The sequence below is a fragment of the Streptomyces sp. RGM 3693 genome (assembly GCF_050471125.1).
Lineage (GTDB): Bacteria > Actinomycetota > Actinomycetes > Streptomycetales > Streptomycetaceae > Streptomyces.
In genome coordinates this window covers 2915733-2972284 of record NZ_JBMPPQ010000001.1, presented here as the reverse complement: position 1 = coordinate 2972284, position 56552 = coordinate 2915733, and the positions used below count along the sequence as shown (strand labels likewise).

Below are 56552 nucleotides of genomic sequence, written 5' to 3'. Positions count from 1 at the left end.
CCCAGACCGGCCTCACCGCGGACGAACCGGGCGACGCGGCGGAGGTCGGGCGGCTGGCCGGTGCGGTCACCGTCTCCGAACTCGCCCGGTTCCCCGAGCCGTTGGCGCCCGAGACGGCGGCCCGGCGGGCCGGTCTGCCGCCGGTGCGCCCGCAGGAGATCGCCGAGGCCGCGGCGAAGCTGGCCGCCTCGCACGACCTGGTGCTGGTGGAGGGCGCCGGCGGGCTGCTGGTCCGCTTCGACGGTGACGGGAACACCCTCGCCGACGCCGCCCGGATGGCCGGTGCCCCGGTCCTGGTCGTCGTCCAGGCCGGCCTCGGCACCCTCAACACCACGGCGCTGACCGCGCTGGCGCTGCGCTCGCACGGCCTCGCCTGCCCCGGCGTCGTCGTCGGCAGCTGGCCGGCCGAACCCGACCTCGCCGCCCGCTGCAACCTCGATGACCTGCCGGAGGCCGCGGGCGCCCCGCTCCTCGGCCTGGTCCCGGAGGGCTCCGGTGCCCTGCCGCCGCTCGCCTTCCGCGCCGCCGCCCCCGGCTGGCTGGCACCGGAACTGGGCGGCTCGGGCACCTTCGCCCCCCACGACGCCGCTCGCGAACCGGCCACCGCCGCCTCGTAATTCCCTCGCCGGAGCGGCGCACCGGGCCGATACCGGCGCGAGGGGTGAGCACGTCCTACCGCCCGGACGACGACGTCGCCGCGCGGTAGGACGTGCTCACCCCTCGCGGCCCCGACAACGTCTCCTCCCTGGATCTCGTGCTGGCCGCGGACGCCGTCCTCACCGTCACCCTCCATGCCGGCTGCGGCACCGGCGCCCCGCTGCACCGGGCCCGGGAGGCGCGCCACCGCGGCCGGCTCTGCGGGCTCGACCCGTCCCCGGCGAGCGTGCGCCGGGCCGCCCTGCGGTTCCTGGACGGGGTGGCGTCGGCGGTGCGGCGTTTGGGGAGCGGCCGACGCGGGCCGGGCTGACGATCGCGGCGCCGTACGGAGACGGGGACCGGCGGCCGTGCGCTCCGGACGCTGCGCAAGCTCCGGACGCTCCCGAGGTCACCACCGTTGCGTGGCGCGTGGCCGGAGGGGGGAGGAGGGAGGGGCGGCCGGGTCAGACCGTCCAGGTGCGGAGTTCGTCGGCGATGGCGCGGACGTCGGTGGTGCCGTCCTTGACCATGCGGGCCAGATCGCGGACCTGCTCCGGTGAGGTGGCGACCTTCAGGCCGCTGGCGACGAGGAAGCCGTAGGCGACGGCGGTCGCGAACATGGCGTTTGAGCGCTCCAACGCCGGCACGTGGAGCAGCAGTTGGAGCAGGGCGGCGGCGCGGTCCTGGGGCTCGGGGTAGACGGGGACGCCGAATATCTCCGCTTCGTGGCGGCCGACCGCGGCCATCAGGGCGCCCCAGTCGGTGACCTGTGGGTCTCCGGGCGTGTGTTGTTCGGCGATCAGCAGGAGCCAGGCGAGATCGATGCGCAGTGTCACGTTGTGCCCGGCTGTCCTTCCCGGTGGTGGGCGTCCCCCTGGTCGGGGGCGGGGCGGAGGCGGTCCGGGCCCGGGTCGAGGCCGAACTCCTCGGCGAAGACCCGCTCGTACTGCTTCATGAAGTCCGCGGCGGCCTCGACGAAGGTCTGGCCGACTTCGCCGGCGTCCTTGAGGACGAGTTCCTCGATGTAGCGGTTCACGCTGACTCCCCGCTGGAGGGCGCGCTCCCGCGCCGCTTCGGCGGTGGCTTCGTCCACCCGGACGTTCAACTGGGTTTTCGCCACCCCTCCACGCTAGCGCGGATCCGCTAGCACCGGCAAGGGTCGTCGTCGGTGTGCCGGGCGGTGCCGTCCGGGGCTGCGGCGGACTCCCCCGGCCAGTGCCGCACCCCGCGCAGCACCTCCAGGAACGCCCGTTCCGCGGGGGACAGCAGCCGGTCCCGGCGACGCACGAGGCTGATCGGGCGGGGCTGCGGGGCCGGGGTGACGGGCAGCGCGACGAGGGTGCCGGCGCGCAGTTCGTCGACGACGGCGTGTTCGGAGATCAGGGCCAGGCCCATGCCGGCCGCGACGCGCTGCTTGACCGCCTCGGGGCCCCAGATGTCGGCGCGCGCGGTGGCGCCCAACCCCCAGTCGGCCAGCACGCGTTCCTGGAGCGCGCGGGTCTGCGAGCCCGGTTCGCGGAGCAGGAAGCGGGTGCTGGTGGCGGCCAGGTCGTCCGGGGTGACGGTGGCGCGGTCGGTCAGCGGGTGGTCGGGGGCGGCGATCAGGACGAGGCGTTCGTCGAGGACGGACTCCACGACCAGGCGGTCGCCGAGCGGGGTGCCGGCCACCACCGCGATGCCGATGTCGCCGCCGAGCAGCCGTTCCTGGACGGCCTCGTAGTTGCCGACGAAGACGTCGCAGTCGATGGCGGGGTGGCGCTGCTGGTAGCGGGCGAGGAGGGCGGGCAGCAGGTAGGTGCCGACGGTCGTCGAGCCGCCGACCAGGAGGCGCCCGGTGACCAGGCCGCTGACCTGCTGGACGGCGGCCACCGCCTCCTCGGCGAGCAGGAAGACCCGCTTGCCGTACGCGGTGAGCACCTCGCCCTCGGCGGTGGGTCGGGCGCGGGTGCCGGAGCGGTCGATGAGGGTGACCCGGAGGGACTGTTCGAGCCGGCGCACCTGGTTGGAGACCGAGGGCTGGCTCATGTAGAGCTTCTGGGCCGCGGCGGAGAAGCCCTGGTGCTCGACCACCTGCATGAAGATCCACAGTCGGTGGAGGTTGAGTTCCACGGCCCTCCCTCGGTCCTCCGCGCACGGCGCGTCGGGCGCCGTGGGGAAGCGCCATGATCGAATACTCAGCCGACCCTAGCGGGGGAAGCCCGCCGTGGACAGGGGCGCCGGGCACCGGCCGGGCCAAAGGCGCCGGGCCCGGGCCATCGGGGCGACCGGCGCGGTCCACCCGCCGCGCCGCCGCCGGGCGGCCGGCGCACGTACCGCACGATGTGATCCGCCGGGCCGGCCGGACCGGCCGGCCGTCCCGCCCCAGGAGGAGCGCCGCCGTGTCCGTCCCCGCCCCCGTCCCGCATCTGCGGCGCAGTCTGCGCCGGTTCGACATCATGGCGATGGGCGTCGCCGCGGTGGTCTCGTTCGACGTGATCGGGCAGATCGCGGCGGGCGGCGGGCAGGCGGTCGTGTGGATCGCGGTGCTCGCGGTGGTGTTCCTGCTGCCGTACGCCCTGCTGTTCGCCGAGACCGGCGCCGCCTTCCCGCAGGAGGGCGGCCCGTACGTGTGGGTGGAGGTGGCGTTCGGGCGGCTGCCGGCCGTGCTGACGACGATGTTCTACTGGGTCACCAATCCGGTGTGGCTCGGCGGTTCGCTGGCGTTCCTGGCCGCCCAGGCGTGGAACGGCTTCGTCTTCCCGCTCGGTTCCGGGACCGTCGCCGACTACGCCTTCAAGCTGGTCTTCATCTGGGCCGCCATCCTCACCGCGGTGATCTCGCTGCGCCGCGGCAAGTGGATCACCACGGCGGGTGCCGCGGTCAAGGTCCTGGCGCTGGCCTTCTTCACCGCCACGGCGGTGGCCTACGGCGTCCAGCACGGCTTCCGCGGGCTGGCGGAGGCGCACTTCGCGCCCACCGCCGCCGGGTTCCTGGCGTTGGTGCCGGTGCTGCTCTTCGCCTACGTCGGCTTCGAGGCGCCCAATGCGGCGGGGGACGAGATGCTCGATCCGCAGCACGACGTGCCGGTGGCGATCGGGGTGTCCGGCGCCATCGCCGCCGGCTGCTACCTGCTGCCGGTGGCGGCGATCCTGTCGGCCGCGCCGCCGGGCCGGGTCACCGGGATCGGCGGCTTCATGGACGCCGCGGAACTGGTCTTCGGGGTCTACGGGAGTTGGCGCGAGCCGCTGTTGACCGGCGTGGCGGTGCTGTTCGCGGTGGCGCTGCTGACCCAGGGCAGCGCCTGGATGATCGTCGCCGACCGGATGCAGGCGATGGCGGCGGCCGACGGTGGTTTCTTCACCCGGGCGTTGGGGGCCTTCCATCCGCGGCTGGGCACCCCGGTACGGATGAACCTGCTCTCCGGTGTGACCGCCACCGCCTTCATGGTCGCCGCCATGCACCTGGTGCACGGTGACGCCGCGGCCGCCTTCGGCGCGGTGCTGTCCGTGGCGATCACCACCCTGCTGCTGTCATACCTCGCGGTGATCCCCGCGCTGTTGGCGCTCCGGCTGCGGCACCGCGAGGTGCCCCGGCCCTACGAGGTCCCGTTCGGCACCCGGGGCTTCACGGTGGCAGCGCTGCTGGTCTACGCCTGGATCCTGCTCGGCTCATGGGTGGCGCTGTTCCCCGGCACCCTGGAAGCGGCGGTCGGGATCCCGTACCGCTTCCGGGCGGAGTGGGGCGTCTCCCGGCTCACCTTCGAGACGTTCACCCTGGGCACCGTCGGGCTCCTGCTGGCGGTCTCGGTCGCGGGGTACGTGACCCAGCGCATGCGCGCACAGCCCGGCGACGATCAGCGCCAAGCCGGTCCAACCTGATAGCGCGGGCGCCGCGACGCCGGTCAGCAGCGCCTCGCCGAGCAGGGTGAACGGCACCTCGGCGGCCTGGGTCGCCTCGACCGCGCCGAGTGCGGCGGGGTGGTGCCGCACCCGGTCGGTGGCGCGGAAGAAGAGGGTGGTGGCCACCACGCCGGAGAGCAGCGCGACGATCAGCGACTGCGTCAACTGGCCGCCGGACGGCGGGCCTTGGGTGGCCGCGGCGGTGCCGGCCAGCACCAGCCAGAGTGGGAGCGACCCCAGCGTCATGGCGAGCGTCCGCTGCACCCCGTCCAGACCGTCGAGGCCGAGCAGCCGGCGGTTGCCGAGGGGGTAGGCGACGGCGGCGACGAGGACCGGCAGCACCACCCGCAGCGCGTCCGCGGCCGTGACGCCGCCGGCGTGCCCGAACTGGGTGAGGACGACGCCCACCACGATGAGCACGGAGACGCCGAGGGTGCGCAGCGGGACCCGGCCGCCGCCCGCCGCGCCGAGGGCGATGCCGGCGACGATCACCAGCTGCCAGGTGGCGGCCACCAGCCACCCGGCGCCGTGCTCCCCGGCCCAGGTCAGCGGCGCGTAGAAGAGCCCGAAGCCGATCGTCGACCAGAGCAGCCAGACTGCCGGTCGGGTGCGCAGGCTGCGCAGCACGGCGGGGAGCCCGCCGCGCACCGCGACCAGGGCGAGCAGCGGGACGGTCATGAGCAGGTAGCGCAGGCTCGCGCTCCACATCCAGGAGCCGCCGGCCACGCTCATCATGCGGTTGAGCACGAAGGTGGTGGCGAAGCAGGCGGCGGCGAGGACGCCGAGGCCCATGGGGAGGACGACGCCGCTCCGTGCGCCGCGGGCGGATATCGGCACGGTTCTCCCTTCCGTAACAGCGTTACAGGACATCGTTCGAGCGAGCTGACCTGCGGTTTCCCGATTCGAGGGGATCGGATCCGGGGATTGATATCTGAAATGTTAGTGGGCTGGAGTCCGGTGCCGGAGGCCGGGTCCGGACGCTTAGGATCGGGGGGTGACCGCACTGGAACCGGTGCCGAGAAGGCTGCTGCGCGACAAGGCGTACGACGCGTTGTTGGAAGCGATCGTCTCCGGCGAACTGCCGCCCGGACAGAAGCTCCACGACGGCGAACTGGCCGAGCGGTTGGGCCTCTCCCGCGCCCCCGTACGGCAGGCGCTGGCCCGCCTCACCGCCGAGCGGCTGGTGGTGTCCAAACCGCAGAGCTACACCCGGGTCGCCCCGGTCGTGGCCCAGGAGATCCGGGACGCGCTCGCCGTCGTACAAGCCATGCACGCACTCGCGGTCCGCACCGCGGTCCCCCGCCTGACCGGGGAGGACCTGGCGCGGATGCGGGCGGCCAACGCCGCCTTCGTCCGGGCCCTGGACGCCGAGGACCCCGCCGCCGCGGTCGCCGCCGACGACGCCCTACACGCCGTGCCGATCGAGGCGTGCGGCAACGAGGCGCTGGCCGAGACCGTGCGCCGGTACACCCCGTTGCTGCGGCGGCTGGAGCGCCGTCGCTTCTCCAGCACCGCGGCGCGCGCCTCCGCCGCCCGCCACGACGCCCTGATCGACGCCTGCGCGGCCGGCGACACCGGGACCGCGGTGACGCTGTCCGGCGAGATCTGGGGCGGTCTCGACGCGGAGGCCGCCGCCGAGGAGGAGGCGGCGGGCGCGGGCGCCGGGCAGGACGGGGCGCGGGCCGGGACCGCCCGGCGGTGACCGGCGGCGCGGTGCGCGGGGCTATGGCGCGCGGCGCGCGGGTCGCGGTGATCACCGCCAAGGACAAGTTGCGCCGCCTGCTGGGCCACGGTCTGGTCAACGGCATCCGCTTGTCCGCCGAGCAGGCCGACCGCGCCACCGAGGCGGAACACGGCATCGACAAGGTGCTGGAGCGCACCGACCGGGAACTGCCGCCGGTCTACAGCGCCGAGCTGAGCGAACTAGTGCTGGCCGCGGGCGTGGACGTACTGGAACGGGAGCGGCCGGACCTGATGTACCTGTCGCTGAGCGACTACGTCCAGCACAAGCACGCCCCCGGTGCGCCGGTCGCAAACGACTTCTACGCCATGCTCGACGGCTACTTCGCGCGGCTGGACGCGCTCGGCGCGGTGCTGGTGGTCACCGCCGACCACGGGATCGCGGCGCCGCGGCTGTCCACCACCGACGGCGAATGGCGGGCCGACCGGATCGTGGTGTGCAGCGGCAACGACTTCGCCACCCGCTATCCGGAGGTGTTCCGGGAGAGCGGGCTGGTGCGCTGCAAGCTCCAGATGCTGCGGACGGGGACGCAGCCGGACGGCTGGCAGCTCGGGCCGATGCTGTGCGGCGGGCTGACCCTGCTGCACTTTGCAGCGTTCGAGGACTGCACGACCCGCGCGGCGCTGGACGCCCGGATGCGCGCGGAGCTGCCGTTCCACCGGGAGCACGGCATCCACGTGCTGCTGTCCCAGACCGCGGACGGCCGGCTGACGATCGGCGACAGCCATGCGTACGCGGCCACCCACGACCCGTTCGCCAGTGAGGAGATCAACCAGGCGATCCTCGGCTCGCTGCGGGAGTTCGCGCGGATCCCGGACCCTCGGATCACCGAGCGCTGGACCGGCTGTTACCCGTCGCTGCGGGACGGCCGCACCGAGTTGGTGGCCGAGCCGGAGCCCGGGGTAACGGTGGTCAACGGCGTGGGGGGCGCCGGGATAACGCTGTCGTTCGGGCTGGCGGAGGAGGTGCTGGGGCGCGCCGGCGGTGTGGATGGCGGTGCCCACGGCGAGCGAGACGGTGAAGCTGATGCCGGCGACCCGGGGGTCCGCGACCAGGGCCGCGCCGGCTGCCGCGTCCCCCTGGACGAGGTTGAGCACGCAGTCGGGGCCCCCGGCCCGCTGTGCCGCGTCGGTCAACAGTGCGGCGGTCAGCGGGGTCAGCTGGGAGGGTTTCAGTACGGCGGTGCAGCCGGAGAGCAGGGCCGGGGCGACCTTCCAGACCGGGATGGCGAGCGGGAAGTTCCAGGGCGAGACGAGTCCGACGACGCCCAGGGGGCGGCGGAAGGTGTAGGCGAAGGTGCGGTCCTCCTCGGCGGGCGCGGTGACCCCGCCGAGGAGCCGGGCCTGGCCGGCGGTGAACTCCAGCACCGCGCGGGCGCGCGCCACCTCGGCCCGCGCCTCGGCCCGCAGCTTGCCCTGTTCGCGGGTGATGGCGGCGGTGAACTCCTCCTCCCGGTAGGCGAGTTGGCGGCCGAGAGCGGTGAGGTGGGCGGCCCGCCGGATGGGGCCCAGCGGCCGTCGTTGAAGTTCAGCAGATGGTGCGCTGACACGGGTTGCCGCTGCGGAACGTCCGTCATGTCCTGCCCCTTCGTCGCACGTCTGGTTGCCGCCAGGCTGGCCCAGGGCGCGGCCGGGCACCATCCACGGCTTGCGAATGCGGCCGATAGCCGGTTCCTATCGGGGCGCCGGCGGGGCACAGCGCCGTTCGAGCGAGCCGAATCGTTCTTCCTGCCGCCGTTCGAGCGAGCCCCGGAATGGGCCCGGACCGGCTCGGGCAGCGGTCGGGCTACCGGTACGGGGCCGGCCGGCCCCGTCCTTGTGCACGGAGGAGGCCCATGCCCATCGAAGAGACTCCCGACGCCTGGCACCCGGCGGCCGTCACGGTCGAACTCGGTACGTTCCAGGTGGAAACGGTCCGCTCGGTGTCCGGCCCGGCGTTCGACACCGCACCGCCCGGCGGGGACCCGCTCCCCGACGGGGTGGGGCGGCCCGGCGAGGTCACCATCGTGCGCGGCCCCGACCAGAGCGCCGCCTTCACCGACTGGCTCATCAGATGCCTGGCCGAGCGGGGCTCCGACCGGTCCCGGCAGGCGGTGACGGTGGTCCACTACGCCGCCGACCGCACCCCGCTGCGCCGCTACCACCTCGCCGGCGCCCTCCCGACCGCATGGGAGACCCCGGCGGACGGGACGGGCGACGAAACCGCCGAGGAATCGGTGACCCTGGCGTACGAGGAACTGACCGTCTCGGCCTGACCGGGCCGCCGGCTCCCGACCCGGGAGTCCCGGTGCCGCCCGCCGCGGGCCGGGACTCCCTCGCGTACACCGTCGAACCGATCGTGGTTGCATACCCGTTGCCGGTCATCCACGTCCGCGGTGACCACGTCTCCAGGGGGCCTCATGCCACGTCCGTTCCGCTTCGGCGTCACCATGCTCACCCTCGACACCGGTACGGCCTGGCGCGAGAAGTGCCGCCGCGCCGAGGAGTTGGGCTATGACGTCGTACTCGTCCCGGACCACCTGGGGTGGCCGTCGCCGTTCCCCGCGCTGGTGGCCGCGGCGGAGGCGACCGAGCGCCCACGGGTGGGCACCTTCGTCCTGAACGCCGGCTTCTGGAACCCTGCCCTGCTGGCCCGCGAGGTGGCCACCACCGACGCCCTCACCGGCGGACGACTGGAGCTGGGCCTGGGCACCGGGTACGTCCAGGCCGAACACGACGCGGCCGGGCTCCCCTTCGGGACCCCCGGTCGGCGGGTGGACCACCTGGAGCGCACGATCACGGAGCTGGACCGGCTGCTCGGCGACCCCGAGCACCTGCCGAAGGCCGTGCAGCGGCCCCGCCCGCCGCTGCTGATCGGCGGCAACGGCCCGCGGATGCTGCGGCTGGCGGCGCGGCACGCGGACATCGCGGCGTTCACCGGCGCGCGGCAGGCACCGGGCAAGCCGGAGGGCACGCTGGAGCTGCTGCCGGCCGAGAAGGTGGCCGCGTCGGTGGCCGCGTACCAGGACTACGCCGCGGACCGCGCGGAGCCGGCCGAGCTGAACATCCTCGTCCAGCAGGTGTTGGTGACCGACGACCGGCGGGCCGCCGCCCGGGAGTTCGCCGCGCGCGGCGTCGGGGTGGACGAGGACCAGGCGCTGGAGGTGCCGACGGTGCTGATCGGTACGCCGGCGCAGATGGCCGAACAGCTACGGGAACGCCGGGAGCGGTACGGCTTCTCGTACGTCACCGTCCTGGATCCGTTCCTGGAGGCGTTCGCACCGGTCGTCGAGGAGCTCAAGGGCAGCTGACCGCAAGGCTGGCCGCCGGTCCGCAGCGCGAAACGGGATCGACAGGGCTCCGGGCCCGGTGATGGGATCCGACCATGACTGATCTCCACATCCGGGCCGGGGGCCCGGCCGATCTCGACGCCGTCCTGGGCTTCTGGAAGATGGCCGCGGAGGGCACCAGCATCAGCGACGACGCCGACGGCGTGGCGCGCCTGGTGGCCCGCGACCCGCAGGCACTGCTGCTGGCCGAGCACGACGGGGAGCTGGTGGGCACGGTAATCGCCGGGTTCGACGGCTGGCGGTGCCATCTGTACCGGCTGGCGGTCCATCCCGACCACCGCCGGCGCGGGATCGGCGGTGCCCTGCTGGCGGCGGCCGAGGAGCGGTTCCGCGCGCTCGGCGGGCGGCGGGGCGACGCGATGGTGCTGGACCGCAACGCCTCGGCGCACCATGCGTGGCGGGCGGCCGGGTACGCGCCGGAGCCGCAGTGGAGCCGCTGGGTCAAACCGCTGGACGCCTGAGTGCCGCAGCGGCCACGAGGAGCCCGTCCCCGCACCAGGGGGCGGGCTCCGCCGCTTCCCCTCCCCCTGCCACGCCACTCCCCGGCCCACGAACTTTGCCGACCCTTTACCATGGACGTCCGGGAGTGCCGACTCCCGGAACTCCTTCCCCTACGAAAGGTGTGTGAGCGTCCAGCCATGGACGAGCCTCCTAGTTGTCGTTGTCGTGCGCCCCGTCGACGGGGCGCGAACCTCCCGAACGTGTCCGACCATGGGACGGAGGTGAACCGATGACCGACCTGCTCCTACTGGCCGTGGCGCTCCTGCTGACCCTGGCCTGCGGCGTCTTCGTCGCGGCAGAGTTCTCGCTGACGACGGTCGAGCGCGGCGACCTGGAGCGCGCCGCCGCCCGCGGCGAGCGCGGCGCGGACAGCGCCCTCAAGGCGGTCCGCGGCCTGACCTTCCAGCTGTCCGGCGCCCAACTCGGCATCACCGTGACGGGCCTGATCATCGGCATGCTCTCCAAGCCGGCCATCGCGACCCTGCTGGACGGTCCGCTGACCGCGATCGGGCTGCCACGGTCCGCCGCGGACTCGGTGGCGCTGGTCCTGGGGACCGCGATCTCCACCGTCGTCCTGATGGTCATCGGCGAGCTGGTCCCCAAGAACTGGGCGATCTCCAGCCCGCTGGCCGTCGCCAAGCGCGTCGCCACCGCCCAGCGCGGATTCAGCGCCGCCTTCAAACCGCTGATCACCCATCTGAACAACACCGCCAACCGGACCGTGCGCCGGCTGGGCCTGGAGCCGGCCGAGGAGCTGGCGTCGGCCCGCGGCCCGCAGGAGTTGGTGGCGCTGGCCCGGCACTCCGCGAAGGAGGGCGCTCTGGAGGCCGATACCGCCGAGCTGTTCGTTCGGACGCTCAACCTCGCCGATCTGACCGCGGAGAACGTGATGACCCCGCGGGTGCAGGTGGTGGCCCTGGAGGTGCAGTCCACCGCCGAGGACGTCGCCAACGCGACCCGGGCCACCGGACTGTCCCGCTTCCCGGTCTACCGCGGCAACCTCGACAGCGTCGTCGGTGTGGCGCACATCAAGGACGTGCTGGCCGTTCCGGCCCATCTGCGGCCCCGTCGTCCGGTCTCCGAGCTGCTGCGCGAACCGCTGCTGGTTCCCGAGACGCTGACCGTGGACCGGCTGCTGGACCGCCTGTCCGGCCGGCGGACGATGGCCGTGGTCATCGACGAGTACGGCGGCACGGCCGGGGTCGCCACGCTGGAGGACATCGTCGAGGAGGTGGTCGGCGAGGTCCGCGACGAACACGACCCGCTGGAGATCCCGGACCTGGCCCCGGCCGGCACCGACGCGGCCGGGCGGGCGGTCTACCAGGCCGACGGCGCGGCCCGCGCCGATCAGCTGGCGCGGATCGGACTGCGGCTGCCGGACGGCCCGTACGAGACCCTGGCCGGGCTGATCGCCACCGAACTGGGGCGGATCCCGGAGGGCGGCGACAGCGTGGAGGTGGCGGGCTGGACGATGGACGTGCTCGACGCCTCCGGCCACCGTGCGGCGCGGGTGCTGCTGCACGCCCCGCCGGCCGGCACCCCGGACGCCCAGGAGGTCGGCCGATGACCGCGCTCCAGCTGTTCGTGGGTCTGCTGACACTGGTCGTCAACGCCTTCTTCGTGGGCGCCGAGTTCGCGCTGATCTCGGTGCGCCGCAGCCAGATCGAACCGCACGTGGAGGCCGGGAACCGCCGGGCGAGCAGCGTACTGTGGGGTCTGCAGCACGTTTCGGCGCTGCTGGCCGCGGCGCAGCTGGGCATCACGTTGTGCACGCTGGTGCTGGGTGCGGTCGCCGAACCTGCCATCGCGCACCTCCTTGAGCCGGTGTTCGACGCGGTGTCGATCCCGGCCGCGCTGATCCACCCGATCTCGTTCGTGATCGCGCTGGCCGTGGCGACCTATCTGCACATGCTCTTCGGCGAGATGGTCCCGAAGAACGTGGCGCTGGCCGAGCCGGTCCGCACCGCGCTGCTGCTCGGCCCGCCGCTGGTGGCGCTGACCCGGGCGCTGCGCCCGGTGATCTTCGCCATCAACACGCTGGCCAACGGCCTGCTCGCGTTGCTGCGGGTGGAGACCCGGGACGAGGTGGCGGCCACCTTCTCGGATGCCCAGCTGGCCCAACTGGTCGAGGACTCGCGGGCCGCCGGGCTGCTCGACGAGCGGGCCCAGGAGCGGCTCCGGGACGCCCTGGAGCTGGGCCGCCGCCCGGTGCGCGATGTGGTGCTCCCGGTGGGCGAGGTGGTCTCGGCGCGGATGGGGACCACCCCGGAGGAGCTGGAGCACCTGGCCGCCGAGTCCGGGTTCTCACGGTTCCCGGTCGTCGACGACACCCGGCGCATCCTCGGCTACCTGCACGTCAAGGACGCGTTGGACGCCGCCCCGCGGACCGCGCCGTTCCCGGTGTCGGCGCTGCGCCCGATCGCCCGGGTCCGGGCGGCGACCCCGATGGACGACGTGCTGACCGCGATGCGCGGCTCGCGTACGCACCTGGCCGCGGTGATCGGTGACGACGGCCGGCTGGCCGGACTGGTGACGATGGAGGACGTCCTGCGGGAGCTGGTGCTGCAACAGCCCACGGCCTGATCTTCGCGCCCGCCGGGGGCCAGTGGCGACCTCGTGTCGCCGGCCCCCGGTGGCACCCCACGCAAACCCCTCACTGACCGATCGGTTAGATTGCTAACCGATCGGTCAGTCGCGTGTGTGCAACACCGCGGCGACCCGGTCACGCATCCGTACGCGCACGCAATGAGGGGGCAACACCATGGACCGCACGACATGCTGCGTGGTGGGCGGCGGCCCGGCCGGCATGATGCTCGGGCTCCTGCTGGCCAGGGCCGGCGTCGAGGTGACCGTCCTGGAGAAGCACGGGGACTTCCTGCGCGACTTCCGCGGCGACACCGTCCACCCGTCCACCCTGAACCTGCTGGACGACCTCGGCCTCGGCGAGGAGTTCGCCCGGCTGCCGTTCCCGAAGCTGGAGGAGATGCGCACGCAGATCGACGGCACCACCGTGGTGCTGGCCGACATGCGGCGCATCCCCGGCCGGCACAAGTACTTCGCCATGGTCCCGCAGTGGGACTTCCTCAACCTGATCGCCCGCGCGGCCGCCGAGGAGCCCTCGTTCACCCTGCGCATGCGCACCCGGGCCACCGGGCTGCGCACCGAGGGCGGCCGGGTGACCGGAGTGCGCTACGTCGACGAGCACGGCGAGCCCGGGGAACTGGCCGCTGACCTGACCGTCGCCTGCGACGGCCGGGACTCCGCGATCCGCGCGGCGGCCGGGATGCGGCAGCGGTACTTCGACGTCCCGATGGACGTCTGGCAGATCCGGGTGGACGCACCGTCCGACGCCCTCAAGGGCGGCCGGGTCTTCGGACGGTTCGGCGGCGGCCAGGCCGCGGTCACCATGGACCGCGGCACGTACTTCCAGACCTCCTACCTGATCGGCAAGGGCCAGGACGCCGCCATGCGCCGCCACGACATCCAGTGGCTGCGGGACCGGCTGGGCGCGCTGTTCGGCTGGGACGACGAGGTCACCGGCACCATCGGCTCCTGGGACGACGTCAAACTGCTGGAGGTCACGTTCGGGCGGCTGCGGCGCTGGCACCGGCCCGGCCTGCTGTGCCTGGGCGACGCCGCGCACACCATGTCGCCGGTCGGCGGGGTCGGCGTCAATCTCGCCCTCCAGGACGCGGTGGCCGCCGCCCGGCTCCTGGCCGCCCCCCTGCGCCGCGGCACCGTCGGCAGCGATGACCTGGCCCGGGTGCAGCGGCGGCGGGAGTGGCCGATGGCGGTGGTCCAGAAGTCGCAGGAGGGCGAGCACGCCATGATCCGGTCCGCACTCGACGGCACGCTGCGCGGGGACCGACTGCCGGTGCCGATGAGGCTGCTGCGGCGGGTGCCGGCGCTACGGACCGTCACCGGCTACCTCGGCGGCATCGGCATCCGGCCCGAGCCGACCCCGGACTTCGCCAAGGTCAGTCCCGGCGCGCCACGGCGTTGAGGGTGAAGGTCTCCAACTCGGCGGCGGCGGCGTCCAGATCGAGGTCCGGGTGGGCCAGCCAGTGCCCGATCACCCCGTCGATCGCGCCGCCGATCGCCAGCGCCACCGTACGCGGGTCGAACTCCCGCAGCACACCCGCCTGCTGACCCTCCGCCAAGAGACCGGCGAGGGCCTGCCAGCGGTCGTAGGTGTCGTGCGACCCGGGCGCCTTCAGGCGGGTGCCGCCGTCGTCGTCGAGCAGCATTTCGGTGATCACCCGGACCTGGCGGCGATTGTCCCCCTGGTAGCCGATCATCGCGTGGACATAGGCGACGACGGCGGCCAACAGGTCCGGGGCCCGCTCCACCCGTTCCCGGACGTAGCCGCCGAACTGCTCCATCACCTGGGCCAGCGCGGCGCGGGTGAGGTTGTCCTTCGAGGAGAAGTGGTAGAGCACCGCGGCCTTGGAGACCCCGGCCCGCTCGGCGATCGCGGACAGCGAGGTGGCCGGGTAGCCGCGGGTGGAGATCAGGTCGATGGTGCAGTCGATCAGCTGCTGCCGACGAGCCCGTTCGGTGAACGTCGCCGCCTCGGGATCCGCGCTCCGCCGAGGACTCATCCCACGCCCACCTCTGTCTTTCCGTACCTCTGGGTGGCCCGCACTCCGGCCGCTGTCGACCGTACACCGCGGGATAGGATCACCGCGCCATGGAGACGAATGTGCCCTACACCAGTTTCGTCGCGGTCGGCGACAGCTTCACCGAAGGCATGTCGGACGGCCTCCCGGACGGCTCCTACCGGGGCTGGGCGGACCTGCTCGCCGCCCGGCTCGCGGCCCTCGCGCAGCAGTCGGCCGGGGAGCACCCGACCACGGCGGACCCGCCCGGCTTCCGGTACGCCAACCTCGCCGTGCGCGGCAAGCTCATCGACCAGATCGCCGACGAGCAGTGCGGCCCGGCCGCCTCCATGGGCGCGGACCTGGTGACGCTGGTCGGCGGGCTCAACGACGTACTGCGCCCCAAGTGCGATGTGGCGCAGGTGTGCGCACGCCTCACGGACTGCGCGGAACTCCTGGCGCGCGGCGGCGGACAGTTGGTGCTGATGCGCAGCCCGGGCCGCCGCGGGCCGGTGCTGGAGCGGTTCCGGCCGCGGATGGAGCAGCTCTTCGCGCGGATCGACGAACTGGCCGCCCGGCACGGCGCCTTGGTCGTGGACCTCTACGCCTCCCAGGCGCTGGCCGACCCGCGGATGTGGGCCGAGGACCGGCTGCACCTGAACGCCGAGGGGCACCGCCGGGTCGCCGAGGCGGTCTGGCAGGCCCTGGGGCTGCCCGCCGCCTCGGACTGGGACGCACCGCTGCCGCCCGCGGCCCCGCCCGGCTGGGCGGCCCGGCGCACCGCCGACCTGCGGTTCGCCCGCGAGCACCTGGTGCCGTGGATCGGCCGCCGGCTCACCGGACGCTCCTCGGGGGACGGCCGGACGGGCGCCCAGTTCAGCGCCGACCTGGGCAAAGCCTTCTGGATAAGCCCTGCGGACCCCGCCGAACCCGGCCTGGTGACCGACTGGCGAGCGGTGGGGGTGTGATCCTCGGCCCGCCCCGGCTGCGGTCCCCCGCGCCGGGAAGGTCGGGCCGCCGGGTGCCCTACCCGAGGAGCCTGTGCACCTTCTTGACACCGAGGTAGCCGAGGTAACCGAAGAAGCCGACGAAGACGATCAGCACGAGGATCACCTCCCACGGCTTCATCCAGTGGCGGGAGCCGCTGTTCGTGCCGGTGTGACGGTGCCAGCTGGAGCTCGCGCGACCGCGGGAGGACCCTCCCCTGCTGACGCCGCCGCCGAAACTGCCGTGACTGCCGCTGCCCCCGCTCCGCCCGGACTCCGCGTACGAGACCGGGCGGTCCGAGGGCGCCGCATGGGCGACCGCGGTCAGCGCGACCCCGCACAGGGCACCGAGCAGGAGGAGAAGCGTGGTTGCCAAACGCATGAGGCAGCCCCCTGGTTGACAGCATGACGGGCCCCGCGCCCCGTGCACGGCGTTGCAGGCTAGGGCACGCGGCGGGCGGGGGCGTACCGGGGGTAGCGCGGTGGGGTGGGCACGGCCCGGGCTGCCGATCGATCCAGGCGTTACGCTCGTTTTGTCGGTATACGTTCCGATTCGCACGGAGGCGACCATGAGCCAGTACGACGAGTACACGACTCCGTCGCAGGCCGAGGGCGAGCGACTGGACGAGGACAGGGATCCGGCCGAGCCGCGGCACCCCGAGACGATGCGCACCCAGCCGTCCCAGGCGGAGGGCGAGCGCCGGGCGGAGGACGACGAGGACTGACGGCGCGGGCCGAGGCGCGGCCCGGCGGCGCGCGCCCACACCGGACGCGGCGCCTGTAGGAAAGCACAGCCGGGACCGGGGCGCTGGCCTGCGCAAATCGCCAGTAGACTCTGACCACGTGACTGCTGTGTCTGCGAAGCCTCGCATCCCCAATGTCCTTGCCGGCCGCTACGCCTCCGCGGAGCTGGCCGTGCTGTGGTCCCCCGAGTACAAGGTCAAGCTGGAGCGGAAGCTGTGGCTGGCCGTGCTGCGCGCCCAGAAGGACCTGGGCGTGGCCGTCCCCGAGCAGGCACTGGCCGACTACGAGCGGGTGCTGGACACCGTCGACCTGGCCTCGATCGCCGAGCGGGAGAAGGTCACCCGGCACGACGTCAAGGCCCGGATCGAGGAGTTCAACGCCCTGGCCGGGCACGAGCAGATCCACAAGGGCATGACCTCCCGCGATCTGACCGAGAACGTCGAGCAACTCCAGGTCCGACTGTCGCTGGAACTGGTGCGGGACCGCGCGGTCGCCGTACTGGCCCGCCTGGCCTCGCTGGCCGCCCAGCACACCGAGCTGGTCATGGCCGGCCGCTCGCACAACGTCGCCGCGCAGGCCACCACCCTCGGCAAGCGCTTCGCGACCGCCGCCGACGAGCTGCTGGTCGCCTTCGCGCGGGCCGAGGAACTGCTCTCCCGCTACCCGCTGCGCGGCATCAAGGGCCCAGTCGGCACCGCCCAGGACATGCTCGACCTGCTCGGCGGGGACGCCGGGAAGCTCGCCGAGCTGGAGCAGCGGATCGCCACCCACCTCGGCTTCGGGCAGGCGTTCACCTCCGTCGGCCAGGTCTACCCGCGGTCGCTGGACTACGAGGTGGTGACCTCGCTGGTGCAGCTGGCCGCCGCGCCCTCGTCGCTGGCCAAGACGATCCGGCTGATGGCCGGGCACGAGCTGGTCACCGAGGGCTTCAAGCCCGGCCAGGTCGGCTCGTCGGCGATGCCGCACAAGATGAACACCCGCTCCTGCGAGCGCGTCAACGGCCTGATGGTGATCCTGCGCGGCTACGCCTCGATGACCGGCGAGCTGGCCGGCGACCAGTGGAACGAGGGCGACGTCTCGTGCTCGGTGGTCCGCCGGGTCGCGCTGCCGGACGCGTTCTTCGCGCTGGACGGCCTGCTGGAGACCTTCCTGACGGTGCTCGACGAGTTCGGCGCCTTCCCCGCCGTGGTCGCCCGCGAGCTCGACCGCTACCTGCCCTTCCTCGCCACGACCAAGGTCCTGATGGGCGCGGTGCGGGCCGGGGTGGGCCGCGAGGAGGCGCACGAGGCGATCAAGGAGAACGCGGTCGCCTCGGCCCTGGCCATGCGCGAGCAGGGCGCGGAGCGCAACGAACTGCTGGACAAGCTGGCCGCCGACCACCGCATCCCGCTGGACAAGGCCCAGCTGGAGGCCCTGATGGCGGACAAGCTGTCCTTCACCGGTGCGGCCGGCGACCAGGTGGCGGCGGTGGTCGCCCGGATCGAGGAGATCGCCAAGCAGCACCCCGAGGCCGCCGCCTACGCCCCCGGCGCGATCCTCTGACCCGGGGCTGACGTGCGCTTCACCCCCGAGGAACTGGAGGCCGCTCGTGACCGCGTCGTCCCGGACGTGGTCACGGGCGGGCTGCGGGTGCTGTTCTGTGGCATCAACCCCGGACTGATGACGGCGGCCACCGGGCACCACTTCGCCCGGCCCGGCAACCGCTTCTGGCCCGTCCTGCACGCCGCCGGCTTCACCCCCCGGCAGTTCCGCCCCGCCGAGCAGAGCGCACTGCTGGACCACGGGCTGGGCATCACCAACGTCGTGGCCCGGCCGACCGCCCGGGCCGACGAGCTCACCGCGGAGGAGTACCGCGAGGGCGGCCGGCTGCTGGCCGAGAAGGTGGCCCGGCTGCGGCCCCGCTGGCTCGCGGTCGCCGGCGTCACCGCCTACCGCGTCGCCTTCGACGACAAGCACGCCGCGATCGGCCCGCAGGAACGCACCCTGGGCACCACCCGTATCTGGGCGCTGCCCAACCCCAGCGGCCTGAACGCCCATTGGACACTGGAGACCATGGCGGAGGAATACGGGCGGCTGCGCACCGCGGCCTCCACCGAGTCCTGACGGACCGCGGGCGGCGCAGCGCGGCGGACCGCGACGCGCCCGAGCCCACCGGCGGCCGGCTACCGACGGCACGGCTATTCGGCCCTCGGCAGCCGGCCCTGCGCTATGGCCGCCAGCACCTGGCACGGCTGCCCGGGGTCCAGCGGCCCGGCGCCGACCGCGACCCAGCGGGCGCCGTCCGACCAGGCGTACACCCGCGGCACCAGCCCGCAGAGCAGGTCCAGCGGCGGCGGGACGGGCAGCCCCCGTGCGCTCCGGTCCAGCGCGTCCGCCAGATCGTGGACGACGGGTTCGCCCCACCGTAAGAACGCCACCTCGACCAGCGCGGCGAGTTCGTCCACGCACTGCTCGCGGGCCGCCGCGGCGTCCGCCGGATCCGCGTCCCAGAGCGGGCCGCTCGCCCACAGCCGCGCCACGTGGAAACCCGGCCCGCTGCTGCCGACCGCGGTGTGCTCCCTGCGCTCCGGGAAGGGGCGGGCGCGTAAGGCGTCGAGCAGGGCGAGCGCGGCGGGCGGTCCGCCGGGCGGCGCGGGCCCCTGCGGCGCGGGAGCCGCTGGCGTGATCGGGTTCGTCCGGGTCGGCGGGAGCATCGGGGTCGGCGGGGTCATCGGCGGTTTCCGCGTGCTGTGGCTCGGTTCTGTCGTCATACCGTCAGTAAACCGCCGGGGTCTGACAATTGGCCGTCCGCGCGGTCCGCGCCACCGCCGCGAGGCCGCCGGGGTCCGGCGTCCGCGCGGTCCTCGGGACTCGCCGCACACCCGCTGACCGGCTACGATCCGCCAGACAGGCGAGGCGAGGAGACGGACCTTGGGTCGGCTCACCGGCGGGGACCCCTCCCTGCTGCGACGGATCAACTCCGCGGTGGTGCTGCACGCGCTGCGCGCCGCGGACTCCCCCACGCTCACCGATCTCGTCCAGGTGACCGGCCTGTCCCGGCCGACCGTCGAGGGCGTGATCGAGGGGCTCGTCGAGACCGGGTTGGTGGCCGAGGCACCCGCCGAGGAGGGCGAGACCCGGCGTCAGGGGCGGCCGGCCCGCCGGTTCCGCTTCCGTGCCGAGGCCGGCCACCTGCTGGGCATCGAGATCGGGCCGCACCGGGTCGCGGCGCTGCTGTCCGACCTCAGCGGGCGGGTACTGGACTCGGCGCAGCGCGACGTGACCAAGACCGCGCCGGCCGACGAACGGCTGGAGCGGGTCCGGGCGTTGGTGGCCGACCTCTTGCGCCGGGCGGGCGTGGCCCGCAGTTCGCTGCGGGCGGTCGGGGCGGCCGGTCCGGGCATCGTGGAGGCGGACGGCACCGTACGGCTGTGCACCGCACTGCCCGGCTGGACCGGACTGCCGCTCGGGGAGCGGCTGCGACGGTCGTTCCGCTGCCCGGTGCTGGTGGAGAACGACGCCAACGCGGCGGCGGTGGCCGAGCACTGGCAGGGCGCGGCGACCGGTTCTGGTGATGTGGTGTTCGTCCTGGCGGGGCTGAGCCCGGGCGCCGGGTCGCTGATCGGCGGGCGGCTGCACCGCGGATTCGGGGGTGCGGCCGGGGAGATCGGCGCCCTGCACCTGTTGGGCCGGGAGGCGACGCCGGAGACGCTGCTGTCGACGACCGGGGAGCCGCTGCACCCGCTGGACGAGGCGCAGGTGGCGGCAGTGTTCGCGGCGGCCAGGGACGGGGACGCGCAGGCGCGGGAGGCGATGGACCGCTTCATCCGGCGGCTGGTGCACGACGTCGCCGCGCTGGTACTGGCCCTCGACCCGGAGCTGGTGGTGATCGGCGGCTGGGCGTCGGGCCTGGCGGGTGTCCTGCCACCGCTGCGCCGGGAACTGGCGCGTTACTGCCTGCGCCCGCCGGAGGTCGTGCTGTCGCAGCTGGGCCCGGCCGCGATCACCACCGGCGCGCTGCGGCTGGCCCTGGACCATGTGGAGGGCGAACTCTTCGCGGTGGAGGGGACGGTGACGGGGCGGCGGTGAACCGCGCGCCCCGGTCCTGGCAGCACGACGGCGACGGGCCCGCACCGGGAGTTCCCCGGTGCGGGCCCGTTCGTGGTGGCCCGTTCGTCAGCCGGCGAGCACCGGCTCCGCCGCGCGCTCCCCGAAGGTGAGCCGGCAGGTGTCGGCGCGGTAGGTGGAGACCGCGACGGCCGCGGCCCGGCCCTGGGAGACGTAACGGGTGGTGACGACGAGCACGGGCGAGCCCGGCAGTCGGTCCAGTTGCCTGGCGTCCTCGGCGCGAGCCGAACCCAACTCGACGGTGCGGTCCTGGCCGTCCAGGTCGAGCGCCTGGAGGGCACGGAGCACGGCCCGGGCACGGACGCCCGGGTCGACGGTGTCCTCGTCGACGCAGTCGGGGAGCGTGTCGGCCCGGACGTAGAGGAGTTCGGCGGCGACCGGCTGGCCCGCCGAGACCCGGCTGCGGCGCACGACGTGGACGGCCTCGCCGGGGGCGGACTCCAGCAGGCGGGCCACCGCGGCGGGGACCGTGTCGGTCTCACTGGCGGCGACCGGCTGCCAGTCGTCGCCGGCGGCGCCGGGCCAGGTGTGGCGCGCGGGGTCGACGGCGACGCCGACCCGGGGCGGGGCGACGGTGGTGCCGACACCGCGGCGGCGCTGGAGCCTGCCCTCCAGTTCGAGCTGTTCGAGCGCCTGCCGGAGCGTGGCCCGGGCGACGCCGAACCGCGCGGCCAGGTCCCGCTCGTTGGGCAGGATCTCGCCGACTCTGAACTCGGTGTCCAGCGCGTCGCTGAGCACCGTCTTGAGATGCCAGTACTTGGGCTCCGGAGCCGTTTCGAGCTGCGTGGTCCCCACCCCCCAAAGCCGCGGGCCCGCAAGCGGACCCTCATAATGAGCGCTTCTTTATTAAAGGTTGTTGCAGTATCCCGACGATATGACCACCCCCACCCTTGGTCAAGACCAATCCCGCACCCGTTTCGCCCGCCCACCACGGCGTCACCCGGCCACCGCCACCCGTAGGGCGGCCGTTACGCTCCCAGTCATGCTCGCTCTGCTGCACACTTCCCCGGTCCACGTCCCCGTCTTCGATGCGCTCCGCGACACGGAGGCCCCCGGGCTGCCGCTGCGGCATCTGGTACGGCCGGAACTCCTGGCCGCCGCGCGGGAGACCGGGCCCGACGGGATCGCGGAGGAGGTCGCCGGGGCGCTCGGCGCGTTGGTGCACGCCGGGGCGCGGGCGGTGCTGTGCACCTGCTCGACACTGGGCAATGTGGCCGAGGCGGCCGGGACGGCGCTGGGTGTGCCGGTGCTGCGGGTGGACCGGCCGATGGCCGCGGAGGCCGTCGCCGCCGGCCCCCGGATCACGGTCCTCGCCACGGTGGAGAGCACCCTGGCGCCCACCACGGAGCTGATCGCCGACGAGGCCCGCCGGGCCGGGCGTGCCGTTCAGGTGCGTACCGTGCTCGTTCCCGACGCCTGGGAGCGGTTCGAGGCCGGTGACCAGGAGGGCAGTCTGGCGGCGGTCATCGACGCGGTGCGGCGGGAGCGGGACGCCGGCGGGGCGGACGCCCTGGTGCTGGCCCAGGCGTCCATGGCACCCGCCGCGGAACGGTTCACTGACCACGGGCTGCTCGGCACCGCCGCGGCGGTGCCGGTGCTGGCGAGCCCGCGGAGCGGCCTGCGGGCCGCGGTCCGGCTCGGGCCGGTCCGCGGCTGATCGACCGGATCGGTCCTAGTGGGCCAGTGACGCCAGCTTGTCGGGGTTGCGGACGATGTAGACCGTCTGGATCCGGCCCTCCCGGATACCGAGTTGGAAGACCGAGTCCGGGGCGCCGCCCACGAGGACCAGCAGCGCGATACCGCCGTTGAGTTCGACGAAGCGGAGCTCCGTGTCGGCCGGGACGGTCCGGACGACGCCGATGAGGAACCGGGCGATCTTGTCGGCGGACTCGATGATCCGCAGCGGGGCCTTGGCCTTGCCGCCGCTGTCCCCGACCAGCCGGGCGTCCGCCGCGAGGAGGTTCAGCAGCCCGTCCAGGTCGCCCCCGGCGGCGGCGGACAGGAAACGCTCGGTCAACTCGCGCTGCTGGTCCGGACCGACGTCGAACCGGGGTCGGCCCTCCTCCACGTGGCGCCGGGCCCGGCCCGCCAGTTGGCGCACCGCGGCCTCGCTGCGCTCCAGCCCGGCGGCGATCTCCGCGTACGGGTAGCCGAACGCCTCGCGCAGCACGAACACGGCGCGCTCCAAGGGGGACAGTGCCTCCATGACGACGAGGACGGCGAGGGTGACGGTCTCTGCGAACACGGCCCGTTCGGCGGTGTCCGGGGCGCCCTGGCCGGGTGCCAGGACGTCGGTGGCGAGCGGTTCCGGCAGCCAGGGCCCGACGTAGGACTCGCGGCGCGACTGGATCTGCCGGAGCCGGTCGATGGCGAGCCGGGTGGTGATCCGGACGAGATAGGCGCGCGGTTCGCGGACCTCGGCCCGGTCGGTGGCCGACCAGCGCAGCCAGGCGTCCTGGACCACGTCCTCGGCGTCGGCCGCCCGGCCCAGCATCCGGTAGGCGACGCCGTGGAGCAGCGGACGGTGGGCCTCGAAGACCTCGGTGGCGGGATCGGTCAGCACCGTCCCATCCCAGCGGGCGCATGGTGCGTTGTCCAGCGGAAACGGCACGGCGGGACGTTCCCGGGGTGTTGCCTTCGTCTCGCGTCGTGTGTCGTGTCGTCTCGTGTCGTCCGGTGCGGCCTGCCGGCCGGCCGCCCGACGTCCGTCTCCCGCGCCGCGGGTCGGTCGGCTGTCTGCGGTGGCAGAGAGGGCCCCGTCCCGGTAGTGCCGTCGTGCCGCCCGGCACTGGCCTAAGTCACCTCGTCACCGGTGCCGGCGACCGGGCTGGCGACGAGGGGCAGCCCCGGGCACGAGCCGGGGAGGCCGCGGCGACACGGTCGCACCACCGATCCGACACTGTGCAGGGAACCGCCTAGCCCTGCGGTGCGGCCGGCTGGCGGGGTTCCTCGACTGCGGGGCGTTCGGCGCCTGTGGTCGGGGCTCGTCCGGTGCCCCGGCGGAGCACGCCCGACCCGAGGGCCACCCCGGCGCCGACCAGCAGGCTGCCGCCCCACTGCGCGACCCCGTAGTCGCCGGTGCCGGCCAACGGGGCGGTGAGCGCGGCGGAGACCGGGATCAGGCCGGAGAAGAGGGCGGCGCGTTCGGCGCCGATCCGCTGGATGCCGGCGTACCAGCAGACGAACCCGACGACCGTGACCACCACGGCCTGCCAGCCGAGGGCCGCGGCCTCGACGGGGTCCGGCAGCCGCAGCCAGCCCGGCCCGTCGACGACCGGCCCGATCAGCGCGGCTTCGACGGCGGCCAGTGCGCACGCCGCGGCCGACAGCAGGCGCGGGCCGAGCGGCGGCAGCAGCGGGACGGCCAGCAGCCCGAAGCCGACCTCGCCGCAGAGTGCCGCCGCCGACCAGATCAACCCCGGACCGTCGGTACGGCCCCAGCCCTGGACGGCGCAGGCGCCGACGGCGACCAGGAGGGCCCCGTGGACCACCGCGGGGCGCGGCCGGCGGCCGGCCAGCGCGGGGGCGAGGACGGCGACGACGACCGGTGCGCAGCCGACCACCACGCCAGGCACCGCCGGTTCCGCGGTGCGCTCGGCGGCGAGGATGGCGAGGTTGAAGCCGAGCATCCCGATGGCGGCGAGCAGCGCCAGCCGGAGCCATTGACGGGAGGTCAGGGAACGCAGCGGGGCGGCGCCGCCGCGGCCGAGGACGGCGAACAGGAGGACGGCGGCGAGGCCGTAGCGCAGGGCCTGGCCGCCGGCCTGGGGGTAGTGGCCGAGCAGGCTGTTGGCGGTGAACGAGCCACCGACGAGGAGGCAGGCGACGGCGGCGAGCAGCGCGCCGTGGAAGGACGTTCGGTACATGAGACGGACGCTAGGCATCCGGGTGGTCCCCTTTAAGGTCCACTTCTGTGGCGCCGTAGAGGACCACTGGGCGGACGGGCCGGGGACGGCCACGCCAACGGGCAGTCGGGGAGGATCGCTTGGCAGCAGGGAACGCGCACCGTGGGACGTCCGGGGCCACCGTGTGGGCCGCCGCCTGGGAACTCCTGCTCCCGACGGCGTCCGCACCGCCCCGGCAACGCGGCCGGGTGCTCCAGGAGGCGCTGCGGGACGCGGTGCGCTCGGGGCGGCTGGCGGCGGGGACGCGGCTGCCCTCGGGACGGGCGCTCGCCGCCGACCTCGGGGTGTCGCGGGGCCTGATCACCGAGGCGTACGAGCAGTTGACGGCCGAGGGGTATCTGCGCAGCCGGCGCGGGGCGGGGACCTGGGTGAGCGGGTCGGTGCGGGCCGCCGTGCCGACGGTGGTGGAGCCCGCGCGCCCGGTGAGCGTCCCGGACGTCGACTTCACCCCAGGGACCCCGGACCTGTCACTCTTCCCACGGGCCGCCTGGTCGGCCGCGCACCGCCGGGCCGTGGCGCGGCTGCCGCACCGGGCGCTGGGCTACCCCGATCCGCGCGGCCTGCCGGAACTCCGCATCGAGCTGGCCCGGTTGCTGGTCCGGCGCCGCGGTGTGGTGGCCGATCCGGGGCGGGTGGTGGTGTGTTCGGGGGTGGCGCAGGCGATGACGCTGCTGGGGGGCGTGCTGTACGGGGCCGGGCAGCGCACGGTGGCCCTGGAGGAGCCGGGGAGCCCGGAGCACCGGGAACTGCTCGCGGCGGCCGGACTGGCGGCCGTCCCGCTCCCGTTGGACGGGTCGGGCCCCGATCCGGCGGCGCTGGTGGCTTCCGGCGCGCGGGCCGCGGTGCTGACCCCGTCGCACCAGTTCCCCACCGGGACGGCGGTGCCGGCGGCGCGCCGGGCGGAACTGCTGCGCTGGGCGCGGGCGGTGGACGGGCTGATCGTGGAGGACGATTACGACGGGGACTTCCGGTACGACCGGGCGCCGGTCGGTGCGCTCCAGGGGCTGGACCCGGACCGGGTGGCGTACACCGGATCGGTGAGCAAGTCCCTGGCGCCGGGGCTGCGGCTCGGGTGGCTGGTGGTGCCGGAGCGGTTGCTCGACGCGGTGGTGGCCCGCAAGCGGCTGCTGGACCTGGGCAATCCGGTGCTGGACCAGGCGCTGTTGGCGGATCTCCTCGCCCGCGGCGAGTACGACCGTCAGTTGCGCCGCTGTCAGCGCGCCTACCGGGAGCGGCGGGACGCGCTGACCGGGGCGCTGGCCGTGCACTGCCCCGGTGCGGTGGTCACCGGGATCGCCGCCGGGCTGCACGCCATCGTGGCGCTGCCGGCGCGCTACGGGCCCGAGGCGGCGTTCCTGGTGCGGGCGCGGCGGGCGGGGCTGGCGATGCGGCCGCTGTCCGCGTACGCCTGGGCCGGGGGGCAGGGTGCCGCGGCGGACGGGCGGGTGCGCCTGGTGCTGGGCTATGCGCATCTGACGCCGGCGGAGATCACCCGCGGGGTGGTGCTGTTGGGGCGGCCGGCCGACGATTAGCGCCCCCGCCCCCCGCCGCCTCCTCCATTCCGGCGTCCCTCAACGTGCCACTGTGGAGCGGGAGTTCAGGAACTTCCCAGGGCTCGCGCGTTGTTCCAGTCGCGGGTGCACAGAACCAGCCGGTAGCCATCAGGGTCCTCGATGGTGACGCCCCACTCGTCCCAGTAGGGGTTGTGAGCCGGGACGCGGGAGCCGCCGCAGCGCTCCAGCCGGGCGACGAGGTCGTCCGGGACCGGCTCGCCCAGGTAGACGACGAGGAGGTCGTCGGGTGTGGGGGCCGGGCGGAGCGCGCCCGACGGGTCGTGGGTCAGTTCCAGGTGCCAGGTGGCGTCCGGCCATCCCAGCATCAGGAGGGAGTGCTCGCCCGCCTCCGAGCTGTGGCGGTGGAGTTCGCGCAGGCCGAGCCCGTCCCGCCAGAAGTGGCCGGCGGCGGCCAGGTCGCGGGACGGGCGGGCGAGACGGAGGTGTGCGGAGCCGAGGGCCGGCATGGATGTCGCCCTCCGTGGGGCCGCCGGGCGGCGGCGCGTTACCGGACCGTAGACGTCCGGGCCGGTTCCTGGCGATCGGTCCTCGGTCCTGCGACCCTGGTCCCGGTCCACGACCCATCCGGCCGTTGTTCACCGGGAGTTCGCCTGCCCGGCATCGGGCGGCGATACGAACGGGGCGTGACGAGATCGAACGCAGCACGGAGGTGCGATATGGCGCAGGGTTCCGGCGGCGGCGTGGGACGGCGGGCGCTCCTTCAGGGCGCGGCGGCGGGGTCCGCGGCGTTGGCGCTGCCCGCGGTGGCCGGGGCCGCGCCGGCGGCGGCCGCCCCGGCCCTGGTGCACGGCGGGCGGCCGAGCGCCGACTGGGGGGTGCAGGCCGGTGACGTGACCGCGTCGTCCGGCCTGGTGTGGACGCGGTCCGACCGGCCGGCCCGGATGGTGGTGCAGACCGCCGCCACCGAGTCGTTCCGCAACGCCCGCACCTGGCACGGGCCACTGCTCGGGCCCGGTACGGACTTCACCGGAGTGACCGCGCTGCACGGACTGCCGGCCGGGGAGCAGATCCACTACCGGGTGCTGCTGGCCGACCCCGACCACCCGGAGCGCGCCGGCGAGCCGGTGACCGGCACGTTCCGCACGGCACCCGACCGACGCGAGGACATCCGTTTCCTGTGGTCGGGGGATCTGGCCGGGCAGGGCTGGGGCATCAATCCCGAGCGCGGCGGCTACCGGGTCTTCGAGGACATGCGGCGCCGGAATCCGGACTTCTTCGTGTGCAGCGGCGACAACATCTACGCCGACAACCCGATCCCGGAGCGGGTGACCCTGCCGGACGGCCGGATCTGGCGGAACGTGACGACGGCGGAGAAGTCCAAGGTCGCCGAGACGCTGGCGGAGTTCCGGGGCGCGTTCCGCTACAACCTCCTGGACGAGAACCTGCGCCGGTTCAACGCCCAGGTTCCGACGATCACCCAGTGGGACGACCACGAGGTGCACAACAACTGGTACCCGGGCCAGCTGCTGGACGACGACCGGTATCGCGTCAAGGACGTCGACGTGCTCTCCGCGCGGGCGATGCGCGCCTTCTCCGAGTACTTCCCGATCCGCACGCTCCGCCCGGACGCGCGCGGCCGGGTGTACCGCGTCCTGCGGCACGGCCCGCTGCTCGACGTCTTCGTGCTGGACATGCGCCGCTACCGCAACGCCAACTCCCCCGACCGGCAGACCGACGACCCGCAGGGCATCCTGGGCGCCGAGCAGCTGCGGTGGCTCAAGCGGGAGCTGTCGCGCTCGCAGGCGGTGTGGAAGGTGATCGCCTCGGACATGCCGCTGGGGCTGGTCGTCACGGACGGTCCGGCGAACTTCGAGGCCGTGGCCCAGGGGGATCCGGGCGCGCCGCTGGGGCGGGAGTTGCAGATCGCCGAGCTGCTGCGGCACATCAAGCACCAGCGGATCACCGGCACCCTCTGGCTGACCGCGGACGTCCACTACACCTCGGCGCAGCACTACGCGCCCGAGCGGGCGGCGTTCAAGGACTTCGAGCCGTTCTGGGAGTTCGTGTCCGGGCCGCTGAGCGCGGGGGGTTTCCCGGCGGTGAAACTGGACGGAACCTTCGGGCCCGAGCAGCCGTTCCTCAAGGCGCCGGACCGTGCGAACGTCTCCCCGGCGGAAAGTCCGCAGTACTTCGGCGAGGTCGAGATCGACGGGGGAAGCGGGGAGCTGACGGTGCGGCTGCGCCAGGAGGGCGGAGAGGTCTTGTTCACGAAGACGCTGCAACCGGGACGGGTAGGGCAGTAGAGGCCAATGCGTCGATTGCGCCTTTTACCCGTCCGACACAAGGTGTTGGCGACCAGGCAACACCCGTCGGCGAGGCTGTCTGCATGACTGAAGCCACCTCCGCCCGTTCCGCCCGGCGCCACCACTGGCGCCGGGACGTCGTCGAGCTCGCCGCCCTGTTCACCGCCGTGGCGGTGGCCGACATAGTCGCCAACACGATCGCCCACGGTCCCTCGGGCCCGGCGCTGCTGTGCGCCGGCGCGGTCGCCCTGCTCGCCACGGCGGGCTTCCACGTCTGGTGGGCACGCCGTCATGAACACGCCCCACCACCGACGGACACCACGGCCACCGGCGCCGCACCACCGGCCCCCGCGGCCGGCGCCCGGGAGACGGTGCTGTGGCGGATGCGGACCACGGTCCAGGACGAGCCGGGCAGCCTCGCCGCCCTGTGCACGGCACTGGCCACCCTGAGCGTGGACATCCTCAGCCTCCAGACCCACCCGCTGTCCAAGGGGACGGTCGACGAGTTCCTGCTCCGCGCGCCGGCCGGGCTGGCGCCCGCGGAGCTGACCCGTACGGTCGCCGGCGCGGGCGGCACGCACAGCTGGCTGGAGCGGGCCGACGCGCACGACCTGGTCGACGCGCCGACCCGGATGCTGGGCATGGCCACCCGCACCGCCCTGGACTCCGCCGAACTCCCGCTGGCGCTGCGGCAGTTGCTGGGGCGCTGCACCATCCACTCGGTGCCCGCACGGTCACTGACCGGCCAGCCGCTGGCCGAAGAGGTGCCCGCCGAGGGCGTGCTGGAGGAGCACACCATGAAGTTCCGCGACCCTTCCGGGGGCTCGCTCACCATCGAAAGGCCGCAGGTGCCGTTCACCCCCACCGAGTTCGCCCGGGTCCGCGCGCTGGTCGAGCTGGACACCCGGCTCGGCCAGCGCGTGCCGCCGCGGCGTGACGTGCTCACGCTGCCCGAGGGCAACGAGATCACGGTCCGCCGCGCCGGCACCGGCGATCTGGCCGCCGCCCGCGCGATGCACGAGCGGTGCTCGGACCGGACGTTGGCGCAGCGCTACCACGGTCCGGTCGGGGACACCGACCGCTACCTCGGGCACCTGCTCAGCCCGCGGTTCGGCCGCACACTGGCCGCGGAGACCGCCTCCGGGCGGCTGGTGGCCCTGGGCCACCTGCTGTGGGACGGCGACGAGACCGAGGTGGCACTGCTGGTCGAGGACTCCTGGCAACAGCGCGGCATCGGCGCGGAGCTGCTGCGACGGCTGGTCACGATGGCCGCCGAGACCGGCTGCGAGAGCGTCTACGCCATCACCCAGGCGTCCAACACCGGCATGGTGGCGGCGATGCGCGGCCTGGGTCTGCCGCTCGACTACCAGATCGAGGAGGGCACGCTGGTGATCACGGCGCGCCCGACGGGCACCCCGGCTCACCGGGAGGACCGCATGGCGCTCCGCCTGCGGGACGGCTCCCGCCACGGCTGAGGCCCCCGGCGCCGGCACCGGAGCGCCCTGGCCCCAGGACGCGACAGGATCGTTCGCCGGAATGATGGTGACGCGGCGGGCCCATCCGTACGAGGATGGCCCGCATGTCCAACACCACTACTCCCGCGGGCGGTCCGCTGCCCCGCCAGGTCGCCGACGCCTACGTCGACGCCCTCGTCGAACTGGACCCGATCATCGGCACCTTCCTTGGCGTCGCCGACAGTTCCGGCAAGCTCCCCGACCTCTCCCCCACAGGCCAGGAAGCGGTGGCACAGCTCGCCCGCACCACCCTGGACAGGCTCGCCGAGGCCGAGGCCCGGCCGGGCGCGGACAGCGCGGCCGAGCAGGTCTGCGCCCGGCTGCTGCGCGAACGGCTCACCGCGGAACTCGCGGTGCACGACGCCGGCGAGGGTCTGCGCGCGGTCAGCAACATCGGTTCGCCGCTGCACGCCGTACGGGAAGCCTTCACCCTCACCCCCGCCGACACCGAGGACGACTGGGCGGCGATCGCCCAGCGTCTGCGCGCGGTACCGGCCACGCTGGCCGGCTACCGCGCCGCCCTCCAGGCCGGCCTGGACAAGCAGCTCCCGGGCGGGCCGCTCCAGGTCGCCACCGTCATCGGCCAGCTGGGCGAGTGGATCGGCACCGACCGCAGCTGGTTCGCCGAGTTCACCGCGCCCGGCCCGACGGCGCTGCGCACCGAGCTGGACGAGGCCGCCGCGGTCGCCACCGGCGCCCTGGTGGAGCTGCGCGACTGGTTCCGGGACGGCTACGCGCCGGCGGTCGAGGGCGCGTCGGACGTGGTGGGCCGCGAGCGGTACGCCCGGCTCGCCCGCTACTACAACGGCTCCGACCTCGACCCCGAAGAGGCGTACGCGTACGGCTGGTCCGAATTCCACCGTCTGCTGGGCGAGATGGAGGCCGAGGCCGAGAAGGTGCTGCCCGGCGCCAAGACGCCGTGGGAGGCGCTGGCCTGGTGCGACGAGCACGGTGAGGCGATCGAGGGCGTCGAGGAGACCCGGCAGTGGCTCCAGTCGCTGATGGACGAGGCCATCGACACGCTGGACGGCACCCACTTCGACCTCGCCGAGCGGGTCCGCCGCGTGGAGTCCCGGATCGCCCCGCCGGGCAGCGCCGCGGCGCCGTACTACACCCAGCCGTCGCTGGACTTCTCCCGGCCCGGCCGCACCTGGCTGCCGACCATGGGCCAGACCCGCTTCCCGGCGTACGACCTGGTCTCCACCTGGTACCACGAGGGGGTACCAGGTCACCACCTCCAGCTGGCGCAGTGGGTGCACGTCGCCGACCGGCTCTCGCGCTACCAGACGACCGTCGGCATGGTGAGCGCCAACGCCGAGGGCTGGGCGCTGTACGCCGAGCGTCTGATGGACGAGCTGGGCTTCCTGTCCAACGCGGAGCGGCGGCTGGGCTACCTCGACGCGCAGATGATGCGCGCGGTCCGCGTCATCATCGACATCGGCATCCACCTGGAGCTGGAGATCCCGGCCGACTCCCCGTTCCACCCGGGTGAGCGCTGGACGCCGCAGCTGGCGCACGCGTTCTTCGCGCAGCACAGCAGCCGCCCGGCCGACTTCGTCGAGAGCGAGATCATCCGCTACCAGGGCATCCCCGGCCAGGCGATCGGCTACAAGCTCGGCGAACGCGTCTGGCTGCAGGGCCGGGAGGCCGCCCGGGCCCGGCACGGCGCGGACTTCGACCTGAAGGCGTGGCACATGGCGGCGCTGTCGCAGGGCTCGCTCGGCCTGGACGATCTGCTGACCGAACTCTCGGCGCTCTGACCGGGAGGTCCGGGACCCGCCGCCGGCCCGTTCCGGCGGCGGCTCCCGGACGGCCAGCCACCGGTGTGATCACGTGGTGGCCGGCCGCGACGGTCGTGGGCTCCGCGCACCTGCCCCCGCCCCGGCCCCGGCGGCCGTCACAACCGGTACCCCTGGACCCTTGCTCTGCCGGCGATTCCCCTGCTAGACAGCGGGGATGACCGGATACTCCCCTGATGACGCCGACCGGCGCATCCTCGACGTCCTCCAGCACGACGGGCGCGTGGGCCACGCCGAGCTGGCACGGTCGGTGAACATGTCGCCGAGCGCGGTCACCGCGCGGGTGCGGCGCCTGGAGGAGTCCGGGGTGATCTCCGGGTACGCGGCGGTGATCGATCCGGAGCGGGTCGGACTGCCGGTGCTGGCGTTCGTCCGGCTGCGGCAGCCGGGGGCGACCGGCCAGCCGTTCCGGGACCTGCTGGCGGCGACGCCGGAGATCTTGGAGGCACACCACGTCACGGGCGAGAACTCGCTGTTCCTCAAGGTCGCGGCGCGGTCGATGAAGCACCTGGAGGAGGTGTCGGGCCGGATCGGCGCGCTGGGCGAGGTGACCACGAGCGTGGTCTACTCCTCCCCGCTCCCCCGGCGACCGGTCAGTACCTGAGCGCCTGCCCCGCCCGGCGGGCCGGCGGCCGGTCCGGGCGGACCCGTCTTCTACACGTGCAGCTTCAATCCGGGGCCGCGGTCGCGGCGCCCGGCTGGCAAACCGGACGCCACGACCGCGCACGTCAGGCCGACGCGGTGGCCGCTCGGCCGAGGTGCCGGGCGAAGAACCGGACCGCGCTGTCGGCCTCGAACCTGGGCAGTTCCTTGTGCTTGCCCGCGTTGGCGTGCAGGGTCTTCTCCTGCGAGGCGAAGGCGTCGAACAGCGCGAGGCCGGCCTCGCGCGGGATGTGCTCGTCGTCCCACTGCATGTCGAACTCGATCGGGATGGTGATCTGCTTCGCCTTCTCGGCCAGGACATCGGGCCAGTGCTGGCCGAGGACCGCGGCTGTGATCCTGGGTTCGATCGCCACCAGCGGCACTCCGATCGCGGTGCCCATGTTGATGCCGAAGTAGCCGACCGGCCCGTCGACGCCGATCTCCGGAAGTTCCTGGAGGGCATCCAGGGTCGCCTGCCACTCGCGTACGGCGAGCTCCGCCAGGTGGGCGTTGTAACGGACGACGATCGGGCCTTCCGGCTCGCCAGCCGCCCTCGCCCGGTACAGCTCGGCGATTTCTTCCTCGTCGTGTGCCGTGCGCGGCCGGTCGCCGTGACCGGGCGCGTCGATGACGGCGACGTGGAAGCCGCAGCCGGTCACGAGGAGGCGCGCCCGGCCCGCCATCGCCGGATGCTTCTTGTGGTTGCCGCCGCCGTGCCCCATCAAGACCAGGGGCGCACGATCGGCGCCGGAGGCCGGGGACCACAGGACGCCGGGGACGCCGGCCACGGTGAAGTCGCGTTCGATCATGCCGTTCGACGACGACTCGGCGGTGAACTGCAGAGAGTGCATGGGTGTTGCCTTTCGGAAGTGCCTTGTTGTCGAGGCGCTCCCGGCGACACCTACGTCAATCGCCCGACCGTGACGGTAAGGGGGAGCACCCACATCGATACAGCGTTCATGGGTCTCACCTCCTCGGGCGGCGTCACGGGCAACCGCAAGCTAACAGCCTGATCATCACCGCTTCAACCGTTTTCCCGCCACGTGATCACGACTCCGGACAGGCCCTGGAACACCACACGGCCGGACAGGGAACCCCGGGCACGCGGGCCGCGAATCCGGGCCCGGCGCGGAGCAGCGTGCCCACAGTGTGCAGTCTCGCGGTCGGTCGTCCGCCTCGGCTTCTCGGCGATCTCCTCGCCGCGTGCCGGCACTCTTCGTCGCTCGCGCAGAGTTGTGCGCAAAGTGTGCGGCGCGGCCAGCCTGGACGAGGTGCAGCGATGACTCCTGTGAGCTGCGATCGCGAGGGAAATGCAGCTATCCGTTTCCCCAATGTTTACCTGACGGACACCATAGTTGGGCCTACTAAGGCGCCAGCTTGTTCAGCCAAGGCGTCGGACAGGTGCTCACCCCCCACGTGCATCCCCTGTGTGGCCCACAGGAAACCCCTCAATCCGCTGTGCGTACCCCTGGAGTGACCGTGACCGTGCCCCTGCCGAGAACAGCCGTCCTCACCGGCGTCCTCGCCACCACCGCCGCACTCGCCCTCACCGCCTGCGGCGCGGCCTCCGACACGTCGACCACCGCCGGCGGAAAGAGCGCGGCCACCGCAACCACGGTCAACGACTTCGGCAGCATCGACGCCCTGGCCAACGAGGCCAAGAAGGAGGGCACGCTGCATGCGTTCGCGCTGCCCCGCGACTGGGCCAACTACGGCGCCGTGATCGACGGCTTCGAGAAGAAGTACGGCGTCAAGGTCGAGGACGAGGACCCGAGCGGTACCAGCCAGGACGAGATCAGCGCGGTCACCTCGCGCAAGGGCCAGGACACCGCGCCCGACGTCCTCGACCTCGGCAGTTCCTTCGCGCAGAGCGCCGCCCAGCAGGGGCTGCTCGCGCCGTACATGGCCGCCGGTATCAATGACATCCCCGATGACCAGAAGGACTCGATCGGCCGGTGGTCCAACGACTACGGCGGCTACATCTCCTTCGGCTGCGATGCCAAGCGTGTGCAGACCTGCCCGACCAGTTTCAAGGACCTGCTCAAGCCGCAGTACAAGGGGCAGGTCGCGCTCAACGGCAACCCCGGCAAGTCGGGTTCGGCCTTCGGCGCCGTGTACGCGGCCGCCCTCGCCAGCGGCGGCTCCTTCGACGACATCCAGCCCGGCATAGACTTCTTCGCCAAGTTGAAGAAGAACGGCAACTACACGACCGTCGCATCCACCCCGACCGCCATCAAAAAGGGCCAGACGCCGATCAGCATCGACTGGGACTACCTCAATGCCGGGTACACCGACGAGCTCAAGTCCAAGGGCCTCGACTGGACGGTCACGGTCCCCTCGGACGGCCAGTTCTCCCAGTACTACTCGCAGGCCATCAACAAGTACGCGCCGCACCCCGCGGCCGCGCGCCTGTGGCAGGAGTACCTCTACAGCGCCGAGGGTCAGAACCTCAGGCTCAAGGGATACGCCCGCCCGGCTCTGATGACCGCCATGGAGAAGGCCGGCACGCTCGACAAGGCCGCGGCGGCGAAGCTGCCGAAGGTCTCCGGCACGCCGAGCTTCCCGACCGAGTCCCAGCAGAGCAGTGCCAAGTTCGCCATCTCCCAGAGCTGGGGCCAGGCCGTCTCTGGATGACCGCGACCGGCACCGGGGCCGACGTGATGCCCGCCGCTTCCTCCCAGCGGCGGGCATCACGCGGCCGGCCGGCTCTCCCCCACCGACACGATGCACGACGGCGGGTCAGGAGCGGACGGGCCTGGAAGCTCAGCTGCTCGCTCCTGCGGCCCGCGCCGCCGCCACGATCCTCTCCAGGGCCGCGGCGTGCCGCTGAAGCGCCTGCCGCCCGTGCGGGGTGAGCAGGAGGTGGGTGTGGCGTCCGGTGTGGTTCCGGGTTTTGCGTACCTGCACATAGCCGGCGTCCGCCAACGACGCGACTTGTTTGGACAGGGCCGAGTCGCTGGTGCCGACGGCGTCCCGCACGAAGCCGAACTCCACCCAGTCGGCCGGAGCCAGCAGCGCGACGACCGACAGCCGGGCCGGAACGTGCAGGAATTCGTCGAAGTCCGGGTCCATCAGCTCTGGTTGTCCCTCTTGGCGATCTTCCTGACGATCGGACGGGTCGCATACGTGGCCACCAGCGTCGCCAGAGCGGCGACGGCCGCGGCGGGCACGGACGGAATCGGCAGATCGATCACACGGGCGACCGTCGATGCCACGATGAAGACCGTGAGAGCGACTGCCGTCACCCACGCACCGAAGAGCATTCCCGCGGGGGAGGGCTTCCTGTACACACGGGTCCGGCGGCACCGCACGACCAGTCCGGCCGCGAGCAGGACGCCCCCCGCCAGCCTGGCGATGAGACTCCAGGGACTCGACAGATCGTTGGCCGATCCCACGGCGAACACGGCCAGTGCCGCGATGAGCCCGTAGGAGGACGAGGTGTGGCGCACGTACTCGTCACGGGTCTGCTCTTGGCGGTGGCGTATGGCGTCGAGCGCGGTCTGGGCATCGTAAGAGGTCACGAGCGTCCCCCATTGGTCGTTCGTCGAGTGCTTTCCTGTAAGGAAAGTACCACCTTCTTTCCTCGGGGGAAAGAAGGTGGTTCATGTGTGGACCGCGCGGAACACCCGCTTGGTGACCTGAGACAGGGAGATGCTTCGGCGGGTCCAGCAGCGGAGGTACCTGCCCCCGGCAGGCCGGCGGCCGGTCAGGCCCCGGCCGGTACCCGGTGTCGGACGCTGGAGCCCGCGCGGTCCTTGAGGATCTCCAGTTGGGCGGGGATCCGGGTCTTGAGGTCGGCGACGTGGCTGACGAGGCCGACGCTGCGGTCGCGTTCGCGCAGGCCGTCGAGGACGTCGAGGACCTCGTCGAGGGTCTGCTCGTCGAGGCTGCCGAAGCCCTCGTCGATGAAGAGGGTGTTGCACCATCAAAGCTTGCCGAGGGAACCAGGTCTGATCAGGCAGAAAGAGGCACGAACGCCCCCTCGGAGCGATCTCCGAGGGGGCGTTCGACGTTTCCGGGGGACAGAGGGGGGACAAGGCGGCTTCGCGGCGTCCGGCGCGCCGCCCTAAGAGACGGAACTAAGCAGCCGCAAGTGACGCTCATTCTTCGCGGATGGGTGGGCCATGAGGGCAGGGAGTTGCAGCTGCTGTTCTCCTGCGCGGTCGGGCACAGCTTCCTCCACGCGAACGGCGTGCACACGTGCACCAACGGAGGTGGTGACGCTGGCGTGAGTCGTTCCTGTGGACGGTGCACTCGCCTCGACGGATTGTTCTTGATGCGCAACGGGCTTGTTGGCGTCTTTGCGGCGCGGTACGAGGTCAACGGGGGCGTTGGCCTCGGCTTGTTCGAACTGCGGCAGAAGACTGGTGTAGGTGTCGGCGGTCAGCTGGTAGCTGCTGTGGCCGAGCAGCGCCTGAATGGCCTTCATGGAAAGGCCGGCGGCCAAGCTGAGGGATGCTGCGCAGTGGCGCAGGTCGTGCAGGCGGATCGGTGGTAGGCCGGTGCGCTTGATGAATCGGTCGAATGCTTGGGAGACGTGCTTGGGGTGGTGTGGGCGGCCGTCGGGTTGGGTGAAGACGTAGCCGGAGTTCACATAGGGCCCATATTTGTCGGGGGCGTTGCGGTGATTGTTCTCCCATTCGATGCGCTGTGTCTTTTGGATGTCGCGCCAGGCCGTGAGCAGGGAGAAGGTGGCGTGGTCAAGGGTGATGGCGCGGCGGCCACTGCGGCTCTTGGGAGAGTCTTCCCACACGGTGTGAGAGGAGTCGGTGACGAGCTGTTCGGTGACGTGCGCGACACCCTTGGCCATATCGAGTTCGGCCCAGGGAAGGCCGGCGGCTTCGCCTCGACGCAGTGCTCGGTAGACCATCAGATGCCACATGATGTAGAGGGGGTGATCGACGGCTGCGTCGAGGAACTGCCCGGTCTGTTCAGGGGTCCACACCATGACGGGGCCGGGTTTCTCACCTGACTCGCGCCAGCGGGACACACGCTCGTCAGTCCATACGAGCGCCTCGGGCCTCTGGTATTTGGGGAGGACGACGAGCTTGGCCCAGTTCTGGGTGATGAGCTTCTCGGTTACGGCATCCGCAAGTGCGGCGGAGAGGCAATCGAGGTATTTCTTCTGTGAGCCCGGGCCCGTGTGCTGGCGGGGCTTTGCGCGGGCTGCTTTCAAGGGTTCGCGGGCCTGGTGCCATGCCTGGCGCAGTTCCTGGGGACGGGGACGGGGGGCCTGCTTCCATGTGTGGTAGGCGGCTTCGCATTCGGCGGCGGCCAGTTCTGCAGCCTCCCGGTTAGCTTTCTTGACTGCGTTGAAAGCCCATATCTGTTGATACATCTCCTGGATGTGTCGGTCGCGGAGCTCGCGTATCGCCAGATGGCCGAGGGCCGGCTTGAAGATGCGGTCGATGAAGTCACGGTAGTCAGTGCGAGTTCGGCGCTTGAGGTCGACACGCTTGTCGTGCCAGCGGTCGAGGTACTGGGCAACCGTTTCTTTGGTATCTACGTCGATGCCGCCTTGGGCTTCGTCCCAGAGCTTCTGTGCCTCCTCCTTGGCCTGCGTCTGCGTGACGAAGCCACCCTTTCGGGGGCGTCGGCGCTTGCCTCCGGGGCCGTCGGGGAGTTTGACGTAGTAGTACCAGGTGCCGTGATCGCGCTTTTTCAGGAGAGGGCAGGAGGAGCCAAGTTCACGCGTCTTGGGTTTGCCGCGCGCGTCGAGGAGCGGCTGGCCGTTGTTGGCGAGCTTGGGTTCGGTGCACTTGCATCGTTTGTAGGTGCTGCCCTCAAACACGCGAAGAACCTCCCTGTATGTGCGGGATCTTTCCTTACGTTTCCTGATCATGCTGTAGCGAAGGTGATGCTCCCTTGGGCGCCGTATGCTTCCTGCCAGGTGGCGCGGGGAAGAAGGATGTGACCACCTTTGTCTGCATCTGTGATGGATGCTCGGCAGTCTCGTTCGAGTCGATCTCGTGGCGGGATGTCGGTGGAGGAAGTGAGGTCGTTGCCGGCTGCCGTGAGCGTGGTGACTGCGGCCCGGGCGCTGGGGATCGGCTCGGACAAGGCGTACGAGTTGATCAAGGCTGGCGAGTTCCCGGTGCAGGTCATCCCGCTGGGGCAGACCCAGAAGGTTTCAACGGCAAGCCTCTGGAAGGCATTGGGTATCGGCTGAGCGATCTGCATCCGCCTATAGGGCCTTCGACTGGCACCCGGCCCAGGCGCCCGAGCGCCGCGTATCCGCAGACCATACGGTCTGTTTCGGGCGGAGCGATCGACTTTGGGGCGGCGGCTTCGGTGAGCCACCCCACACAAATGCGCTGACCTGAAGCTGTGACCAGCGGCTTTCGTGGCACAGCTAACAAACCAAGCACGTGCTTAGTATGTTTCGTTTGAGGTAGGGATATACATTGGCCTACGCCAGATCTCAGCGGCTCCTAAGGTGACGTCATCGTCAGTGGTCGCTGGTGCAAACCACTGATCGGAGTCAGCTGCGTGGGACGGTTGTCGGGCTACGAGCGCGCGGGGGTGACGCATCCGCAGGAGGCTCCCTTGCTCCGGGAGGCGGTCTCGCTACTGTTCGGTGGCGAAACGGAGGCCGAGGCGACGCGGTGGCTGACGGGGCAGGGGATGCTGACGCCCCGCGGCAACGCGTTTCGCCGGGAGGTGCTACACCGGCTCCTCACCAATCCGCGGCTGGCGGGGCTGGACGAGAACGGCGAGCCGCTCGAAGGTTGGGACGAGCGGGTTCTGGAGCCTGAGGTCTTTCACCGCCTGCAGAAGCTGTACGAAGAGCGGAGCGAGAAGCGAGGCAAGTCTCGTGAAGCGTATGACTACTTGCTCACTGGTGGGTGTGCGCTGTGTGACGAGTGCGGACCGGCCATGATCGGCAGTCGGGTTCACGCCGAGGCCCCGCCGTCCTACAAGTGCGATGACTGCGGAACCCGTATCAACGCTGACCGGCTCGAAGACTTCGTGGTCGAGTACGTCCTGGCCGAGTTGTTGAAGCCTGGGGCTCGTGAGCGGCTTGAGAAGTTGGAATGTGACATCGAGGCGGAGATCGCCCGGCTGAAGAGGCATATCGAGGATGCCGCCCAGCGGGACGCCAGCATCGGTGAGTTGTACGGACGGGGGCTGATGGTAAAGGCTGCGTTCCTTGCAGCGCAGAAGGCGAGCAAGGAAGACCTGCGGCTCTCCAAGCTCCGCCTGAAGCAGTTGGAGCAGATGACGGATCTGCCGATCGGCGACGTTCATGATCTCGTTGCTTGGTGGCGCACGGCCCCGCATGCTTCGAAAAGGGGCCTGGTACTACTGGAGATCGAGCACGTACGGGTCGGACGCGCCCGGGGCAGCCAGGTCCCGGAGAAGCGCGTGCTGATCGACTGGCGGCAGCCGACCTCCTGAGGAACACCATGAACACACCCAACGCCCGAAGCACCTCACCCTCCCCCGCCCTTCGCCGGTTGTCCGACGTGACGTGGGCGTGGATGCATGACAGCAGCGCCTGGGGTTACAGCAACGCTGGGCTGATCGCCTCCCAGGGCCAGGCGTTGTTGGTGGATACGCAGTTCACCTTGGGTGCCACGCGTCAACTTCTCACCGCGGTCGAGGAGGTATGCCCGCTCGATGCCGTGGGCACGGTCGTCTCCACACACCAAAACGGCGACCACACGTGGGGGAACCAGCTTCTACCCCAGGCAGAGATCATCACCTCTGCGGCGAGCGCCGCTGGTGGCTGCCACGAGATGAGTCCAGATCAGCTCACGCAGCTGTGCCAGTCGCCTGCTGAAGGTAAGGCGTTGGGCTACGTGGTGGAGCACTTCGGGCACTTCGACTTCGCCGGCGTGACGGCGATCCCCCCGACGCGCACGTTCGAGGGGCGCGAGGAGATCAAAGTCGGCAGCGTCGTAGTGGAGTTGATCGACCTGGGCGCCGGTCACAGTGCGGGAGATGTCGCCGTGCATGTGCCGGGCCACCGGGTGGTGTGCGCCGGGGATGCGCTGTTCTCCGGTGGCCACACGATCGTGTGGTCGGGATCAATCAGCGGCTGCATCCGGGCCTGCCAGATATTGCTGGACACCGGGGCTGAGGTGTTCGTGCCAGGGCATGGAACGCTGCTCGACCGTGCCGGTGTTGCTGCTATTCGGGACCAGCTGCGAGCGGTGGCTGACGCTGCGACCTCGTACGCGCAGCGCGGGGTGCCGCTGGCCGACGCGGCCCGCCTGATCAAGGCGGCCCACGCCGACACTTGGGCTCACCCCGAGCGGTTGTTCACGCAGACGGCGGCCGCTTATACAGAAGCGGGCGTCGACGGGGTTCCCTCAGGGACCTGGGCGATGGTCGAAGGGATGGCGTCCTTGACGTCCTGACGGATGCTGGCCGGCATGACCACCATCAGGCGGGTGTTGTTGCTCAGCCTGCCTAGGGCAACGAACTCGACCTCTACCTCTTCCTCCTGGTGCGGCAGGTAGAGGCGCCGGCGGTCCCCATCGGGGTGGGTGACGCTGGTGACGTCATCGTCGAGGATGCGGCGGGCGACCTCGTCCTTCCTGATTTCAGCGCAGACTTCCTTGAGTCGGGCATCATCAGGATGAGCCTTGGCGGAGAGCCGTAGTTGGGACGCCATGGGCTTGGCCCATTTCTCCAACCAGTCTTTGAGTTGCAGCCGAGCTTCGCGGTATGTCAGGGCCCAGATCATGACGTTGACGCCGTGAAGCATCCACGGGTAGTCGCGAGCCGCCTGTTCGTTGAAGGCGCGTATGTCCCACCGGTGGTCGAAGGTGTAAGCGGGCCAAGGGAGTTCGTGGACGATCGCAGCGACGACGGGATCGATGGTGCTGAGGTCAGGGTGGCGACGCGGCGGAGGCGCGAAGCCGTAGACCTCCAACCACAGGTGGGTCTGTTGCGCCTCGTCCAAGTCCAGGACACGGGAGACGCTTTTCAGGAAGTCGGTGCCAACGTTGTCGAGTTGACCGCGTTCGAGCTTGCCGTAGTAGCCCTCAGTGACTCCGGTCAGGTCCGCCATGTCTCTTTGGGTCAGCCCCTTGCGTTGGCGTGAGCCGTAGCGGGCGGTGAAGCCGGGCATGGCGCGTGGGTCGCGCTGTTCGCGCCAGGTCTTGAGCATGCGGGTGATGGGCGGCAGGTTACTCGCCATGGAAAACCAGGACCCTCCTGGGTAAAAAGAAGGAAAAGTACTAGGAGACCCTAACGCACTTTGCACACCTGTCTGACTTGAAGTCACCTGTCGCTCAAAGCAGACATATGCGCATGTAAATTCCTAAATCACTCCCTCGTGCTCGCAGTAACGCGCACTGCCAGTACCGGTTCCACGGCTATCGGAACACCCACTTCCGACCTAACAAGGCGAATTTCGGGCAACGTAGGCAACAGTCGCCGAGGGACGCCACCCGGCGGCCGACACATCCCGCAACCTCGCCTCATCAGGCTCACGGCTGCGGGTGCATCATCGACCACGCAAGGGGATCCAGGGATGAGCATCATCGTCACCGGCGGCAATCGAGGCATCGGGAACGCCATAGCCACCGAGCTTGCAGAAGCCGGGCACGATGTGGCCATCACCTACCGCTCCGGGGTGCCGCCGCTGCACTCCTACCGGCCGGGTGAAGAACGCTGCGACAATCGGTTCCTTGCTGTGCAGTGCGACGTGACCGACGCCGAGCAAATCGATGCAGCGTTCCGCCAGGTGGAGACGGAGCTCGGCCCCGTCACTGGCGTCGTCTCGAATGCGGGGATTACCCGCGATGGGCTGCTGGCCCGCATGAGCGAGGACGACTTCACCACGGTGTTGGACACGAACCTGGTCGCCTCCTACCGCGTCGCCAAGCGCGCCCTGCGCAGCATGATGCGGGCCAAGACCGGGCGCATGGTGTTCATTTCGTCCGCGGTCGCTATGCGGGGGGAGGCCGGCCAGGTCAACTACGCGGCCTCGAAGGCCGGTTTGGTCGGCCTGGCGCGCTCCATCGCTCGCGAGTACGGGTCTCGGGGCATCACCGCCAACGTCGTCGCGCCTGGGCTGACTGCCACCGACATGGCCGCAGCTCTGTCTGAGGAGCGCATCAAGGCCATGGCCGACCAGATCCCGCTGGGGCGCCTGGGGCAGCCTGAGGAGGTTGCGCGTGCGGTGCGGTTCCTCATTGATGAGGGCTCGTACGTGACCGGTGCGGTCATTCCGGTGGACGGCGGTGCGGGGATGGGGCATTAGCGGGTGGACTTCAACTACGCGACTTTCTTGGGGAATACGGGGGATTGCTGGCACACCACCACCTGCGAGGGCGGTCCACCTGTACGCGACGGGCGGCGATCGACTCACGTTCTTCGAGTACAAGGGGGCGGGAGTGATCGACGTTGAACGGATCTTGGCGCTGGCGCAGCAGCCGGCCCGGGTGAGCCCCAGCCCTGAACGCGACGCGGCTCGCATGGCTGCGTTGGCCGGGGTCGAGAGCACCCCTCTTGCCCTGGTGGCCTGGTCGGCGGCGCGGTGCGCGGAGGGGGCGCACCGCGCCACGGAAGACCAGGACGAGGAGGGTGCGGCGCGGGTGTGCGCCACGTGCCCGATCCAACCTGACTGCTTCTCCGTACCGGAGGGCAGCGCCCCGGTTGTCGTGCGCGCCTGGCGGGAGCGCAGAGGCGGGGAGTAGGAGAGGGACGCCGGTGGGCGCCGAGGATATCTCGGCGCCCACCGGCGTTTCCGCGCGTCAACCCCCTATAGGGCCGTGGTCGAGGTCACTTTGGCGGGGGTTGCGGGGAGTGGACACCCCCCTCTTCCATAGTAGAATTAATGCATGAAGTGAGGGAGAAAGAAGCCCTCACCACCACCTCCTGGAGCCCGAAGTGCAGCGCGTCCTCAAGATGAGCCAGATCCACCGCAACCCGCGCCAGCCGCGCGAGTACTTCAACGAGGACGCGCTCAAGGAACTGGCCAACTCGATCGACAAGTACGGCCTCATGCAGGCCATCGAGGTCCGCCCCGACAACGAGAAGAGCGGCTACGAGATCGTCTCCGGCGAGCGCCGCTGGCGCGCCCACCAGATCCTCGGCCGCACCAAGATCCGCGTCAACATCACTTCCGAGAAGAACGAACTGCAGCGGTTCAAGCGGTCCATGTCCGAGAACGTCAACCGCGAGGACATGACCCCCTTCGAGGAGGCCCACGGCTACCAGCGCATCCTCGACGAGGAGAAAGGCGCAACCATCGAGTCCGTGGCAGCTGACTTCGGCAAGACCACCACCTACGTCAAGCTGCGCCTGGCGCTGCTCGACCTGCGCGTAGAGGTCCAGCAGCTCGTTCAGGACGGCAAGATCGGCACGCAGGCGGCCGTGCAGATCGCCGCGCTCAACCTGGCCAACCAGGGTTCTGTGTTCTCGAAGTTCGTGCGCGGCGAGTTCGCCTCCGACAACGAGATCGTGCACTTCGCCTACGCGATGAAGCAGCAGCAGGACCAGGCCGTCCTCATGGTCGTCGAGGAGATGACCGAGGAGCAGCGCCGTGAGAAGGCGAGCGCGCAGAAGAAGACCCGCACCACGCTCGACAAGATCGAGCAGGTCCGGGAACTCCTCGACGAGATCACCCGAACCGAGCCGATGAAGCTCGCCGAGAACCTGGAGACCCAGGTCGGGGCGCGCCTTGCGCAGTTGGACCGCATCGCGGAGTCGCTGACGAAGGCCCGCTTCCAGCTCAAGCAGGCCAAGGCGCACGCCGAGGCCCGCGAGCTGGTCTCCGTCAACCCGGAGGCCATCAGTCAGCCCGAGGCGCAGCCTGAGTAGCTGTTGTCTTTTCGATCTTGAGCAGTGCTGGTCGAACTCGGGTTCCCGGTTGGGTGATCCTGCCGTGGCGAGAGCATGAAGGTAGGGCCTCCTGAACAGCTCGTGGGTGTCGAATCCATAGAGCATCAGGAGGCCCCGGTGCCGCAGTCTTCCGTGTCGTTGGCCGGGCAGTCCAACTCGGCTGCTCTGTCGTGTGATTGCCTCGCGCACGTGTACGGCAACGCGGCTGACCGATCCGAGCGGCGGCGCCGGTATCCGACGGACATGACGGACGCGGAGTGGGCGGCCATCCGGCCACTGCTGCCGGTGCCGGGCTGGATGCGTGGCCGGGGCGGTCGGCCAGAGGCGTACTGTCATAGGACGATGCTGGACGCGGTTCGCTATCTCGTGGACAACGGCATCAAGTGGCGCGCGATGCCGGCCGACTTCCCGCCGTGGGACCGTGTGTATGCGTTCTTCCGTCGCTGGCGCGACCACGTGCTGGTCACGGAGTTCCACGACCGGCTGCGGGATCGCCTGCGCGAGACATTGGGCCGGGATGCCGAGCCGACCGCCGGGGTGATCGACTCGCAGTCGGTCAAGGCGGACGCTGTCGTCGGCTCGGACAGTCGCGGCTTTGACGGCGGGAAGCTGATCAACGGGCGCAAGCGGCACGTCGTGCTCGACACGCTCGGGCTTGTGCTCGGCGTGATGGTCACCGCCGCGGACACCGGCGACCGCGCCGCCGCCCAGGTGCTGCTTGAGCAGGTGACCGCCGCGCACCACCGGCTGGCCCTGGTCTGGGCTGACGGCGGCTACACCGGCAGCCTCGTCGAGTACTGCCTGGCCGCGCTGGCCCTGGTGCTGGCGATCGTCAAGCGCAGCGATGACATGCGTGGCTTCGTGGTGTTGCCCAAGCGGTGGATCGTCGAGCGCCTCTTCGCCCACCTGATGCGCACCCGCCGCCTGGTGCGCGACTTCGAGCGGCGCACCACCAGCGCCGAGGCGATGGTCTACTGGTCGATGATCCTGCTCATGACCCGTCGCCTGGCGAGGCCACGCCCTGCGCGAGGGTGAAACGGCCCGGCGCCGGCTCGGCCAGCCAGCCGCGCGCGACCAGGCGTTTCGCCTTCGACCGTAGTGCCTCCACCCGCGCCGGCACCACGTCCATGCCGAACGCTTGGGTCATCTCCTGGCAGGTCAGCGGCCCTTGGCCGAGCCGGTGCCGGTCCGTGAGAGTCTGCAGGATGCGCTGGTAGTCCACGGACAGCGCCGACCAGGCCAGCCCCTGATGCCACACCGGCACCTGCGACTTTGCCTTCGCCGCATCCCGGGGCGTCGGCGGCGCGTCCGCATTCTGTGGATCCGGGGTGACCTCCATGCCGGCGATGCTGCCGCCATCCGGAGCCAGCACCGTATCGACCCGCCTGCGAGCGATCACCCACTCCTGCCATTCCACCTCGGCCGCGGCGAGTTCGGCCTGGATGCGGTCGGCCTCCTCACGCAGCCCGTCGACTCGACGGCGAGCGGCGGCCTCTTGCTGTTCCAGCAGTCCGACGACCGACGGCATCCACAACCTCCCAAGGAGCAATGACACGACACGCCACCACTCCCACCGGACCGCCACTGCTATGCCCGACCAGCGAAAACGCCGTCCTCAAGCGCGAAAAGACAACAGCTTCTAAGGCCAAGCGGCGGGCACGAAGGAAGAGAGCAACATCTGGCACAGTTCACGTCACGAGCCTGGATGGCATGGGCCCAGATGCCATCGCCCGCGAGGTCGCACTGCGGATAACCGGCGCCCTACCTCCCCAGCGTAGTCGCCGTGTTCACTCGGGAGCTCAGCGGAACTTGGCTGCGCCATCGTCCCCAGAGGCTACTGGTGCTGCTGGCATCCCGAGCGTTCACGCGGCAGTGGAGACCTGGGTGACAGAGGAGACCGGTGGTCAGGCGACCGTACGCGCCGACGAATATCTGGCCGGGGGCACGCCCGTCTACCTTGGCAATGCCGTATACGGGGTCATCCGGCCGGACCCTGATCAAGTCGACTGGCACCGATGGCCCGGACGCAGGAACTGGGTGCTATTCGTTACCAGCCGGGATGAGCTCAAGCACATCGCCGCTGCTGCCCCGAACGGAGTCCGCATCATCAAGTTGGAGTAGCTTCTGCGACACGATCACCAGGCTGCGGGGCACGCGCAGCCCAAGTGGGCGCCTCTCACCTCGATCCTCCACCAGGGGAGCGAGCTTTACGGCTGCCAGGTATGAGCGGGCAGCTCGTCAGCGAGCGTTGAGAAGAACCGCTGGTCACGCCACGCGCCCAGGTTCCCGATGACGAACAGTCGGCGTTTGGCCCTGCTGACGGCGACATTCAGGAGGTTGGGTCGTGAGGCAGCCCAAGAACGAGCGCCGGGGCGTCGCGGATCGCTGCCGAGCACCAGAACCACCACGTCGGCCTCTTTGCCCTGGGTCGTATGAATTGTTCCGATTCGTGAATCTGGCAGCAGGCCACGGCAGGCACGCTGCGTGCCTCGCACAACAGCCCGGAACGGGCTGATGACGTAGACGTCTTGGGCGAGGTCGACACCGCCGTCGTCACGCAGCTTCTCCAAGACCCGGCGTAGTGCGCGGCCTTCTTCAGGAATCCAGTGCCCGTCTGCTTCGGTGGCTTCTACGTTCACCCAGCAGCTGCGGGGCCCGTAGCGGTAGTCGCCGCGGTCAGGGGTCCCGTAGACCATGAGGTTGTCGTAGGCGATGGCGTTGCTGATGCCGAACATGGGGTTGTCGCAGCGTCGGTGGACGCGTAGTGGGCTGCCCACCCAGACCTCCTGGGCCCCGTCGGGTAGTTCAGCGGGCAGCAGAGTGCCGTAGCGGTTGGTGCGGTCGGCAAGCTGCTGGACTGAGGTGCGGCTGGGGGTCCATTCCTCGTCGACGCCCATCTCGTCGCCCAGAGTCCGCTGTGCGGTCCAGGGCAAGACCACGACTGGTTCGAGCTGCAGCGGGTCACCCACCACTACAGTGCGGGCGGCGCGCCACATGCCGCCAACGGCCATCTGCCCGGTGGCTTGTCCGGCCTCGTCGATGAACAGCCAGCCCAGCGCCTCCGGCCCCAGTCGGCCGAAGACCCGGTCCAGGGAGGCGAACGTGGTCGAGACGACGGGGACGAGGAGGAACAGGCTCTGCCACGCGGCCTTCACATGCTCCGGGAATACGGTCTTCGGGACCGCGCCGGCCACGGCGTCCATGGCTGCCATGAGGTTGGCGTACATGGTGCGGGCGGTGCACCGCAGGAACGCCTCATGGAGTTCCATCGCGGCGAGGAACAGCTCGGCCCGGGCCCGGGAGATCTCCTCATCGCCCCAGGGAGCGGCGAGTTCACGCGTGGTGTCGTTGTGGAGCCATCCTTCCTGCGGAACATGACCGGCCCAGTTGGAGTGCGCCTGTGCGACGGTCTGCTCCAGCGCCTCCAAGGAGGATTTCGCCGCAGTCTGCCGGTGCCGACAAGATGCAAGGTTGTGCTCCGCCTCAGCGACGGCTTGCTCGGCGCCGAACAGGGCGGCAGCCGCCGCGTCACGGACGCCTCGGGCCGTGTCCACATGACCGGCGAGGTCTTGGTCGCGACGGTGCCAGTCCCGCGCCGCCCGCCCCAGCGTGCTCAGGCTCACGACGAATCCGGGACGCCGTCGAGCATGGCCATCCAGCATCTGCTGTGCCTCTTGGAGCACAGCCTCGGCGCTTTGCAGAGCTGTTGCCGCACCGGCCACCTGTCCCTGGGCTTGGCTCACGCGAACCTTGCTGTCCGCGAGGGCTTGCTCGGCTGCCCGAAGGTCGGCACTCGCGGCGGTCACCTGCCCGAGAGCTGTTGCCGCGGCCACACGCTCGGCCTGCAACTGCTCCACCTGGGTCTGAGCCTGGCGGAACCGTTCCTTTGCTTCCCGCCACACCCCGCTGTGTGGCTGCCGGCCCCATTCACGCAGCAGGTGCGCGATGCCCTGCTCGCTGTCGACCCAGGCATCCCGGTTGCGTGGAGGCCGGCCGTTCGGTGGGGGTGGCGCTTTTTCGTCAGTGATCTTGTATTTGCCGTGCCAGAACCGGTTGATGAACTCCATCCGGTTTTTCTTGTTGCCCAACCGGGCCGCGATCGCGCCCCAGGCCGGGGCGCCTTTGAGGAGCCGGGTGGCCTGCTCGGCGAAGTAGTCGGCGTCGTCGCACCACAGGTCGCCGAGCGCCGCGCGAGCGGGGATCTCGGTGGAAATGTTCTCCACTGCTCCGTTGTTGGCCGAGGCGACCACCATCTCGAAACCGGTGAACTCCGGCTTCAGCGCGGTGACCGTGCGAGTGTAATCGCCGCTTTGCCACCGGTACGGCTCCCCGTCGGCGAACGCCATGGAGGGCATCCGCAGCTTGGCCAGACGACGGGCGCGCTCGACGATCACAGCGGCGAAGCAGTCGCGCAGCATCGTCGTCTTGCCAGTGCCGGGCGGGCCGTTCACCGCGAACAGGCCGCTGGAGTCCGACAGTTGAGCCATGATGGTGTTCACCGCGAACTGCTGGCTGAGAGCGAGCGGATGCTTCGGGTTCGCTGGCCAACGACCCATCGGGGTGCGCTTGGGTGCTACCGCGTCCAGAGCGATCTGCGGCTGCTCCCGCAGGTCGGCCCGCCACGCGGAATTCACCTGTGCCCCCGGCGTCAGATAGGCAGCCAGCCCCGCCCCGGGCTCCTGCGTCTGCAAAGCGCGCGAGACCAGGTCTAGGTCGGCCGCGAAGAAGCTGTTGAGGAAGTCTTGCTGATCGGCGTCATCGGCCTGCTTCTGCCGTACCGCCACGCTCCGCACCCGGATCTCACCCGGGCGCAGAGCATCCGTCACGCCCCAGGCTTGGCTGAGGTCCTGCACGAAGCCCAGCAGGTCCTTGGTGGTCAGGCGCCACAGGCCGACTTTGTCCTCCTCGCCGTCGTCATCGGCGCCGGGGGGATCGCTCGCCTCGAAGCTGGGGAGCTCTTCAACCAGTTCCTCGCCCAGGTCGGCTGTGCGGGCGAGCCACGCCGTTTCCTCCTCGTCGAACCCGTCCAGCCATCCTGTGCGGGCGGGCCCCGGCCACACGGCACGGCCTGTGGCCCAAGCACATGTAGACAGGACCGGAGAGTCGAGGAGCAGTCGGCCCTCGTCGTTGACGGTCAAGGCGAACAGGGCGCTCTCGCCATCCATCCGACCGTCGTGGTCTTCTTCGTTCTCCCCGAAGACTTCCAGAAGCACATCGCGCACCGCCCGCAGCGTGTACGCACCGCCGTACACCACGTGCTGCCACACAAATCCCGGATCCAGTGGCACCGACCGCAGGGGGTGGCCGTCCTCCCATGGCAGCGGCCTGTCCTCTGCCGCGGCGTACACCCGCTCGCGTGCCGACACGGCAGGAATCCGCTGCGGACTGAACAGCTCCACCGCACGCCAGTAGCCTACGATCCGAGCCCGCCGCTGCCGCTCAGCTACCACAATGCCCCCAACTCACACGGCCGCTTGCCGCCACCTTACGCACCCCATCGGCACGGCTGTCCCAGGGATCCACCGGATTCGACCGCGGCAGGCACCGAAACTTGCAGTCCCTCTTCCGATGTGCGAGGGGAAGGCCCCGGGCCCATGCGGAGTCCTCCATGAGGCGGGCTCTCGAAGACCTTGTCGACGCCGGCGAAATCGCCGTCTGCTTGAAGAACTGCGGAGTCGGTGTCAGATCGGCGTAGCGGTCGAAGTAGCCGAGCTTGAACACCTTGGCCCCGGACTCGGCCGCCCTCCGCCCTGCCTGAGGTGGGTGGTTACTGTGGGCTTCAGGGCTTCTTCCTCGGTCCTGGATGTCTAGGGAGCAAGAGACCGACGAAGCGCGTGCATACAGCGGTTACAAGGGGCATTTAGGTGCTGGGTAGGCGCGCTGGTACGGAACCAAACGCGTACGCACGGCATATAGCGATGCGCGACGAGCCGACTGTGCGGCGGGCAGAGGCGAAAGTGCGCCATCATGCGGGAGGGCCTCGGGGTAATGGCCGGCGTGTGGCGTCGGTGGCCGAGAAAGCATCGACCGAGACTGAGACAGCGGACGACTGAAACGACGGACGGGAAATGGCACGGGATTACGACAGCCAGCTGCTGGAGTCAGTCGCGGTCCGCCGACGCAGGATGCGGGACGCCCTGTTGTTCGGCGTGCAGCGGGGCCGACGCACGGCCGACGAGCGACTCGGGAAGGTGTTCGCCGGGATCGCCATCACGGCTGTCCTGTGCGCGGGATGCGTGGGATGGTCGTTCCTCCAGCACACGCTGGCCAAGCAGAAGGCCGAGCAGGAGAAGCAGCAACGTCAGGTGCAGCAGTACGAGCAACCGACAAAGTCGGCGAAATCGTAGAATCTCGCAGATCCAGAACGTTTGCCGTATTCATCGCGAAATGTGCGATGACTTCCCGTAACGGAAGCAGAGTTCCCTGAAACGGGGCAGGCGGGGGCTGGCAGGATAGGTACGTCCGATTGACCCAAGAGTCCTCAACACCGATAGGTTCCCGTAAGTGGTGAGCAGAGCAACGTCTTCCCAGGCGCAACTAAGCCGAGTGACCTTGGTCGGCGAGCGACGCCGGGCCGACATCGTCCTGCTCTCCGACACCCCGATTGGGCAGCTACTCCCGGACGTCCTTCAACTGCTGGACGACCGGCCTGCGTCGCAGCCGATGACCCGGCAGTTGATGACGTCCGACGGGTCCGTCCTGCCGCACGACAGCACGCTGGCGTCGGCCGGGATCACCGACGGCGCTGTACTCCGGCTCGTCAGGATGCACTCTGCGCCGCCCGCCCCGGTGGTGCACGATGTCACTGACCAGGTGGCTGACGATCTTGATGTGCGGGCTTGGCGCTGGCGTCCTGCTGCGCGCCGGGCCAGCGCGGGCGTAGCGTCCATCGCCTTCATGGTGGTCGCTGCGCTGCTCGCTCGCAGTGAGTTCGAGCTCGGTGCCCTGGCCGGTGTTCTGGCAGCTGTCACGGTCGTGCTTGTGGTTGCTGGTGCGCTCGTCGCCAAGATCGGGCGCGGTAACCGGGGCCTGGCAACGGCGCTCCTGCTTGCCTCCGGTGGGCTTGGGATTCTGTCCGCGTGGACGGTCGCTGATGCGTACGGCTGGCCGGGAGCGGCGCGACTCGCTGCGGTTGCGGGTGCCCTGGTGGTGACGCTTACGTTCCTCGGATTCTTTTCGCCGCTCGGTAAGGGCGGGCTCGTCGGCGCTGCGACGACCGGCGTGCTCGCCCTCGCATGGGAGGTCGTTGCCGCCGTTCAGAGTGATCCGTCCCGGCTCGGCGCGGTGATGGCAGTCGTCTCGCTGGTGCTGCTGGGCGTGCTGCCGCGGCTTGCTCTGATGGCGTCAGGGCTCACCGCGCTCGACGATGGCCGTGCGGGTGGGGTCTCTGTCAGCCGATACCAGGTGGGCACCGCGCTGGCGGCGACGCACCGCGGTCTTGCCCTATCGACGATCGTCACCGCGCTCTCGGCGACCTTCGCCGGCTGGCTGCTCACCGGGGCCGAGAAGCCGACCGTGTGGACCGTGGCCTTGGCATCGCTCGTGATCGTCGTGCTGGTGTCGAGGGCGCGGGCTTTCCCGCTGGTCGCCGAGGTCGTGGGGCTCCTCGCCGCGGCGTCGTGTCTCGTCGTGCGCCTGGTGGTGTTGTGGATGGAGCATGCAGGAGGCGCTGGGCCGCTCGTCGTGCTGTGCGTGGCAGCGGTGCTGCCGCTGCTGGTCTTGGCCGTGGAGCTGCCCGAGCATGTGCAGGTGCGGCTGCGGCGCGTGGCCGATCTGGTCGAATCCGTGGGCATGGTGGGACTCTTCCCGCTCACCTTCGGTGTGTTCGGTGTCTACGGGCAGCTCCTCAACCAGTTCTGAGCCAATGTGCAGGCGCTCCCGGGCGGGGCAGCAGGGTAGGGATGAAAGGCAGGCATGCCGAACGGAAACGACTGGCAGGGCGATGTACTGCGAGACCTGACAGGCGGCGCCCAGCCGGGTACGCACAGGCCCAGCGAGCAGGCCTATCGCAGTTCCGCGCAGAGTCCAGGTCTGCCGACACAGAGTTCCGCGGCGCCGGACAGTCCCTATGGGGGTGGTGCGCCTCAGCGCGAAGGTGTCTCGTACCAGGAGCACCAGTACGGGGAGCAGCAGGCGGGCTATCCAAGCGGCTGGCCGCAGCACGCTGGGCGCCAGGAGCAGCCGACTCCGGCCGCCTCCCCTCAACAACCCCGGCCGCACAACCTCCCCGGATCCCAGCCGGTTGTGGACGACAGGCTGGTCGGCGTGGTGCGCCGCAAGCCGCAGCACGGTGAGTCGTTCGCTGCGCGTGCCGTACGTGCTGTCCGCGGTGCGCTTTCTTCCTCGGCCGCGCGTGAAGTAGCCGTGGTCACCCAGATCGCCGGGGTGCTCCAGCAGCCTGTGACGACAGGTCGACAGATCGCCGTCACCTCCATCCGGGGCGGCGCCGGGAAGTCCACCGTCGCCGCGCTGCTCGGCACCACGTTCGCGCACTACCGCCAGGACCCGGTCCTCTTCCTGGAAGCCGATCCTGCGCTGGGCTCGCTGCCGCAGCGGTTGGGTGCCCAGACGCTGCGCTGGACCACCAGCGATGTCGCCGAGATCGTCAAGCCGGACATGTCGCTGCTCGACGTCACCGGCTATCTCGTCCAGCTCCCCAACAACGCCTGGCTGCTGCCCGCGAGCCTGGGCCAGATCGGTGCGATGCTGGACAGCGCAGCGTACGAGCAGGCCGTGGTGGCGCTGCGGCGCTACTTCGGTGTGATGGTCATCGACTGCGAGACGCTGCCCGCCGAAGTCGCCCGGGTCGCTCTCGCCTCCGCCCATGGCCGCGTTCTGACCACCCCGGCCACGCCGGAAGGCATCACCAGCACGTACTCCGTGCTGCAGTGGATGCAGGGGTTGCCCCGGCACGTGATCGCCGGCACCGTCGTCGTGCTCACCGAATTGGTGCCTCACCAAGGAGTTGACCTCGACGGGGCCGCCCAGCAACTCAAGTCCACCGGGGCAAGTGTCCAGGTCCTGCCGTACGACCGGCACCTGGCGGCCGGCGGCCCGGTCCACACCGAGTTCCTCGCTCCACCGACCAGGCAAGCCGCCGCGCGCATTGCCGCGGATGTCTTCCAGCTCTCCCAGAAGCGTTACTGACCCGATGCCGTGCCCGATCGTGAATGACGGACGACGATGAGTACCCGAATGATCCACCGCCCGGCCAGGACCACTAGGCCCCCAGCCGCCTCCGAGGCGCGCATCATCGAGGCCCCGCCCAACCTCCCAGAGGGGAAGGCGGGCAACATCGCGATGTCGCTGCTGCCCGTCGCCGGCGTCATGTCGTCGGTGGTGATGATGACGGTCGTGCGCAACAGCCAGTTCGCCGGGCTCGGCGCGATCATCCTCGTCGTCACCGTCATCGGATCCGTCGCGCTGGTCTTCTCACAGCGTGGCAAGGCCCAGCGCACCCGCCGCACCCAGCGCGAGGCATACCTCGCCTACCTGGAGGATCTGCGCGAGGAGCTTTCCGCTGACGAGCGGGGGCGGCGCGAGCGCGCCGAGGTCCTCAACCCGCCGCCGCCCGCCCTCTATGACATCGTGCGCGACCCGGCGCGGCTGTGGGAGCGTCGGCGCACCGACGGCGACTTCCTGCGGGTGCGGGTGGGCACCGGCGAGATGCCGGTGCGCGACATGCAGATTGCCCAGCAGGGTTCGTCGGTCCTCACCCCGCCTGATCGGTTCATGCTCAATGAGGCGTCGGCGCTGATGGGCCGCTTCCGCACCGGCACCGATCTGCCGCTGACCGTTCCGCTCGACCGCGTGGGCAACGTCAGCGTCATCGGACCGCGCGAGGACTGCCTGCGCGTCGCACGTGCCCTGCTGGTCCAGGCCGCCGCGATGCACGCCCCGGATGATGCGGCAATGGCGCTCGCGGCGCCTGGGGATCGGCTCTCCGATTGGGAGTGGGCCAAGTGGCTGCCGCACCTCCTCGACGCCGAGCAGCTCGATGGCCCGGTCGCTGCCCGCCGCATTGCGCCCTCCACTCCTCAGCTCGCCCGGCAGCTCGGCCCGGAACTGCGCCGCCGCGCCTCCTACGCAGCCGAGGTACGCCGCGGTCTGTCCGGCAACGACGCCCTGTCGATGACCTCCAGGCTGCTTGTCGTCGCCGATGGTCACGGCGAGGACGCCGTCGACCTGCCGCGGCCCGACGAGGCGGTCGGCCTGCGGGACATGGGGGTCACCGTTCTGCATCTGCTGGAACAGCGGGTGCAGGAGCCGGGGCATGTCGGCGTCCGGATCACCGTCGACGGCAACCAGGTGATCATCGAGGATCTGCGCGGGCCCGAGCCGATCGGCGCCCACGGCACCGCGGATGAGGTGAGCATCCCGTTCGCCGAGGGCCTGGCCCGAATGCTGGCGCCGCTGCGCCTGTCCGCAGAGTCGCTCGCCGACGCCCCCCTGACCGGGCCAGTCGATTTCGCCGACCTGCTCGGCCTCGACGACGTGGCCAGGCTCGACCTCACTCAGCTGTGGGCGCCCCGGAGCGAGCGCGCTTTCCTCCGCGTGCCCATCGGCATCAACGACGCCCACGAACCGGTGCTGCTGGACCTGAAGGAGTCTTCCGAGCTGGGCATGGGCCCGCACGGCCTGTGCGTCGGTGCGACCGGCTCGGGCAAGTCCGAGCTCCTGCGCACCATCGTCCTCGCCCTGGTCGCCACGCACCCACCCGAAGACCTGGCCCTGGTCCTAGTCGACTACAAGGGTGGTGCGACCTTCGCGCCGTTCGCCAACCTGCCGCACGTGGCTGGCGTCATCACCAACCTGGAGAACCAGGCGGGCCTGGTCGAGCGCGTCCACGCCTCCCTCGCCGGCGAGGTCAAGCGCCGCCAGCAGGTTCTCAAGGACGCAGGCAACATCGCCGACATCGGCCACTACACCGCACTGCGCACCCACGGGCGGCCCGACCTGGAGGCGCTGCCGCACCTGTTCGTGGTCATCGACGAGTTCGGTGAACTGCTCACTGCCAAACCGGACTTCATCGACCTGTTCCTGTCCATCGGCCGCATCGGCCGCTCCATCGGCGTCCACCTGCTGCTGTCCAGCCAACGCATCGAGGGCGGCCAGCTCAAGGGTCTGGACACCTACCTCTCCTACCGGCTCGGCCTGCGGACGTTCTCTGCGGATGAGTCCCGCACGGTCCTGGACACCACGGACGCCTTCCACCTTCCGCCGCTGCCTGGCTTCGGCTATCTCAAGGTCGACACCAGCCACTACGACCGTTTCAAGGCAAGCTACGTCTCGGGCGCCTACCGCGGCCCCGTGCAACGCGAGGAGGACGAGGACACCGGGCCCCTCGCCCTCCCCTACGACACCTTCAACACCCTTACCACTGCCGAGGATTCGGGTGAGCAGGAGCAGGTGGTGCGGCGCCGGGAGATGGGGCCGACCGAACTGGGCGTCATAGTCGAGCAACTGGCCAACGCCTCCGGCGCTGCGCGCCGCATCTGGCTGCCCCCGCTGCCCGACGCGCTCACCTTGGACAAGGTCGCAGGCCCCCTGGACGTCGGCGCCCGCGGCACGCAGCTGGCCGCGCGCCGCGGCCCGCTCGAAGTCCCGCTCGGCCTCCTTGACGACCCCACCCGACAGTGGCAGGGCCAGTGGTACCTGGACCTCACCGTGGCCGGTGGCCACGCCGCCGTCATCGGCGGCCCGCAGTCCGGCAAGACCACCCTCCTGCGAACCGTCGTTCTCTCCCTCGCGCTGACCCACACCCCACGCGAGGTTGGCATCTACGGCCTCGACCTCGTCGGCGGCGGTCTCCACGCCCTGGCGGGCCTTCCACACGTGGGCGGCATCGCGGGCCGCGCCGATCGCGAGCGCGCCGCACGCACGGTCGAGGAAGTACGGTCCATGCTCGCGGCCCGGGAGGACCTCTTCCGGGAGCATGGCATCGACTCCCTCGCCCAGCTGCGCGACCTGCACATGGCAGGCCGGCTGCCCCAGCTGGCCTCCGCCGAGATCGTGCTCGTCATCGACGGCTTCGGCGCGTTGCGCGACGACTTCGAGGAGCTGGACGACGACGTCGCCGACATCCTCAAACGCGGCGGCGGTTACGGCATCCATGTGGTGGCGGGCATGCTGCGCTGGAACGATGCACGCATCGCCGTCCAGTCCAACTTCGGCACCCGCATCGAACTGCGGCTGAACGACCCCAGCGAATCCTGCATCGACCACAAGCTCGCCGCGACGCTTTCCCCCGACGAGCCCGGCCGCGTCCTGACCGACGGCAAACTCTTCGCACAGGTCGCACTTCCCCGTACCGACGGACTCACCGATGCCGCGGACGTGGGCACCGTTGTGGAGCGATCGGCTCGGACGATCCGGGCCACATGGAGCGGTGAGGTCGCCCAGCCGGTGCGGGTGCTGCCGCACATTCTGGAGCCCCACCTCCTGCCGGGTCCGGTCGCCGAACCCCAGCGCGTGCCCATCGGCCTGGACCAGACGGCGCTCCAGCCTGTTCTGCTCGATCTGTTCCAGCATGACCAGCACCTGTTGATCATGGGCGA

Annotated in this window: 52 protein-coding genes and 2 pseudogenes (2 of these 54 cut by a window edge); 34 read left to right on the top strand and 20 right to left on the bottom strand. The window is 71.0% G+C overall.

Annotated elements, in window-relative coordinates:
* Window positions 1–617, top strand: partial view of a dethiobiotin synthase gene (gene bioD, locus ACO0M4_RS12885; protein ID WP_430370057.1) — the 3' portion only. It extends 115 nt beyond the left edge of the window; 617 of the gene's 732 nt are visible here — the last part of the coding sequence; the start codon falls outside the window, past its left edge; the stop codon is at window positions 615–617.
* 92 nt (window positions 618–709) lie between these two features.
* Window positions 710–967, top strand: a complete 258-nt coding sequence (locus tag ACO0M4_RS12880; protein WP_430370056.1) for a class I SAM-dependent methyltransferase — start codon at window positions 710–712, stop codon at window positions 965–967.
* 133 nt (window positions 968–1100) lie between these two features.
* Here ACO0M4_RS12880 and ACO0M4_RS12875 read toward each other — a convergent pair whose 3' ends face one another.
* The 3 genes from ACO0M4_RS12875 to ACO0M4_RS12865 are packed head-to-tail and all read right to left on the bottom strand — an operon-like array spanning window position 1101 to window position 2745.
* Window positions 1101–1472: a fic family toxin-antitoxin system, toxin component gene (locus tag ACO0M4_RS12875; RefSeq protein ID WP_390023946.1), complete on the bottom strand. Its 372-nt coding sequence runs from the start codon at window positions 1470–1472 to the stop codon at window positions 1101–1103.
* Window positions 1469–1756: a hypothetical protein gene (locus tag ACO0M4_RS12870; protein WP_430370055.1), complete on the bottom strand. Its 288-nt coding sequence runs from the start codon at window positions 1754–1756 to the stop codon at window positions 1469–1471. The genes ACO0M4_RS12875 and ACO0M4_RS12870 overlap by 4 nt, the downstream gene beginning before the upstream one ends.
* A 23-nt stretch (window positions 1757–1779) precedes the next feature.
* A complete protein-coding gene (locus tag ACO0M4_RS12865; protein ID WP_430370053.1) occupies window positions 1780–2745 on the bottom strand; it encodes a LysR family transcriptional regulator in 966 nt (321 codons plus the stop codon).
* 269 nt (window positions 2746–3014) lie between these two features.
* On the opposite strand from ACO0M4_RS12865, the gene ACO0M4_RS12860 reads away from it, so the two are divergent.
* Window positions 3015–4493: an APC family permease gene (locus ACO0M4_RS12860; protein ID WP_430370052.1), complete on the top strand. Its 1479-nt coding sequence runs from the start codon at window positions 3015–3017 to the stop codon at window positions 4491–4493.
* 12 nt (window positions 4494–4505) lie between these two features.
* Here the strand turns inward: ACO0M4_RS12860 and ACO0M4_RS12855 are convergent.
* A pseudogene (locus ACO0M4_RS12855) lies at window positions 4506–5192 on the bottom strand (multidrug resistance efflux transporter family protein); the annotation flags it as partial.
* A gap of 316 nt (window positions 5193–5508) precedes the next feature.
* Between ACO0M4_RS12855 and ACO0M4_RS12850 the strand changes: the two are divergent.
* Window positions 5509–6216 (top strand): GntR family transcriptional regulator, encoded by a 708-nt coding sequence (locus tag ACO0M4_RS12850; protein WP_430370051.1) that lies wholly within the window; start codon window positions 5509–5511, stop codon window positions 6214–6216.
* A gap of 221 nt (window positions 6217–6437) precedes the next feature.
* On the opposite strand, the gene ACO0M4_RS12845 is transcribed toward ACO0M4_RS12850, so the two are convergent.
* Entirely contained in the window at window positions 6438–7895 is a 1458-nt protein-coding gene (locus ACO0M4_RS12845) for an aldehyde dehydrogenase family protein (protein ID WP_430370050.1), read from the bottom strand.
* Between the two features lie 194 nt (window positions 7896–8089).
* On the opposite strand from ACO0M4_RS12845, the gene ACO0M4_RS12840 reads away from it, so the two are divergent.
* The 6 genes from ACO0M4_RS12840 to ACO0M4_RS12815 all read left to right on the top strand — a co-directional run bounded on the left by ACO0M4_RS12840 (window position 8090) and on the right by ACO0M4_RS12815 (window position 14087).
* Entirely contained in the window at window positions 8090–8509 is a 420-nt protein-coding gene (locus ACO0M4_RS12840) for a phage tail protein (protein WP_430370049.1), read from the top strand.
* Between the two features lie 144 nt (window positions 8510–8653).
* Window positions 8654–9544 carry an LLM class F420-dependent oxidoreductase gene (locus tag ACO0M4_RS12835; protein ID WP_430370048.1) on the top strand — a complete coding sequence of 297 codons (891 nt, stop codon included), beginning with the start codon at window positions 8654–8656 and terminating at the stop codon, window positions 9542–9544.
* A gap of 74 nt (window positions 9545–9618) precedes the next feature.
* Window positions 9619–10044, top strand: a complete 426-nt coding sequence (locus tag ACO0M4_RS12830; protein ID WP_430370047.1) for a GNAT family N-acetyltransferase — start codon at window positions 9619–9621, stop codon at window positions 10042–10044.
* A gap of 269 nt (window positions 10045–10313) precedes the next feature.
* Window positions 10314–11651, top strand: a complete 1338-nt coding sequence (locus ACO0M4_RS12825; RefSeq protein ID WP_430370046.1) for a hemolysin family protein — start codon at window positions 10314–10316, stop codon at window positions 11649–11651.
* Entirely contained in the window at window positions 11648–12667 is a 1020-nt protein-coding gene (locus tag ACO0M4_RS12820) for a hemolysin family protein (protein ID WP_430370045.1), read from the top strand. Before ACO0M4_RS12825 ends, ACO0M4_RS12820 begins: the two co-directional genes overlap by 4 nt.
* Window positions 12668–12845: 178 nt before the next feature.
* Window positions 12846–14087, top strand: a complete 1242-nt coding sequence (locus ACO0M4_RS12815; protein WP_430370044.1) for an FAD-dependent oxidoreductase — start codon at window positions 12846–12848, stop codon at window positions 14085–14087.
* Here the strand turns inward: ACO0M4_RS12815 and ACO0M4_RS12810 are convergent.
* Window positions 14062–14685: a TetR/AcrR family transcriptional regulator gene (locus tag ACO0M4_RS12810; protein WP_430370043.1), complete on the bottom strand. Its 624-nt coding sequence runs from the start codon at window positions 14683–14685 to the stop codon at window positions 14062–14064. The two genes, ACO0M4_RS12815 and ACO0M4_RS12810, sit on opposite strands and share 26 nt — an antisense overlap.
* Window positions 14686–14774: 89 nt before the next feature.
* On the opposite strand from ACO0M4_RS12810, the gene ACO0M4_RS12805 reads away from it, so the two are divergent.
* Complete coding sequence (locus tag ACO0M4_RS12805; RefSeq protein WP_430370042.1) at window positions 14775–15650, top strand: SGNH/GDSL hydrolase family protein; 876 nt, start codon at window positions 14775–14777, stop codon at window positions 15648–15650.
* Between the two features lie 58 nt (window positions 15651–15708).
* Here the strand turns inward: ACO0M4_RS12805 and ACO0M4_RS12800 are convergent, their stop codons facing one another.
* Entirely contained in the window at window positions 15709–16044 is a 336-nt protein-coding gene (locus ACO0M4_RS12800; RefSeq protein ID WP_430370040.1) for a hypothetical protein, read from the bottom strand.
* A 193-nt stretch (window positions 16045–16237) separates the two neighbouring features.
* Between ACO0M4_RS12800 and ACO0M4_RS12795 the strand changes: the two genes are divergently transcribed.
* The 3 genes from ACO0M4_RS12795 to mug all read left to right on the top strand — a co-directional run bounded on the left by ACO0M4_RS12795 (window position 16238) and on the right by mug (window position 18515).
* Window positions 16238–16393: a hypothetical protein gene (locus ACO0M4_RS12795; protein ID WP_430370039.1), complete on the top strand. Its 156-nt coding sequence runs from the start codon at window positions 16238–16240 to the stop codon at window positions 16391–16393.
* A gap of 127 nt (window positions 16394–16520) precedes the next feature.
* Entirely contained in the window at window positions 16521–17954 is a 1434-nt protein-coding gene (gene purB, locus ACO0M4_RS12790; RefSeq protein WP_430371357.1) for an adenylosuccinate lyase, read from the top strand.
* 12 nt (window positions 17955–17966) lie between these two features.
* Window positions 17967–18515 (top strand): G/U mismatch-specific DNA glycosylase, encoded by a 549-nt coding sequence (gene mug, locus ACO0M4_RS12785; protein WP_430370037.1) that lies wholly within the window; start codon window positions 17967–17969, stop codon window positions 18513–18515.
* Window positions 18516–18589: 74 nt separating this feature from the next.
* On the opposite strand, the gene ACO0M4_RS12780 is transcribed toward mug, so the two are convergent.
* A complete protein-coding gene (locus tag ACO0M4_RS12780) occupies window positions 18590–19123 on the bottom strand; it encodes a hypothetical protein (protein WP_430370036.1) in 534 nt (177 codons plus the stop codon).
* Between the two features lie 199 nt (window positions 19124–19322).
* Here ACO0M4_RS12780 and ACO0M4_RS12775 point away from each other — a divergent pair, with 199 nt between their 5' ends.
* Window positions 19323–20480 carry an ROK family transcriptional regulator gene (locus ACO0M4_RS12775; protein WP_430370035.1) on the top strand — a complete coding sequence of 386 codons (1158 nt, stop codon included), beginning with the start codon at window positions 19323–19325 and terminating at the stop codon, window positions 20478–20480.
* 87 nt (window positions 20481–20567) lie between these two features.
* Here ACO0M4_RS12775 and ACO0M4_RS12770 read toward each other — a convergent pair whose 3' ends face one another.
* Entirely contained in the window at window positions 20568–21314 is a 747-nt protein-coding gene (locus ACO0M4_RS12770; RefSeq protein ID WP_430370034.1) for a GntR family transcriptional regulator, read from the bottom strand.
* A 187-nt stretch (window positions 21315–21501) separates the two neighbouring features.
* Here ACO0M4_RS12770 and ACO0M4_RS12765 point away from each other — a divergent pair, with 187 nt between their 5' ends.
* Window positions 21502–22176, top strand: coding sequence for an aspartate/glutamate racemase family protein (locus ACO0M4_RS12765; protein ID WP_430370032.1), 675 nt, complete (start codon window positions 21502–21504; stop codon window positions 22174–22176).
* A 15-nt stretch (window positions 22177–22191) separates the two neighbouring features.
* On the opposite strand, the gene ACO0M4_RS12760 is transcribed toward ACO0M4_RS12765, so the two are convergent.
* Together ACO0M4_RS12760 and ACO0M4_RS12755 are read right to left on the bottom strand one after the other, a co-directional pair.
* Entirely contained in the window at window positions 22192–23082 is an 891-nt protein-coding gene (locus ACO0M4_RS12760; RefSeq protein WP_430370031.1) for an RNA polymerase sigma-70 factor, read from the bottom strand.
* A 352-nt stretch (window positions 23083–23434) separates the two neighbouring features.
* Window positions 23435–24385 carry an EamA family transporter gene (locus tag ACO0M4_RS12755; RefSeq protein ID WP_430370030.1) on the bottom strand — a complete coding sequence of 317 codons (951 nt, stop codon included), beginning with the start codon at window positions 24383–24385 and terminating at the stop codon, window positions 23435–23437.
* Between the two features lie 119 nt (window positions 24386–24504).
* Here ACO0M4_RS12755 and ACO0M4_RS12750 point away from each other — a divergent pair, with 119 nt between their 5' ends.
* Complete coding sequence (locus ACO0M4_RS12750; RefSeq protein WP_430370028.1) at window positions 24505–25956, top strand: PLP-dependent aminotransferase family protein; 1452 nt, start codon at window positions 24505–24507, stop codon at window positions 25954–25956.
* A gap of 65 nt (window positions 25957–26021) precedes the next feature.
* Here ACO0M4_RS12750 and ACO0M4_RS12745 read toward each other — a convergent pair whose 3' ends face one another.
* Window positions 26022–26444, bottom strand: a complete 423-nt coding sequence (locus ACO0M4_RS12745) for a VOC family protein (RefSeq protein ID WP_430370026.1) — start codon at window positions 26442–26444, stop codon at window positions 26022–26024.
* Window positions 26445–26654: 210 nt separating this feature from the next.
* Here ACO0M4_RS12745 and ACO0M4_RS12740 point away from each other — a divergent pair, with 210 nt between their 5' ends.
* The 4 genes from ACO0M4_RS12740 (at window position 26655) to ACO0M4_RS12725 (ending at window position 32158) form a co-directional block, all read left to right on the top strand.
* On the top strand, window positions 26655–28241 hold the full coding sequence (locus ACO0M4_RS12740) for an alkaline phosphatase D family protein (protein WP_430370024.1): 1587 nt from the start codon (window positions 26655–26657) through the stop codon (window positions 28239–28241).
* 83 nt (window positions 28242–28324) lie between these two features.
* A complete protein-coding gene (locus tag ACO0M4_RS12735; RefSeq protein WP_430370022.1) occupies window positions 28325–29716 on the top strand; it encodes a GNAT family N-acetyltransferase in 1392 nt (463 codons plus the stop codon).
* Between the two features lie 104 nt (window positions 29717–29820).
* A complete protein-coding gene (locus tag ACO0M4_RS12730; protein WP_430370021.1) occupies window positions 29821–31515 on the top strand; it encodes a DUF885 domain-containing protein in 1695 nt (564 codons plus the stop codon).
* Window positions 31516–31711: 196 nt separating this feature from the next.
* Entirely contained in the window at window positions 31712–32158 is a 447-nt protein-coding gene (locus tag ACO0M4_RS12725; RefSeq protein ID WP_430370020.1) for an Lrp/AsnC family transcriptional regulator, read from the top strand.
* A 124-nt stretch (window positions 32159–32282) separates the two neighbouring features.
* Here ACO0M4_RS12725 and ACO0M4_RS12720 read toward each other — a convergent pair whose 3' ends face one another.
* Window positions 32283–33047: an alpha/beta hydrolase gene (locus ACO0M4_RS12720; RefSeq protein ID WP_430370018.1), complete on the bottom strand. Its 765-nt coding sequence runs from the start codon at window positions 33045–33047 to the stop codon at window positions 32283–32285.
* A gap of 628 nt (window positions 33048–33675) precedes the next feature.
* Between ACO0M4_RS12720 and ACO0M4_RS12715 the strand changes: the two genes are divergently transcribed.
* Window positions 33676–34830, top strand: coding sequence for an ABC transporter substrate-binding protein (locus tag ACO0M4_RS12715; RefSeq protein WP_430370017.1), 1155 nt, complete (start codon window positions 33676–33678; stop codon window positions 34828–34830).
* A 129-nt stretch (window positions 34831–34959) separates the two neighbouring features.
* Here the strand turns inward: ACO0M4_RS12715 and ACO0M4_RS12710 are convergent, their stop codons facing one another.
* From ACO0M4_RS12710 to ACO0M4_RS12695, 4 genes and pseudogenes are all read right to left on the bottom strand, one after another.
* The gene (locus ACO0M4_RS12710; RefSeq protein ID WP_430370016.1) at window positions 34960–35268 is read right to left on the bottom strand and encodes a transcriptional regulator; all 309 of its coding nucleotides are present in this window, start codon (window positions 35266–35268) and stop codon (window positions 34960–34962) included.
* Window positions 35268–35717, bottom strand: coding sequence for a hypothetical protein (locus tag ACO0M4_RS12705; RefSeq protein WP_430370014.1), 450 nt, complete (start codon window positions 35715–35717; stop codon window positions 35268–35270). The genes ACO0M4_RS12710 and ACO0M4_RS12705 overlap by 1 nt, the downstream gene beginning before the upstream one ends.
* A gap of 185 nt (window positions 35718–35902) precedes the next feature.
* Window positions 35903–36115: pseudogene (locus ACO0M4_RS12700) on the bottom strand (hypothetical protein); the annotation flags it as partial.
* A gap of 147 nt (window positions 36116–36262) precedes the next feature.
* Entirely contained in the window at window positions 36263–37987 is a 1725-nt protein-coding gene (locus ACO0M4_RS12695; protein ID WP_430370013.1) for a tyrosine-type recombinase/integrase, read from the bottom strand.
* A gap of 186 nt (window positions 37988–38173) precedes the next feature.
* Between ACO0M4_RS12695 and ACO0M4_RS12690 the strand changes: the two genes are divergently transcribed.
* The 3 genes from ACO0M4_RS12690 (at window position 38174) to ACO0M4_RS12680 (ending at window position 40559) form a co-directional block, all read left to right on the top strand.
* Window positions 38174–38365, top strand: coding sequence for a DNA-binding protein (locus ACO0M4_RS12690; protein ID WP_430370012.1), 192 nt, complete (start codon window positions 38174–38176; stop codon window positions 38363–38365).
* A 320-nt stretch (window positions 38366–38685) separates the two neighbouring features.
* On the top strand, window positions 38686–39594 hold the full coding sequence (locus tag ACO0M4_RS12685) for a recombinase family protein (RefSeq protein WP_430370011.1): 909 nt from the start codon (window positions 38686–38688) through the stop codon (window positions 39592–39594).
* An 8-nt stretch (window positions 39595–39602) separates the two neighbouring features.
* A complete protein-coding gene (locus ACO0M4_RS12680) occupies window positions 39603–40559 on the top strand; it encodes an MBL fold metallo-hydrolase (RefSeq protein WP_430370009.1) in 957 nt (318 codons plus the stop codon).
* Here the strand turns inward: ACO0M4_RS12680 and ACO0M4_RS12675 are convergent.
* On the bottom strand, window positions 40481–41344 hold the full coding sequence (locus ACO0M4_RS12675; RefSeq protein WP_430370007.1) for a helix-turn-helix domain-containing protein: 864 nt from the start codon (window positions 41342–41344) through the stop codon (window positions 40481–40483). The two genes, ACO0M4_RS12680 and ACO0M4_RS12675, sit on opposite strands and share 79 nt — an antisense overlap.
* Before the next feature lie 336 nt (window positions 41345–41680).
* On the opposite strand from ACO0M4_RS12675, the gene fabG reads away from it, so the two are divergent.
* The 4 genes from fabG (at window position 41681) to ACO0M4_RS12655 (ending at window position 45030) form a co-directional block, all read left to right on the top strand.
* Window positions 41681–42412 (top strand): 3-oxoacyl-ACP reductase FabG, encoded by a 732-nt coding sequence (fabG, locus tag ACO0M4_RS12670; protein ID WP_430370005.1) that lies wholly within the window; start codon window positions 41681–41683, stop codon window positions 42410–42412.
* Between the two features lie 133 nt (window positions 42413–42545).
* Complete coding sequence (locus ACO0M4_RS12665; RefSeq protein WP_430370003.1) at window positions 42546–42848, top strand: hypothetical protein; 303 nt, start codon at window positions 42546–42548, stop codon at window positions 42846–42848.
* A 193-nt stretch (window positions 42849–43041) separates the two neighbouring features.
* Window positions 43042–43974, top strand: coding sequence for a ParB/RepB/Spo0J family partition protein (locus tag ACO0M4_RS12660; protein ID WP_430370001.1), 933 nt, complete (start codon window positions 43042–43044; stop codon window positions 43972–43974).
* A 264-nt stretch (window positions 43975–44238) separates the two neighbouring features.
* On the top strand, window positions 44239–45030 hold the full coding sequence (locus ACO0M4_RS12655; RefSeq protein WP_430369999.1) for an IS5 family transposase: 792 nt from the start codon (window positions 44239–44241) through the stop codon (window positions 45028–45030).
* Here the strand turns inward: ACO0M4_RS12655 and ACO0M4_RS12650 are convergent.
* A complete protein-coding gene (locus ACO0M4_RS12650) occupies window positions 44987–45523 on the bottom strand; it encodes a hypothetical protein (RefSeq protein ID WP_430369027.1) in 537 nt (178 codons plus the stop codon). The two genes, ACO0M4_RS12655 and ACO0M4_RS12650, sit on opposite strands and share 44 nt — an antisense overlap.
* A gap of 356 nt (window positions 45524–45879) precedes the next feature.
* On the opposite strand from ACO0M4_RS12650, the gene ACO0M4_RS12645 reads away from it, so the two are divergent.
* On the top strand, window positions 45880–46116 hold the full coding sequence (locus ACO0M4_RS12645) for a hypothetical protein (RefSeq protein WP_430369997.1): 237 nt from the start codon (window positions 45880–45882) through the stop codon (window positions 46114–46116).
* 86 nt (window positions 46117–46202) lie between these two features.
* Here the strand turns inward: ACO0M4_RS12645 and ACO0M4_RS12640 are convergent, their stop codons facing one another.
* The gene (locus ACO0M4_RS12640; protein ID WP_430369995.1) at window positions 46203–49394 is read right to left on the bottom strand and encodes a DEAD/DEAH box helicase; all 3192 of its coding nucleotides are present in this window, start codon (window positions 49392–49394) and stop codon (window positions 46203–46205) included.
* A 669-nt stretch (window positions 49395–50063) separates the two neighbouring features.
* Between ACO0M4_RS12640 and ACO0M4_RS12635 the strand changes: the two genes are divergently transcribed.
* The 4 genes from ACO0M4_RS12635 to eccCa form a co-directional block, all read left to right on the top strand.
* Window positions 50064–50342 carry a hypothetical protein gene (locus ACO0M4_RS12635; protein WP_430369993.1) on the top strand — a complete coding sequence of 93 codons (279 nt, stop codon included), beginning with the start codon at window positions 50064–50066 and terminating at the stop codon, window positions 50340–50342.
* Window positions 50343–50499: 157 nt separating this feature from the next.
* Window positions 50500–51855 carry a type VII secretion integral membrane protein EccD gene (gene eccD, locus ACO0M4_RS12630; RefSeq protein ID WP_430369991.1) on the top strand — a complete coding sequence of 452 codons (1356 nt, stop codon included), beginning with the start codon at window positions 50500–50502 and terminating at the stop codon, window positions 51853–51855.
* A 384-nt stretch (window positions 51856–52239) separates the two neighbouring features.
* Entirely contained in the window at window positions 52240–53142 is a 903-nt protein-coding gene (locus ACO0M4_RS12625) for a MinD/ParA family ATP-binding protein (RefSeq protein WP_430369989.1), read from the top strand.
* 36 nt (window positions 53143–53178) lie between these two features.
* A protein-coding gene (gene eccCa / locus ACO0M4_RS12620) for a type VII secretion protein EccCa (RefSeq protein ID WP_430369987.1) crosses the window boundary here: on the top strand, window positions 53179–56552 show its 5' portion. The gene runs 601 nt beyond the window's last position; the window shows 3374 of its 3975 coding nt (coding positions 1–3374); it begins with the start codon at window positions 53179–53181; its stop codon lies beyond the right edge, outside the window.

Coding starts and splice junctions, on each gene's coding strand:
- ACO0M4_RS12845 (WP_430370050.1), bottom strand. CDS start 7,895: ATGGTGCCCGGCCGCGCCCTGGGCCAGCCTGGCGGCAACCAGACGTGC.
- ACO0M4_RS12840 (WP_430370049.1), top strand. CDS start 8,090: ATGCCCATCGAAGAGACTCCCGACGCCTGGCACCCGGCGGCCGTCACG.
- ACO0M4_RS12835 (WP_430370048.1), top strand. CDS start 8,654: ATGCCACGTCCGTTCCGCTTCGGCGTCACCATGCTCACCCTCGACACC.
- ACO0M4_RS12830 (WP_430370047.1), top strand. CDS start 9,619: ATGACTGATCTCCACATCCGGGCCGGGGGCCCGGCCGATCTCGACGCC.
- ACO0M4_RS12825 (WP_430370046.1), top strand. CDS start 10,314: ATGACCGACCTGCTCCTACTGGCCGTGGCGCTCCTGCTGACCCTGGCC.
- ACO0M4_RS12820 (WP_430370045.1), top strand. CDS start 11,648: ATGACCGCGCTCCAGCTGTTCGTGGGTCTGCTGACACTGGTCGTCAAC.
- ACO0M4_RS12815 (WP_430370044.1), top strand. CDS start 12,846: ATGGACCGCACGACATGCTGCGTGGTGGGCGGCGGCCCGGCCGGCATG.
- ACO0M4_RS12810 (WP_430370043.1), bottom strand. CDS start 14,685: ATGAGTCCTCGGCGGAGCGCGGATCCCGAGGCGGCGACGTTCACCGAA.
- ACO0M4_RS12805 (WP_430370042.1), top strand. CDS start 14,775: ATGGAGACGAATGTGCCCTACACCAGTTTCGTCGCGGTCGGCGACAGC.
- ACO0M4_RS12795 (WP_430370039.1), top strand. CDS start 16,238: ATGAGCCAGTACGACGAGTACACGACTCCGTCGCAGGCCGAGGGCGAG.
- ACO0M4_RS12780 (WP_430370036.1), bottom strand. CDS start 19,123: ATGACCCCGCCGACCCCGATGCTCCCGCCGACCCGGACGAACCCGATC.
- ACO0M4_RS12765 (WP_430370032.1), top strand. CDS start 21,502: ATGCTCGCTCTGCTGCACACTTCCCCGGTCCACGTCCCCGTCTTCGAT.
- ACO0M4_RS12755 (WP_430370030.1), bottom strand. CDS start 24,385: ATGTACCGAACGTCCTTCCACGGCGCGCTGCTCGCCGCCGTCGCCTGC.
- ACO0M4_RS12745 (WP_430370026.1), bottom strand. CDS start 26,444: ATGCCGGCCCTCGGCTCCGCACACCTCCGTCTCGCCCGCCCGTCCCGC.
- ACO0M4_RS12740 (WP_430370024.1), top strand. CDS start 26,655: ATGGCGCAGGGTTCCGGCGGCGGCGTGGGACGGCGGGCGCTCCTTCAG.
- ACO0M4_RS12735 (WP_430370022.1), top strand. CDS start 28,325: ATGACTGAAGCCACCTCCGCCCGTTCCGCCCGGCGCCACCACTGGCGC.
- ACO0M4_RS12730 (WP_430370021.1), top strand. CDS start 29,821: ATGTCCAACACCACTACTCCCGCGGGCGGTCCGCTGCCCCGCCAGGTC.
- ACO0M4_RS12725 (WP_430370020.1), top strand. CDS start 31,712: ATGACCGGATACTCCCCTGATGACGCCGACCGGCGCATCCTCGACGTC.
- ACO0M4_RS12720 (WP_430370018.1), bottom strand. CDS start 33,047: ATGCACTCTCTGCAGTTCACCGCCGAGTCGTCGTCGAACGGCATGATC.
- ACO0M4_RS12710 (WP_430370016.1), bottom strand. CDS start 35,268: ATGGACCCGGACTTCGACGAATTCCTGCACGTTCCGGCCCGGCTGTCG.
- ACO0M4_RS12690 (WP_430370012.1), top strand. CDS start 38,174: ATGTCGGTGGAGGAAGTGAGGTCGTTGCCGGCTGCCGTGAGCGTGGTG.
- ACO0M4_RS12680 (WP_430370009.1), top strand. CDS start 39,603: ATGAACACACCCAACGCCCGAAGCACCTCACCCTCCCCCGCCCTTCGC.
- ACO0M4_RS12675 (WP_430370007.1), bottom strand. CDS start 41,344: ATGGCGAGTAACCTGCCGCCCATCACCCGCATGCTCAAGACCTGGCGC.
- fabG (WP_430370005.1), top strand. CDS start 41,681: ATGAGCATCATCGTCACCGGCGGCAATCGAGGCATCGGGAACGCCATA.
- ACO0M4_RS12655 (WP_430369999.1), top strand. CDS start 44,239: ATGACGGACGCGGAGTGGGCGGCCATCCGGCCACTGCTGCCGGTGCCG.
- ACO0M4_RS12650 (WP_430369027.1), bottom strand. CDS start 45,523: ATGCCGTCGGTCGTCGGACTGCTGGAACAGCAAGAGGCCGCCGCTCGC.
- ACO0M4_RS12635 (WP_430369993.1), top strand. CDS start 50,064: ATGGCACGGGATTACGACAGCCAGCTGCTGGAGTCAGTCGCGGTCCGC.